Source organism: Bradyrhizobium sp. (assembly GCF_019242285.1).
GTDB lineage: Bacteria > Pseudomonadota > Alphaproteobacteria > Rhizobiales > Xanthobacteraceae > Bradyrhizobium.
Map to the genome: position 1 here is coordinate 1 of NZ_JAFAVV010000697.1, position 41,483 is coordinate 41,483.

The window sequence follows — 41,483 nt, forward strand, 5'->3', positions numbered from 1 at the left end:
CGGCCTCAGCACCATGTCGGACAGGATCGCGACCCCCTGTCCGTTCGCCACCATCGAGCGCACCGCCTCGACCGAGGAGGTGCGCAGCGTCACCGTCGGCCGGTACGGCGTCTTGCTCCAGTATTTGAGCGAGGTGTGCGCGGCCTCGTCGACCGTCAGCATGATATAGGGCTCGGCCGCGACTTCCTTCAGCCCGACGGAATCGCGCTGCAGCAGATGGTGCTTCGATGCGACCCACAGCCGCCGCCGCGAGCCGATCAATGTCTCCATCGACAGGTCCGGGTTCTGCACGTTGGAGGTGAGCAGCACGGCGATGTCGTAGCGGTTCGACAGCAGGCCTTCCTCGATCGCCTCGCGGTTGAGCTCGAACAACTGGATTTCGAGCTTGGGATAATGCCGCCTCAGGCGTTCCAGATGGCTGGGGAGGAAATAGCCGATCACCGTGTAGGTTGCCGCGACCGTCAGGCTGCCTTCGACGTCGTTGGCCGGCACCTTGAGGCTGGTCGCCTCCGCGACCTTATTCAGGATGTCATAGGCATGAAAGAGGAACTGGCGCCCGATCGCGGTCAGCTCCATGCCTTGGGGCGAGCGGCTGAACAGTTCGGCGCCCACCGCCTGCTCGAGATCCTTGATGGCGTTGGTGACGGCGGATTGCGAGATCGCAAGCGCAACCGCGGCTTGGGTGATCTGCCCCTGCTCGGCCGTGGCCACGAAATAGCGGATCTGACGCAGACTGATCGACACGAACTGACCCATACGATAATCAGATTTGATATCGTATCCTATTCTCATAAAACGAATAGCTTCGAGTTTGTGCAGCTCGCCGGATATTTGGTCATCCAATCGGCGGGAAATCACCTTGAGGCTCGTCGCAGGCGCTCAGGGCGGATCGGGGAGATATCTGAAAAACGAAATCTGTGCTTTCAATAAGAATAATTCTCCACGGTCGACCGACCACCTAACGTTCGGAGCGACGAGAATATGGGAGGGGAGCGGCTCGTGCCGGTAAGGACCGTCGACATCAATTGCGACATGGGGGAAGCCTACGCCAATTGGCGGCTGAGCGACGCCGACGACGCCAAGCTCATGGAACTGATCAGTTCGGCGAACATCGCCGCCGGCTTCCATGCCGGCGATCCCAACCTGATGGATGCAACGGTACGACTTGCCACCCAGTGCGGCGTCGGGATCGGCGTGCACCCCGGCTATCGCGACCTGCAGGGGTTCGGCCGCCGGCGGATCGATGGCGCGGCCGAGGAGGTCGTCAACGACGTGATCTATCAGATCGGCGGCTTGCGCGAATTCGCGCGCCGCCACGGTGCGCATCTCCAGCATGTCAAGCCGCATGGCGCGCTGTACATGGAGATGGCGGTCAATGAGGGGCTGTCGCGCTCTTTCATCCAGGTCATGCGGACGGTGGCGCCGACCGCATTCGTCTATTGCATGGATATTTCTGCGACCTGCCGGGTTGCGACCGAGGCCGGCCAGCCGGTGATCCGGGAATTCTACGCCGACCGGGAGTATGACCGTTCCGGCTCGATCGTGTTCACCCGCCATGGCGCCAGGCTGGATCCGCAGGCGCTGGCCGAGCGGGCCGTTCGGGCCTGCCAGACCGGCAAGGTCCGCACCATCGACGGCGACGACATCGACATTGCCTTCGAGTCGATCTGCTTCCATTCCGATACGCCCGGCTCGCTGGAGATCGCCCGCGCTTTGCGCGACGCGCTGATCGGAAATGGCATCCGGATTGCACCAGCTTCGGAGATCGTTCCGCAGACTTCCGTCAACGAATAGGGATGCGATGAGCATAGCCGACATCAAATCGCCGCTGCCCGGCGTCTTCTACCGCAAGCCGTCGCCGGAGAGCCCGCCGTTCAAGGACGACGGCGATGCCGTGAAGCCTGACGATGTGATCGGCCTCGTCGAGGTGATGAAGTCGTTCCACGAGGTGCGCGCCGGCATCGCCGGTGTCGGCATCCGCTTCGTCGTCGAGGACACCGACGCGGTCATGGCCGGCCAGACGCTGGCCGAGGTCCAGGCATGAACATCCGCTCGGTCCTGATCGCCAACCGGGGCGAGATCGCGGTGCGGATCGTCCGCGCTGCGAAGGCCCTGGGGCTTCGGACCGTGCAGGTCCACAGCCAGGCCGACACGGATTCGCTCGCGGTGAAACTCGCCGACGCGGCGGTCGAGATCGGGCCGCCGCCGGCGAAGAAATCCTATCTCAACATCGACGCGATCCTCGCGGCGGCGAAGGCCGCCAATGTCGATGCGGTACATCCCGGCTATGGCTTCCTGGCCGAGAACGCCGATTTTGCCGATGCCGTGACCGCGGCCGGCATGACGTTCGTCGGGCCGAGCGGCGATGCGATCCGGCTCCTCGGCGACAAGGTGATGGCGCGTGCTGTCGCGGTGAAGGCCGGCGTTCCGACGGTACCGGGCAGCGACGGCCGCGTCGCGGACCTTGCCGAGGCCGTGGCGATCGCGTCCGATATCGGCTTTCCCGTCATGGTCAAGGCCGCGGCCGGCGGCGGCGGCCGTGGCATCCGCATCGCGCACGACGCCGACGAGTTCGCGCGGTTGTTCCCGCAGGCCTCGGCGGAGGCCGCGGCGGCGTTCGGCGATGGTGGCCTGTATTTGGAGAAGGTCATCGAGCGCGCGCGCCACATCGAGGTGCAGATCCTCGGCGACGGCGAGAACTTTGTTCATTGCTTCGAGCGCGAATGCTCGCTGCAGCGGCGCCGGCAGAAGGTGTGGGAGGAGGCACCCGCGATCGGGCTGCCGGACGACGTGCGATCCCGGCTGTGCGAGAGCTCGGTCGCGCTGGCGCGACAGGTCGGCTACAGCAGCGCCGGCACGGTGGAATATCTCTACGACGACGCTACGCAAGACTTCTATTTCATCGAGGTCAACACCCGCATCCAGGTCGAGCATCCCGTCACCGAGATGGTTTCCGGCATCGATCTCGTGCAGGCGATGCTGCGGATCGCGGGCGGCGAGAAACTGTCGCTGCGGCAGGATGACATCCGCATCCACGGTCATGCCATCGAGTGCCGCATCAATGCCGAGGACCCGTACAAGAACTTCATGCCGTGGCCGGGCCGCATCGGGCAGCTCCGCGTGCCGGAAGGCGAGGGCATCCGCTTCGACACAATGCTGTTCGAAGGCTACCAGGTGCCGCCGTTCTACGATTCGCTGCTCGGCAAGCTCATCGTGCACGGCGCCGACCGTGCCGACTGTTTGGCGCGGCTGCAGGGCGCGCTGAAGGAACTGGTGATCACGGGAATTGCGACCACCATCCCGCTGCATGCGGCGCTCGCGTCTGATCCCAGCGTCGGCGAAGGGCGCACCCACACCCGCTTTCTCGAACCCTGGCTGGAAACCGATTTCGCCGCGCTCAAGCGCGCAAGGGAGGATGCCTGATGACGACCCGCTACTCCTTCGGAGGCGACGAGCACCTGTTCGTCGAGTGCGACGAGGCGATGTCGCTCGAAGCCTTCTTCAAGAGCCTGTCGATGACGAATGCGATCCGCGACAGCGGCATCGCCGGCGTCACCGAAATCTGCCCGGCCAACGCCTCGTTCCAGATCAAGTTCGACCCTGATGTGATCAAGCCGGACGACATCCTGAAAGAGGTGAAGGCGATCGAGAGCGCGGCGGTGAGGACCGAGCCCGTCATCAAGACCCGGATCATCGAGATTCCGGTGTTCTATCGCGATCCCTGGACTCACGAGACGCTGATGCGGTTTCGCGAGCGGCACCAGGACCCGAAGGGGACCGATCTCGAATATGCGGCGCGGGTGAACGGACTGCCCGATGTCGACGCCTTCATCGCCGCGCATAGCGGCTCGCCCTGGTTCGTCTCGATGGTCGGCTTCGTCGCCGGGCTGCCGTTCCTGTACCAGATGGTCGAGCGCCAGCGGCAGCTCGAGGTGCCGAAATATCTCAGGCCCCGCACCGACACGCCGAAGCTCACGATCGGCCATGGCGGCTGCTTCTCCTGCATCTATTCGGTGCGCGGCGCCGGCGGCTACCAGATGTTCGGCATCACGCCGATGCCGATCTTCGACCCCGAGCAGCAGATCGGTTATTTGCGCGACTTCATGGTGTTCTTCCGGCCCGGCGACATCGTCAAGTTCAAGCCGATCGACCGCTCGGCCTATGACGGGGCGATCGACGACGTCGCGGCCGGCCGCTTCGCGCCGCTGATGCGCGACGTCACCTTCGACTTCAACCAGTTTCAGCAGGACATGAACGGCTACAACGCCAAGCTGGAGGGCGCGCTCCATGGCCATTAGGGTGCAGAATCCGGGTCTGTCGACCACCGTTCAGGATCTCGGCCGTCCCGGCTATTTCCATTTGGGCATCCCGATCGGCGGCGCGATGGACCGGCTGGCGCTGCGTGCGGCGAACCTGCTCGTCGGCAACGACGAGGGCGCGGCCTGCCTGGAAGCCGTGTTCATGGGCCCGCAGCTCGAGTTCACCGCGGATACCGGCATCGCGGTGACCGGCGCGACCATGCCGATCAAGCTCGACGGCGAGGAGAAGCCGGGCTGGACCGCGCTCGAAGTCAAGGCCGGCCAGGTGCTGAGCTTCGGCTATCTGCAAGCCGGCGCGCGCATCTACGTCGCCGTCGCCGGCGGCATCGACGTGCCGCTCGCGCTCGGCAGCCGCTCGACCTATCCGATCGGTGCGCTCGGCGGCTTCAAGGGGCGGCCGATCGCCGCCGGCGACGAGCTGCCGGTCGGTGCCGTATCCGCCACGAAGGCCGGGCGCAGCGTTCCGGAGGCGCTGCGCCGCTCGCCCGGCAATCCGGCCGAGCTGCGGGTGGTGCCCGGGCTCTATTGGCACCGCATCACGCCAGACTCGCAGCGAGGTTTCTTCGCCGATCCATGGAAGGTCGCGCCTGAGGCCGACCGCATGGGCTATCGCTTTCGCGGCGGGCATGCACTCGACTTCGTCCCGCGCGAGCAGCCGTTCGGCGCAGGCTCTGACCCGTCCAATATCGTCGATAGCTGCTATCCCTACGGCTCGATCCAGGTGCCCGGCGGCAAGGAGCCGATCATCCTGCACCGCGATGCGGTGTCGGGCGGTGGCTATTTCATGGTCGGCACCGTGATCTCGGCGGACATGGACCTGATCGGCCAGCTCCAGCCGAACATGCCGACCCGGTTCGTCGAGACCGACATGGCCGACGCGCTGAAGGCACGCGCCGATCGGGCGCAACTGGTGCAGAAGATCCGGGACGCGCTGGCTTGACGTCAGGCCTGCGCCCTGAGCCAGGCGCCGATCTCGTCGGCGGCGACATGGGCCTGCGGCAGCAATTTGCCCATGGTGAAGAAGCCGTGGAATTGGCCCGGGAAGTGCCGGTAGGTCACGCTCACGCCCGCGCTCTTCAGCCGCGCGGCGTATTCGTCGCCCTCGTCGCGCAGGGGATCGGCGCCCGCCGTCAGCACATAGGCCGGCGGTAAACCGGCAAGGGTGCTGGCGCGAGCGGGCGATGCGCGCCAGTCGGCGATGTCGGCATTGCCAAGATAGTGGTTCATGAACCAGCCGATCACCGTATGCGTCAGCAGCACCGAGGTCTCGGGCTCACGATGCGAGGCATGCCGGCGCGAGAAGTCAGTGGCGGGATAGATCAGCACCTGGCCGGCGAGCCTGGGCCCGTCCCCGTCGCGCGCGGCCAGTGCCACCACCGCAGCGAGATTGCCGCCGGCGCTGTCGCCGCCGACGAAGAGGCGGGATGCGTCGATGCCGAGCTGCGCCTGCCCGGCGACCCAGGTCGTTGCCGCGATCGCATCTTCGACGGCGGCGGGAAATGGATGCTCCGGCGCGAGCCGATAGTCGACCGAGATCACGATCGTTTCGCCGGCGTCGGCGAGCTTGCGGCACACCACGTCATGGGTTTCGAGATTGCCGATCACCCAGCCGCCACCGTGGAAGAACACCAGGGCCGGCGAAAGCCCGTCCGACTTTCTCAGCCGGTTCGGCGTATAGACGCGCGCCGGGATCGTGCCGGCAGGCGAGGGGATATCGAGCGGCGCCACTGATGCAAGCGCCGGCGGCTCGGGATTGCTGACGATGCGCGCCTGCATATAGTAGGCGCGAGCCTCGTCCGCCGTCAGCGTCTCATAGGGCGGGCGGCCAGCCTCCTGGAACGCCTTGTAGACGGCGGCAGCATCGGGATCGAGAACGACGGGCATGGAGCATCCTCTGATCAGGCGGCGGTACGGCCGCCATCGACGGTGTAGGCCGCGCCGGAGACATAGCTTGCATCGTCGGACGCCAGGAACGCGACGATGGCGGCGACCTCGTCCGCCTGCCCGAGGCGCCGCGCGGGAATCCGCTCCACGATCTTGTCCTGCTGCATCGGAGCGTTGATACCGGCGTGGCGGCCGCGGGCCTCGATGATCGTGCTCAGCATGCGGCTGTCGATCATTCCGGGGCAGACGCAGTTGATGCGCACGCCGGTGCCGGTGTATTCCCATGCCGCGCTCTTGGTGAGCCCGATCACGCCATGCTTGCTCGCGCTGTAGACTGCGATGTTCGGCGAGCCGAACAGGCCGGCGATCGAGGCGGTGTTGATGATGCTGCCCTTGTCCTGCTTCAGCATCACCGGCAGCACATGCTTCAATCCCAGGAACACGCCGACCAGATTGACGTCGATCACCTTGCGGAAGGTCTCCAGGCTGTATTGCGTGATCGGCTTCACCTCGCCCTCGATGCCGGCGTTGTTGAAGAAGGCATCGATGCTGCCGAACCGGTCGACCGCGGCGCGGACATAGCCTTCCACCTCATCTTCGTCGGTGACGTCGGCGGTGATCGCCAGCGCCTCGGCGGAGGCCGGCAGCGCCTTCACCGCCGCCTCGTCGCGTTTGCGGTCGATGGCGACGATGCGGGCACCGCGCGCGGCGAGCAGGCGGGCGGTCGCGGCGCCGATGACGCCGGCAGCCCCGGTGACGACGGCGGTCCGGCCGTCCAGACGAATGCGATCAGGCATGGGGTTTCCTCGCTGAGCTCCGGTTGTTCCGGACGGTTGGAGGCGCGGGAGGCGCCGTTTGAGCGTCGGAACTATTCCATCCGAACCGGGCGCTGGCCAGTAGGCCAAAGAGGAGGGTGGGTTGCGCCCTTCCCCCGCCGTATTCGGCGTGTTAACCGGTCCCTGCGATCGGCGGATAAAATCGTACGGATGAAAATCGTACTCCTGGACATCGTACTCCTGGACAATGCCTTAGCCTTACGGGCCGATTCGCTGTAAAAGCACGCGAAATGCTCCGAACAGTTGCCTTGGCCAGTCTTGCGGTCGTCGTTGCCGCCTTTGCGAGTACGCTGCCGCAAGCTGCGCACGCGCAGATCGGCAATATTTTTTCCGATCCCGTGCCGCGTCCGCCCGGTAACGTTCCTCGCGGCAATCAGCCGCCACCCGACGAAGAGGAGGATATCCCGGAACTGCCGCCGCAGGGCCGGGTGCTGCCGGCGCCGAATCGAGCCTATCCAGGGCAGGCGGCGGTGACGCCGGGCGCCGTCCAGTCGCAGCCGCTTGCGCCGCCGCCGGGCACCACGGTCATTCCGCAGAACGTTCCCCCGGGTGCGCCTCCCCCGCCGGCCGGGCAGCAGGCCAATGTGCCGCCGGGCGCCAACCCGGCGCCCCCGGGACAGCGCCAGCCCAAGGGGGCGCCGCCAACGGCTGCGCCGCCGACGCCGGCGACGCTGCAGCCGGGCGACGAGGTGGTGACCGAGCCGCCCGCGCAGAAGATCGTCAACAAGAAGGCGAGCTTCACCGGTCTCGACAAGATCACCGGGCGCATCATCAATTTCGACGAGGATATCGGCGAAACCGTCCAGTTCGGCGCGCTGCGGGTCAAGACCGACGCCTGCTACACGCGTCCCGCGACGGAGGCGGCCAACACCGACGCCTTCGTCGAGGTCGACGAGATCACGCTGCAGGGCGAGGTGAAACGGATCTTCTCCGGCTGGATGTTCTCGGCAAGCCCCGGTCTGCATGCGGTCGAGCACCCGATCTACGACATCTGGCTGACCGACTGTAAGGAGCCCGAGACCACCGTGGTCAGCGCGGCGCCGACCGATACGCCGAAGCCGCCTCAGCAGCCGGCGCAGAAGCGGCAGCCGTCGCAACGGCAGGCCGCGCCGCGGCCCGCGCAGCCTTTGCCGCCGCAGCAGCAGAGCCAGCAGCTTCCGCCGCCGCCTCCGCCGCCGCAATCCGGCGGCCCGTTCGGGATATTCAGGTAACGCGAACTCGGTTCACCTCCGCCCGTAACAACGGGGCGAGGGAGCGCACCTTCTGCATCGCTTGAGCGAACCTGATCTCATCAAGCGCCGATGATCGCGAGCGCATCCGCGCCTGCGATGGGCCGGTGGAGCGCGAGACGGGCGAAATCCGCAGGTTCGCCCTTCAGCGCCTTGTCGAGCAGGGTCGTGTAGCGGCGCCGCGGGATTTCGATGGCGCCGAAGCTCCGCAGGTGCTCGGTGACATATTGCGTGTCGAGCAGCTCGAAGCCGCCGGCGATCAACCGCGCCACCAGGTGCACCAGCGCCACTTTCGAGGCGTCGCGGGCGCGATGGAACATGCTCTCGCCGAAAAAGGCGCGGCCAAGGCTCACGCCATAGAGGCCGCCGACCAGATCGCCATTCTGCCAGGCTTCCACGCTGTGGGCGTGGCCGAGCGTATGCAGCCCGCAATAGAGCTCGCGAATCCGCTTGTTGATCCAGGTGTCCTCGCGGCCTTCCTGCGGCGCAGCGCAGCCGGCGATCACGGCCTTGAACGCGCGGTTCGCGGTCACCGTGAAGCCATCCGAACGCACGGTGCGGGCGAGGCGCGAGGCGATGCGGAATCCGTCGAGCGGAATCACCCCGCGCATTTCGGGCTCGACCCAGAACAGGGTCGGATCGTCGGCGCTCTCTGCCATCGGGAAGATGCCGCAGGCGTAGGCGCGCAGCAGCACTTCGGGGGTGATCTCGGAAATGGCGGAGTCGCGCGACGTCATGCGGAGAGGATAGCAGGGCTGCGCGGATCAGGCCAACCGCGGCCGACGCCGTGCTGCGGTTGCGGACGGCTTCAGCCGTGATTCATTTCGCCGCCGCGGTGGCGGCGCCAGGCGCGGGCGTCCTGGTGCGGCGAAAACGAACCACGATGCGGGTACCGGCGTGATTGGGATCGCGCTCCACGCTCGCCTCCAGCTTGGAGGCCATGGCGCTGACGATCCGCTGGCCCATGCCGGTGGAGCGCGGATCGGACTTGGAATCGGATTCGGAGCTGAAGCCGACGCCGTTGTCGGCGATCGACAGCGCCAGGTCTTCGTCCTCGGCAAAGAGGTCGACGTGAATGGGTCCCGCGCAATCCGGATAGGCGTATTTTACCGCGTTCATGACGAGCTCGTTGACGATGATGCCGATCGCGACCGCGCGGTCGGGGTCGATCTCGATCGGCTCCGCCTTCAGCGTCAGCCGCGACATCTTGTTGCCTTCGGCCGAGCGGCGAAGATCGTCGAGCAGGGCGTCGAGATAGGCGTTCAACAGCACGCTCTTGAGGTCCTGCGAGGTGTAGAGCCGGCGGTGCACCTGCGCGACCGCCGCCACCCGGCCCATCGCATTGGTCAGGGCCGCCTTGACGTCGTCCTGAGCCGCGGAATTGGCCTGCAGATGCAGCAGCGACGCGATGATCTGCAGGCTGTTGCCGACGCGGTGGTTGACCTCGCGCAGCAGCATCTCGCGCTCGGCGGCGAGCGCCGCGTAGCGGTCGCGCGAGGCGTGGACCTCGGCTTCGGCTTCATCGCGCGCCTGCTGCAGCGCGGCCTGGCGCAGCGCGCCATCGACTGCGACCTGGAGCAGGGGGATGAAATCGCCGCGCACGTCCTTGACCAGATAGTCGGCCGCTCCCGCCTTGAGCGCCGTGACCGCGATGTTGGAGTCCTGCGAGGCCGTGACGAAGACGACAGGCGGCGCACCGGGGATCGCCATGATCCGCTCCAGCGTCTGCAGCCCGTCGAGGCCCGGCATGTACTGGTCGAGCGCCACCACGTCGATGCCGCCCTGCTTCAGGCGCTCCAGGCCATCGGTGCCGCTTGCCGCCGGCACGACCTTCATCCCGAGGCGTCTCAGGCCGCGCTCCACCAGGCGCGCCAGCGCCGGGTCGTCGTCGATGTAGAGCACCGTGGGCTGCGCGGGGGTCATGAGACGGCCGGAGGAACCTGTATGACGGAGAAGAACAACCCGAGCTGGCGAATGGCGTTGGCGAAACTTTCGTAGTTGACCGGCTTGGTGATGTAGACGTTGCAGCCGAGCTCGTAGCAGCGCTTGACTTCCTGCGAGTCGTCGGTGGTGGTCAGCACCACGACCGGCGCGCTCTTGAGAAACTTGTTCTCCTTGATCCGCCGCAGGATATCGATGCCCGTCATGTCGGGCAGGTTGAGATCGAGCAGGATCAGCAGGGCCTGCCCATTGTGGTGCTGACCCGTGCCATCGCCGCCGAACAGATACTTGACCGCTGCTGTACCGTTGCTGAACGGGATGATCTCGTTGTTCACGCCGGACCGGCGGATGTTCCGCTCGATCAACCGGGCATGTCCTTCGTCATCCTCGATCATGAGGATGGTCACGGGGTTGCTCATGTGCCTCCACTCCAATTGATCGGCAGGGTTATCGTAAAGGTGCTGCCGCTGTTGAGTTCCGAAGAAACCGACATGGTGCCGCCGAGCCGCCGGACCAGGGCGCGGACATGAGCGAGGCCGATCCCCTGGCCCGGCTTGTCCTGGGTGCCTGCGCGGCGGAACAAGTCGAAGATGCGCTGATGGTCCTTGGGATCGATGCCGCGGCCGTTGTCCGATATCTCCAACACCGCAAAGCCGAGCTTGGTGCGGCCGCGGACGGATATCGCGCCGGGAACGTCAGGCCTGAGATATTTGACCGCGTTGTCGAGCAGGTTGGAGAAAATCTGCTCGAGCGCCAGCCGGTCGCTGACGATCGACGGCAGCGAGTCAACGTCGATTTTGACGCCGGCCTCCGCGACCTGATGCGCCAGCGTGGACACGATGGCCTCGATCAATTCGCGGATATTGATCCGCTCCGGCACGAAGGTGCGGCGGCCTTCGCGCGTGAGGTTGAGGATCGCGTTGATCAGCCGGTCCATCTTGTCGATCGACGACTTGATGAACCCCAGCGCCTCGGAGAAGTCCTGCGAGAGCCGGCTATCTTCACCGCGCAGCTCCGGCTCCTCCTGGTCCGCCGGCACGAGCGCCGGCGCCGCATCGGCGCGCGCAAGCGAGGCGATCCGGCGGAAGATATCGCCCCGCAGCTCCTCCAGCTCGCTGGTAAAGCCCATGATGTTGACGAGCGGCGACCGCAGGTCGTGGCTCACGATATAGGCGAAGCGCTGGATCTCGTCATTGGCTTCCCTGAGATCGGCGGTGCGTTCGTCGATCGTGGCTTCGAGATTGAGATTGCTGTCGCGCAGCGCGGCCTCCGCTTCATCGCGGGCGCGCGCCGAACGCCGCACCAGGAAGATCGAGATGGCGGCAAGCACGATGACCATGGCCGAGCCCGCGATCGTCACCAGCGTGGCCAGCTGCTCGCTGCGATCGGCGTTCGCCGTGCGCAGGTTGAACAATCGATCTTCTTCGGCGCGCATGGCATCGGCGACCTCGCGGATCGTTCCGGTCGTGTCGCTGGCTGCCGCCTCGCGGACCAGCGCAGCCGCATCTGGCAGCTTGCCCTGTTTCACGAATCTCGTCTCGCGAGCGAACTGGTCGAGCCGGATCTCGATCGCTGCGCGCAGCTTCTTCAGGTTCTCGACCTGGGCCGGATTATCGGCGGCAAGGTGGTCGAGCCTGTCGAGATCGGGAATGATCCGGGCCACTGCATCCTGATGGTCGGCGAGAAACTCGGATCCTCCTGTGAGCAGGTAGCCGCGGGCACCGCTTTCGGCGCGACGGATTTCCAGCAGCAGCGCGTTGGTCTGGTTTTCGACCTCGATCGTGTGCACGACCCAGCTACTGTCATCGCGCGCCTTGTTGACCAGCAGCACCGATGCCGTGCTGATGGCAACCAACACCAGGAATGCCGCTGAGAGCAGCAGGACTTGTCCCATCGCGCGGTGGCGCCAAGCAGGCAGCGTCACTACGCGCTCGCGTCGTCAGAATTGAGAATTTCGACGTCCCCCGAACGGAAAACGGCACTAAGCCCAATCCTAACGCGGTGGAAACCGTTTGGTTCCAACGAGCTCGCGGGGGCTGCCAAGAAGTCGCTCAGGTTGCCGACTTGCCGGCCAGATACTGCTCGAGCCAGTGGATATGGTAGTCGCCGTCGATGATGTCGGGCTCCCGGACCAGAGCCCGGAACAAAGGCAGCGTGGTCTCGATACCGTCGACCACCATCTCGTCGAGCGCCCGGCGCAGCCGCATCAGGCATTCGGCGCGGGTCTTGCCGTGGACGATCAGCTTGCCGACCAGCGAATCGTAATAGGGGGGAATCACATAACCCTGGTAGACGGCCGAATCGATTCGCACGCCGAGGCCGCCCGGCGGGTGGTATTGCTGGATTTTGCCGGGCGAGGGGCGGAAGCTCACGGGGTTTTCGGCATTGACGCGGCACTCGATGGAATGGCCGTTGATGGTGACTTCGTCCTGCGTCAGCGGCAGGTCGCCGCCTGCGGCGATGCGGATCTGCTCCAGCACCAGGTCGATGTCGGTGATCATCTCAGTGACGGGATGTTCGACCTGGATGCGGGTGTTCATCTCGATGAAATAGAATTCGCCGTCCTCGTAGAGGAATTCGACGGTGCCGACACCGAGATATTTCAGCCCCTGCATGGCCTTGGCGACGGTCGATCCGATCTTCCGGCGGGCGGCGGCGTCAAGCGCGGGTGAGGGGCCTTCCTCCCAGACCTTCTGGTGGCGGCGCTGCAGCGAGCAATCCCGCTCGCCGAGATGGATGGCTCCCCCGCGGCCGTCGCCGAGCACCTGAATCTCGATGTGGCGGGGCTTCTGCAGATATTTTTCCAGATAGACCGAGGCGTCGCCGAACGCCGATTTCGCTTCGTTGGCGGCCGTGGTGAGTGCGAGCGTGAGATCGCTCTCACTCTGCGCGACCTTCATGCCGCGCCCGCCGCCGCCGGCGGCAGCCTTGACCAGAACCGGAAAGCCGATCGCCTTCGCGATCGCCATGGCGTCCTCGCCCGCGCCCACCGCGCCGTCGGAACCCGGCACCACGGGGATGCCGAGGCGCCTTGCGGTCTTCTTGGCCTCGATCTTGTCGCCCATCAGCCGGATATGCTCGGCCTTGGGGCCGATGAAGTGCAGGTTATGGTCGGCCAGGATCTCGGCGAAGCGCGCGTTTTCGGAGAGAAAGCCGTAGCCGGGATGGACGGCATCCGCGCCGGTGATCTCGCAGGCGGCGAGCAGCGCCGGCACGTTGAGATAGCTGTCCTTCGAAGGCGGAGGCCCGACACAGACGCTCTCGTCGGCGAGCCTCACATGCATGGCGTCGGCGTCGGCCGTGGAATGCACCGCCACCGTCGAAATCCCCAATTCCTTGCAGGCCCTGAGGATACGGAGGGCGATTTCGCCGCGGTTGGCTATGAGAATCTTGTCGAACATGTTGTCCCAAGGGGCGAATGGCGAATGAGAAGATACCATTCGCTGTTCGCTACTCCCTACTCACTCAATGATCACGAGCGGCTCACCGAACTCGACCGGCTGGCCGTCCTCGACGAGGATCTGCGTCACGGTGCCCGCCCGAGGTGACGGAATCTGGTTCATTGTCTTCATCGCTTCGATGATCAGCAGTGTCTGGCCGGCCGTGACCCTGGTGCCCACCTCGATGAACGGCTTGGCGCCGGGCTCGGGCGCCCAATAGGCGGTGCCGACCATCGGCGAGGGCACCATGCCGGGATGCTTGGACAAATCCGCAGCGGCAGCCGCGCCCGGCGGCGGAGCGGCGACCGGCATCGGCACGGCCGGTGCGAAATGCGCCGGCATCGGAGCCGCGGCGACGCTGAGATTGCGTGCGACCCGAAGCCGCAAACCGGCGCGCTCGATCTCGATCTCCGAGAGGCCGGTTTCATCCAGCAGGATCGCCAGGCCGCGAATAAGCTCGCTGTCCTCGGTCGAAAATTTTTCGGCTGTCTTCTCGTCAGGCTGGCGCGCCATGATCTTGATCCGGAACTGGTCGTTTGAATGAAGAGTGGGCGGTCAGCCCCTGGGCTTGGCGTCGGCGCTGATCCGGGCGGCGAGGCCGGTGATCGCGAGACGGTAGCCGTCGATGCCGAAACCGCAGAGCGTTGCGAACGCTGCCCGGGCGGTGAAGGTGTGATGGCGGAAACTCTCGCGGGCGTAGATGTTGCTGATATGCACCTCGACGGTCGGAATCCTCACCGCCATCAGCGCGTCGTGCAACGCGATCGAGGTGTGCGAATAGGCGCCGGCATTGATCACGATGCCGACCGCCTTGCGGGCATGGGCTTCGTGGATCAAGTCGACCAGCTCGCCCTCGTGGTTGGATTGCCTGCAATGCGCGGTGAAGCCGAGTTCGGCCGCGGTCTTCTCACAGAGCTGCTCGACATCGGCCAGCCGGGCATGGCCATAGGTCTCGGGCTCGCGCGTCCCCAGCAGATTGAGGTTCGGCCCGTTGAGCACGTAAATCGTCTGGTCAGGAGTATTGGCCATCCCAATCCCGGAGGTCCTTCAAAAGGGTGGCGGGGTTATAGGTAACAACCGGGCCGAGGGGAAGCCTTGAGACATCCGGCGGGCCCCTCCAGTACCATCGCCGCCGGGCGGGAAAGCGCGGGCAGGTTGTGGAAAAGCGGGCGCCTACCACCCAGCAGAAAGGGGGCGGACCCGAGGCCCGCCCCCTCAACTCAAAGCTCGCTCGAAGATCAGGATTCGAGGATCGCCACGATCTCGAACGTCGCGGGATCGATCACGACGATCTGGTCGCGGACCAGGATGAAGTCATAGCCGCGCCACTCCGGATAGATCGTCACGACCTCGGTGGGGAGCGGGCGGTATTGCACGTCGCGCGGCACGCGGGTGCCGACCGACACCGAGAAGTTCACGTTGGTGACCGGAGCCACGTGCTCGTTGCGGATCACGGTCGTGATCTTGGTGCGCTGCTCGGTCGAGAGCTTGGCGCCGGAGGCGGCCATACCCGTCGTGGTCTGAGACCGTCCACCTTCGCGACCCTCGGCCTTCAGGTTGTTGTTGTCGCGGCCCTCGCGGCCTTCAGCCTTCATATTGTCGCGGCCTTCACGGCCTTCGGCCTTCATGTTGTCGCGGCTTTCACGGCCTTCGGCCTTCATGTTGTTGTCGCGGGTCTCCCGGCCTTCAGCCTTCATGTTGTTGTTGTCGCGGCCTTCGCGACCCTCGGCCTTCATGTTGCCCTTCTGGCCCTCGCGGGTCTCGGCCTTCATGTTGCCGCTCTTGCTCTCGTTCTCGGAGCTCATGTTCTTGGACTTCTGGCCCGGGGCGCCTTCCTCGGCGCGCTGGCCCTTCGGCGCAGCCTGCTCGGATTGCGACGACTTCGCCTCGGACGGCCCGCCCTTGGTTTCGGCGGATTTCGGCTCGGCCGCCTCGCGGCCCGACGGCGCGGCGGCGCCACCGGCAGGCGCGCCCTGTTGCATCGCGGCGCCACCCTGCTGGTGCGTGCCGCCCTGCTGCGCATTGGCTACTCCGGCACCGGCGACCAGCGCGAGCGCGGCGACCGAGACCATGAAACGATTCGTCATCTGTTGTTCTCCTCACGTGTTGGCATTGCCCGCGCCGACAACGAGAAGAGACAGCAGATGTTCCGCGTCACTTGCGGTTCCATCACCATCGCTTGTGAATGCTGGATGAATGGCGTGTGCACGCGCACCGGAACGAGGCGGAGCGGCTGGCCGCGCCGCCTGGAGCAAAAAGAAATCCGGCTGGAAGGCCCCAGCCGGATTAGCGTCAGCCGCCGAACGAGCTCAGTTCAGCAGGTAGCCTTGCCGCAGCGCGCCAGTCCGATCTTCTCCTTCAGGCCATCGAGCCCGACGGCGCCGACGACGATCTGCTTGCCGATCACGTAGCTCGGCGTGCCATTCATGCCCATGTCCTCGGCGAGTTTGAAGTTCTCTTCGATCGTGCCCTGGACTTCGGGGCTTGCGAGATCCTTCTCGATCCGCGCGGTGTCGAGGCCGGCCTCCTTAGCCGCCGCCAGCGCGCGCGCCTTGTCGGCCGGGCCGCGGCCGCCCAGCAGCTTGGTGTGAAAGTCGAGATATTTCGAGGGGTCCTGCATGCGCACGGCGACCGCGACCTTCGCGGCCTCGACCGAGCCTTCGCTGAGCACCGGGAATTCCTTCAGCACGACCTTCAGCTTGGAGTCGCTCTTCATCAGATTGAGCATGTCGGACATCGCGCGCTTGCAGTAGCCGCAATTGTAGTCGAAGAACTCGACGAAGGTGACGTCGCCGCCCTTGTTGCCGAGCACGACGCCGCGTGGCGAGTTGAAGATCGTGTCGGCATTCTTGGCGACCGATTCTTCGTGCTTCTTTTCCTCGGCCGCGGCCTGGCGCTTGCTCAGTTCGTTCATCGCCTCCTCGAGCACCTCCGGATGCGCGACGAGGTAATTGTGGACGATGGTCTCGATGTCGCCGCGTTGGCCGTCGGAGAAACTCTGCGCGGAAGCCGCATATGGCGCGCCGCACAGGGCAGATGCGAGCAGGGCGGGGGCGAGCAGGCGGAGTACACGCATTGGCAAATCCTTGTTGTGAAGCCGGTTCCGAAGGTCCCGGTCCCGAGACTACTCGACGTAGTCTAGTCCCGATTAGTGGCTTTATTCCGAAAGCGGCGAAGTTACCAGCCGAACGCGGCTTACCGCCGTCAATTGCTCTTCTGGCCCGGCAACGGCTTGGCGCTGACGATGTCGTCGGCCTTCACCCATCCAGGCGTGCCCACCGCAAAGCGGGTCTTCGCACGCGAAGCGAGCTCACGGGCGGTCTTGTTGTCGCCGCGCAGGTAGGCAGCCTGCGCCGACGCGAGATCGGCTTCCGCATAGTTGCCTTTGCGGCCGTAGGCCATGGCGAGCTGGGAATAGCCAAGCGGCGCCTCGCTCTCACGCGCCACGGCGGCACGCAGGATGCTGATCGCCTCGTCAGTATAGGCCTTGTTGTCGGTCGCCACGAGGGCTTGCCCCAGTAACATCTCGATGAGGGCGGCATTATTGGAGAGCTGCAAAGCCTTGTGCAACGGCGCGATCGCCTCCGCGGGCTTGCCGCCTTCCAGCAGCGCCTGGCCGCGCAACTCGTAGAAATAGGGGTTGGCCGGCTGGGCCTGGATCAGACCGTCGATCTGGGCCAGCGCGTTATTGAGGTCGCCGTGCAGATAGGTCGAAATGGCGCGGGCATAGCGCGCCGGCAGGCCGGTATTCGACAGCGGATAGCGGCGGTAGACGGTGTCCTGCCGTTCCATGAAGGCGGAAATCTTCGCCCTGACCATGTCGTGGCGCATCTGCAACGCAGGCTCGTCCTTCTTGTCCCAATAGGGACTTTGACGTGCGATCTCCTCCAGCGCCGCGACGCGGTCGGCGGGCATCGGATGCGACTGCAGATAGGGGTCGGCGCCGCGTGCGGCAAACAGGCTCTCGTCGGTGAAGCGCTTGAAGGTATCGTACATGCCCTTGGCGGACTGCCCGGTTGCGGTCAGGAATTTCACGCCGGCGCGGTCGGCATTCTCTTCCTGCTGGCGCTGATAGGACAGCAACGAACGGCGGATCATCTCCTGCGGGCCTGCGATGGCGGCGGCGCCGGCATCGGCGAGACCGTTGGTGCCGCCACCTCTGGCGCCGGCCACGACGGCGCCAGCACCGAGCAGCATGGCGATGATCATCTGGGTCTGCGCCCGCGACAATTCCTCGCGAAGTTTGGCGAGGTGGCCGCCGGCCAGGTGCCCGGTTTCGTGCGCGAGCACGCCGATGAGCTGGTTCGGGGTCTCCGATTGCAGGATCGCGCCATAGTTCACGAAGATGCGGTGACCATCGGCAACGAAGGCGTTGAACGACGAATCGTTGATGATCGTCATCTGGATGTTCTGCTTCTCGAGCCCCGCGGCCCGCAGGATCGGGCGGGTATATTCGCGCAGGAGCTGCTCGGTCTCGGTATCGCGCAGGACGGGCGGACCTTTGCCCTGCTGGGCGAGCGCGGGCGTGACCGGCGCGCAAGCGAGCGAGATTGCAACGGCGAGCGCGGTCAGGCCCGATATCGACTTGCGGAGCGCGAAGCGGAGCAACATGAGGGTTCTTTGGCGATTGGCTGCGGGCGGGATACGGGCTAATCCCTAACAAGCCACGGATTGCGGCCAGTCTGGGGCATTTTGCGGGCCGTCGTCCGGAGCCTGGATGGGATAGCAGAAATCGATGCTTGATGCGACTTTGAGGAACCGGGCGGCGCAGCTTCTGACGGCGTCCCGCCGCAGCGAGGTTCCACCGTTCATGGTGATGGACGTGATGGCGGCAGCCGAGCGAATCGAGGCGGCCGGCGGCCATGTCATCCACATGGAGGTCGGGCAGCCTGCAGCACCGGCGCCGCAATCGGCGATCGCCGCAGCCCGGGCCGCGCTTGGAAGCGGGCGCATCGACTACACCTCAGCGCTTGGCATCCCATCGCTGCGCGCCCGGATCGCTCGTCACTATCGCGACGCCTATGGCTGTCCGCTCGATCCCGAGCGAATCGTGGTCACCACGGGCTCCTCGGGCGCCTTCATCCTGGCATTCCTGGCGATGTTCGAGTCCGGCGACCGCGTCGCGGTCACCGTGCCCGGCTATCCGCCGTATCGCCATATCCTGACCGCGCTCGGCTGCGAGCCCGTGCTGATCGAGACCACGAGCGAAACCCGGCATGCCCTGACCGGCGAGGCCCTGCTCGAAGCCCATCGGCGCACGCCGCTCAAGGGCGTCCTGGTCGGCAGCCCGGCCAATCCGACCGGCACCATGATATCGCGGGAGGCGCTGACCGCCCTGATGGCCGCCGCGCAGGACGCCGGCATCCGCTTCATTTCCGACGAAATCTATCACGGCCTGGACTATGCCTTTCCGGCGGTCACGGCGGCGGAGCTTTCCGAGCGGGCGCTCGTGATCAACTCATTTTCCAAATATTTCTGCATGACCGGTTGGCGGGTCGGCTGGATGGTGGTGCCGGAGCCGTTGGTCCGCCCGATCGAGCGCCTGCAACAGAATCTCGCGATCTCCGTTCCTACGCTTTCGCAGATCGCCGCCGAAGCCGCCTTCGAGGGCCGCGACGAGATGGAGGCCGTCAAGGCCGGCTATCTGGAGAACCGCCGCATCCTGATCGAAGGGCTGCCGCAAGCGGGCCTGACCAAGTTCCTCCCCGCCGATGGCGCCTTCTACCTCTATGCCGACGTATCGGACTTCACGTCAGACAGTTTCGCATTTGCCAGGACGATGCTGGATGAGGCCCATGTCGCGGCGACCCCTGGTGTCGACTTCGATCCGTTCCACGGCAGGAATTTCGTCCGCTTCTCCTACGCACGCTCGGCGGAGGACATGCGTGAAGCGGTCGCACGCATCGCGCGCTGGCTTCGGCGGCGATAAGCGATCGTCATGACGCCGAAAAGAAACCGCCCGGACGGGCCGGGCGGTCATTGATCAATTCGCGCTATTGATTGCCGCCGAAACGGCGCGACCACCATCCGGCCCGTCGCGGCGGCGCTTCGCCGTCTGCCTCCGCCTCCGAGGCCGGCAGGGGTGCCTCCAGCTCCGATGTCGGCGTGGGCGGGCTGACACTCGTTCCCGGGGTGTCGGATTGGCCCTCGGCCAGGAATGTCACCTTCTCACGCACGGTGGAGCGGCGCGGCGGCGCCTTCTCATTCTCCTGTCGCGCTGGCTCGCCCGCGGTCGGCTCGGCCGCCGGGCTCACCACGTCCGGCTCGGGCGCAGGGGGCTGGGCAAGTTGCGGCTCATGGGCCGGTGCGATGGATTCCGGCTGGACCTCGGGCAAGGTCGGGGCAACCGAGTCGCCTTCGAAGTCGGCGACCGCCCCCTCAGCTTCCGAGTCCGACGGTGGGGACAATTCATCGGCGATGGAGCCGGCAACGCCTTCTTCCATGTCGGCACCGCGCCGTCGTCGGCCGCCGCGGCGTCCGCGACGACGCGGCCGCTTTTCGCCTCCGCCGGCTTGGTCGGCGCGGGCCGGATCCTCGCCTTCCTCCTCCTCGGAGTCGCTCTCTTCGCCTTGGGCCGGTGCGATGGCTGCAGCCTCCACATGAGCGACCTCCTGATCATCCTGGAGTGTGCCCGCCTCGCGCCCATCGCTGCTACGCCCGCGGCGGCGGCGACGCCGGCGGCGCCGGGGTCCTTCCTGCTCGTTCTCGCCGGCCTCGGCCGCCCGGGCCTCATCGGCGCGGCCTTCGGTCTCCTCCGTTTCCACGTCCGACTCGAACTCGGCGTCGAGCGGCTCCTCGTCATCAGCCGTTTCCGCGGTGGGCGGCGGCGCTGCGGCCGCTTGTGCGACGAGCAGCGCCTTGGCGGCCTCCAGCGTGTGCACCTGCTCGCCGCGGTCGATGATGAACGATTGCTGGCCGCTCACGGTCGCATCGGCGATCACCGCAAGCGTCACCTTGAAGCCGCTCTCGAGGTCGCGCAGGTGGCCGCGCTTGTGGTTGAGCACGTAGAGCGCGACGTCGGTACGGGTGCGGACCACGAGATTGTGGGTCGCCCCCTTCATCAGCACCTCTTCGAGGCCACGCAGCAATTGCAGGGCCACCGAGGACACCGAACGCACGTGGCCGGTGCCGCCGCATTGCGGGCAGGGCTCGGTCGAGCTTTCCAGCACGCTGGCACGGATGCGCTGGCGCGACATTTCCAAGAGGCCGAAATGCGAGATGCGGCCGACCTGGATGCGGGCGCGATCCTGCCGCAGGCAGTCGGAGAGCTTGCGCTCGACGGCGCGGTTGTTGCGCTTCTCGTCCATGTCGATGAAGTCGATGACGATCAACCCGGCAAGGTCTCGCAGCCGGAGCTGGCGGGCGACTTCCTCGGCCGCCTCGAGATTGGTCTTGAGGGCGGTATCCTCGATATGGTGCTCGCGGGTGGCGCGGCCCGAATTGACGTCGATCGACACCAGCGCCTCGGTCTGGTTGATGACGAGGTAGCCGCCGGAGCGCAACTGCACGGTCGGCGAGAACATCGCGTCGAGCTGGCTTTCGACGCCCATCCGCGAGAACAGCGGCTGGCCACCGCGATACTGCTTCACCACGCCCACATTGGAGGGCATCAGCATCTTCATGAAGTCGTGGGCTTCGCGATAGCCGGATTCACCGGCGACCAGGATCTCGTCGATCTCCTTGTTGTAGAGGTCGCGCAGCGAGCGCTTGATCAGCGAGCCCTCCTCGTAGACCAGCGTCGGCGCCTGCGACTTCAGCGTCATGTCGCGGACGGTTTCCCACATCCGGATCAGGTATTCGAAGTCGCGCTTGATTTCCGGCTTGGTACGGGCGGCGCCCGCGGTGCGCAGGATGATGCCCATGCCCTCGGGCACGTCGAGCTCCTGCACCACTTCCTTGAGCCGCGAGCGATCCTGTGCCGAGGTGATCTTGCGACTGATGCCGCCGCCGCGGGCGGTGTTGGGCATCAGCACGGCGTAACGGCCGGCCAGCGACAGATAGGTCGTCAATGCCGCGCCCTTGTTGCCGCGTTCCTCCTTGACCACCTGCACCAGCATCACCTGCCGACGCTTGATGACTTCCTGGATCTTGTACTGGCGGCGGGGCCGGAACGGACGTTCCGGAACTTCCTCGAGCACATCCTCGCCGCCGACGGATTCGACCAGTTCCTCCTCGGCCTCATCCTCGCCGTCCTCGTCTTCGTGAGGTTCGTCGGCCTGCGGTGCCAGAGACGATTCGGCCGGGTGCTCCTCGAGCGGCGAGGTCGCATGCTCTTCATAGACGTGCTCGGCGGTCGCAGCCTCGGCGGCGGGCGCGATGTTCGCCTGCACGTCTTCCTCGGCCGGCTGCTCGTCTGGAGCGGGGTCGGTCCCGACAGGCTCCGCCGACTGCGCCGCGGGCGAGGCCGCGACAACCGCCGTTACCGGCGCCTCGACATAGGTGTCCGCTGGCTGGGCCTCGACGACCGACTCGGAATGGTCTTCGTGGTGTTCATGTGCCGCATCATCATGGTGATCATGATCGTCCAGATCATCATGCGCGGGCTCGTGCTCATGACCCTCGTGGTCCTGATGCTCGGCGAAGGGCTGCTCATGCTGTTCCGGTTCAGCGGGATGCTCGCCATCATGCGGATGTTCCTGATCGGCATACACGCCCGTTTCGGGCGTCTGCCCGGTTCCGACGACGCCGCTCTGGACACGTTCGCCGCTGTTGCGGCGGCGCGAATTGCGATGGCGTGAGCGTCGGCGTCCCGATCTGTTCTCGTCCTCCTCCTCGGCCTCGCGGTGGGCGCGCTCGTCGGCCTCGATCAGGGCCTGACGGTCGGCGACGGGGATCTGATAGTAATCCGGATGAATTTCGCTGAAGGCGAGGAAGCCGTGGCGGTTGCCGCCATATTCGATGAAGGCGGCCTGCAGCGAAGGCTCCACCCGCGTGACCTTCGCGAGATAGATGTTCCCCCGCAGTTGCTTGCGTTGGGCGGTCTCGAAATCAAATTCCTCGACGCGATTGCCGCGGACCACGACGACCCGGGTCTCTTCCGGGTGGGTGGCATCGATCAACATTTTGTTGGGCATTTTTAAACTCATAAAGGCGGCGAAGGCGTATGGCCGCGAGCGCTGGGCGCGCGGGCGGCTGACGCGACGGTCCACCTGATTCGGGGGTGAGGGGAAGGCCGAAATACAATGGGGAGCGCCCGACCGAACGATCTTCCCGCGGGATCAGGCGACGGGCGGGGCAATCGCTCCGCATCGGCGCGGCTCTTCCGCAAGTTCTGGTCGGCAACACAGTTTGGCGCATCAAGCGTCGGCCCGTCTGGACGTCCGGCGGCACGAGATGCCGCCTCATATCTTGCTGACCGCGAGGTCGCGTCGAAGCATGCGCACCCAGACCCGCGGGGGGTAGGGGCCATGCCGTTTCAAACCGTCCCGGAAAACTTGGTGGCCGGGGACCGGATGCCGCTCGGGCTCAGGAACCGCCCTCCGGGGACCGCGCGCTGCGCTGGCTCGGGGAGGGACGGAAAAACGCTGGGAGCTTCCTTTGGAGATTGGAGCTTCCACCGCTGCACCGGGAGGCTGAACGCGACACAACCGGGAGTATTAGCCGTCAGCGCCCATTACATACGTGGATTAGGCCGGCTCCGCAAGGGAAGCGTCTCGAAGCGTCGCCTCAGGGTAACAGTGCCATTCGCCGGTGCCCTTTAAATAACCATTAATCATGTCGCTCTAATGCGCTAGAAGCCTGCTGGGAGGCCCGAAGTCGTTTGGCGAGCCACGCAAATCGCTATGTTTGGCCGGGATATGCGCTATTGTGCGCCGCAGCACTGGTGTGCGCGACGGGTGCAGGAACCCTGGCGGCGGAAACCCGGTCGCCGCAGGCCCTGGCAAGTTTCCCCGTGGCTTCCGACGCGAGGGTCGCCGGGGACACCAAGCAGACCCGCTTCATTCTCGACCTGGACAAGACGGTTCCATTCCGGGCCTTCATGCTGGACGACCCCTACCGGGTCGTCCTGGATCTGCCGCAGGTCAGTTTTCAACTCCCCGCCGGAGCGGGCACCAACGGCCGTGGCCTCATCAAGGCGTTCCGCTATGGAATGGTGATGCCAGGAGGATCGCGAATCGTGTTCGATCTGACAGGGCCGGCCCGGATCGCCAATTCCTACGGGCTCGATTCGGCGAATGGTCAGCCGGCTCGACTGGTTCTCGATCTCGAGCAAGTCGACAACTCCACCTTCTCGCGATCGCTCGCGCCGCAGGGACCGGCTCAGCCCCAGACTGCGGCCCCGGGCGCCACCGGAACCGCGGCGCCCGCCGTCTCCGTTCCCCAGACCATCGTTGCCGTCCCGCCTCCGACGGCAAAGCCGACCCCGCCTGATACGCGCCCGGTGGTCGTGATCGATCCCGGACACGGCGGTGTGGACAACGGCACCCAATCCGGCGGCGATCTCATCGAGAAGTCCCTGGTGCTGGATTTTGCGCTGGCCTTGCGCGACCGGCTGGAAAAGGCAGGCAAGTACCGGGTCGTCATGACCCGTAGCGACGATACCTTCATCACGCTCGCCGACCGAGTGGCGGTGGCGCGCAGCCAAAAGGCAGCACTCTTCGTCTCGATTCACGCCGACGCTTTGCCGAAAGGCGAGGGTGAGGCCCAGGGGGCGACGATCTATACGCTCTCCGACAAGGCATCCGACGCCGAGGCGGAACGGCTGGCCGAGACGGAAAACCGGGCGGATGCCATCGGCGGGCTCAACCTGACCGACGCACCGACCGATGTCGCCGACATCCTGATCGACTTGGCTCAGCGCGAAACGCGCACGTTTTCAAACCGCTTCGCCCATCTCTTGATGGGGGAATTCAAGAGTACCGTCCGCCTGCACAAGCATCCGCTGAAATCGGCGGGCTTCAAGGTTCTCAAGAACGCCGATGTTCCATCGGTCCTCGTTGAGATCGGCTATGTCTCGAACAAGGCGGATCTGGACAACATGGCCTCGGATGCATGGCGGGCAAAAGCCGTCGAATCGATGGGCAAGGCCATCGACGTCTTTCTCGCCAAACGAGTGGCCAAGGCCGCAGCCGGGAACTGACGAGGAGGCACGAAGCCCTAGTTTGGCCACAGCGGAGGCCCTATAAACGCCCGAGGGGCGCGTCCCGAAATCGACGAAATCGCAACCGCGGCCAATGTGTTGTACAGTGTCTTGGCCGGCTTATTGTGCGTCCGCGAAAAGCCTGACCTGCCAAAACCGAGGCGCCCGCGAGCGGCGCGAGGAACGGATCAGAGACAATGCGCTTTGTGGTGCGTTTTTTTGGGTTCCTGTTCGCCGCCGGAACGATTGTGTTCCTGGTCGGAGTGGCCGCAACGGCAGGATTGATCTGGCATTTCTCCAAGGACTTGCCGGATTACTCCCAGCTTCAGGACTACGAGCCGCCGGTGATGACGCGCATCCATGCCGCCGATGGTTCGCTACTGGCCGAGTATGCCAAGGAGCGGCGACTCTATCTGCCGATCCAGGCGGTGCCGAAGCTCGTGATCAACGCCTTCCTCGCCGCCGAGGACAAGAACTTCTACGAGCATGGCGGCATCGACTATTCCGGCATGGCGCGGGCCGCGCTGGTCTATGCGGAGAATTATGGTTCCAACCGCCGTCCGCAGGGCGCTTCCACCATCACCCAGCAGGTCGCGAAGAACTTTCTGCTGACCAACGAGGTATCGTTCACCCGCAAGATCAAGGAAGCCCTGCTCGCGATGCGGATCGAGCGGGCCTATTCGAAAGACAAGATCCTCGAGCTCTATCTCAACGAGATCTATCTCGGTCTCGGCGCTTACGGCATCGCGGCCGCGTCGCTGGTCTATTTCGACAAATCGGTGAACGAGCTCACGGTGGCCGAGGCGGCCTATCTCGCGGCCCTGCCCAAGATGCCGGCGACCCTGCACCCCGTGCGCAACCACGACCGGGCGGTCGAGCGGCGCAACTACGTCGTCGATCGCCTGCTCGAGAATGGCTGGATCAAGCAGGCCGATGCCGACAAGGCCCGCAAGGATCCGCTGACCGTCACCAGCCACAACAACGGTGCGCACATCTTCGCCGGCGAATATTTCGCCGAGGAGGTGCGCCGCGACATCTTCGAGCGCTATGGCGAGAAGAAGCTCTATGAAGGCGGTCTCTCGGTGCGCGCTACGCTCGATCCGAAGGTGCAGGTGATGGCGCGCAAGGCGATGGTGGCCGGCCTCGTGAAATACGATGAGGAGCAGGGCTATCGCGGAGCGATCAGCAAGCTCGATCTCTCGGGCGGCGATTGGGGCGTGAAGCTCGCCGATATCAAGTCGTTGTCGGACGTCTCGCCATGGCGGCTGGCGGTAGTGCTGGAGACGAGCGAACAGTCCGCGCGGATCGGCTTTCAGCCGAGCCGCGAGTTTGGTGGGGCGGTCAGCAAGGAGCGCGAGACCGGCTTGATCACGCTCGACGGCGTGAGGTGGGCGCGGTCTGCCTCCGGTGCGCTCCGCGGCAAGACGCCGAGCGCGCTCACCCAGGTGCTTTCGCCCGGCGACGTGATCTATGTCGATCCGCTGTTCAAGGATGGCAATCCGGTCGAAGGCCAATATCGCCTGGAGCAACTCCCGGAGGTTTCCGGCGCAATGGTCGCCATGGACCCCTGGACCGGCCGCGTGCTCGCGATGGTCGGCGGCTTTTCTTTCGATCAGAGCCAGTTCAACCGTGCGACCCAGGCCTACCGGCAGCCTGGCTCGTCTTTCAAGCCGATCGTCTATTCGGCTGCGCTCGACAACGGCTATACGCCGTCGACCCAGGTGGTCGACGCGCCGATCGAGATCGACCAGGGGCAGGGAGGTGGCGTCTGGCGGCCGGAGAATTTCTCGAACGGCAAGTATCAGGGGCCGACGACGCTGCGCAACGCGCTGAAGCTCTCACTGAACACGGTGACGGTGCGGTTGGCGCAGGACATCGGCATGCCGTTGATTTCCGAATACGCGCGGCGTTTCGGAGTCTATGACGAATTGCCGAACTACCTATCCTACGCGCTTGGCGCCGGCGAGTCCACCGTGATGCGGATGGTGACGGCCTATTCGATGATCGCCAATGGCGGCCGGCGGGTGAAGCCGACGCTGATCGACCGCATCCAGGATCGCTACGGCCACACCATCTTCAAGCATGATGCGCGTGAATGCCGCGGCTGCGACGCGCCCGCCGGCTGGAAGAGCCAACCCGAGCCACAGCTCGTCGACCGCCGCGAGCAGGTGCTCGACACCATGACCGCCTACCAGATCACCTCGATGCTGGAGGGCGTGGTGCAGCATGGCACGGCCATGGTGGTCCGCGAGGTCGGCAAGCCGATCGCCGGCAAGACCGGCACCACCAACGAGGCCAAGGACGCCTGGTTTATCGGCTTCTCGCCCGATCTCGTGGTCGGCATCTATATGGGCTACGACAAGCCGCGGCCGCTCGGGCGCGGCAATGCGGCGACCGGCGGCCATCTCGCCGCGCCGATCGCGCGCGACTTCCTCAAGCTTGCGCTCGCCGACAAGCCGCCGACGCCCTTCAAGATCCCGGCCGGCATCAAGCTGGTCCGGGTCGATTCCAAGTCCGGCATGCGCGCCGGTCTTGGCGATAGCGGCAACGTGATCCTGGAAGCCTTCAAGCCGGGCACGGCGCCGCCGGATAACTATTCCGTTATCGGCGTGGCCGATGCCGATGGCCGCGGCATCATGCCGCCGGGAGGCGAGGTGCCGGGCGCGGGCAATATCATGCGGCCGGGCACGGGCGGCCTTTACTAGGCCTCCTTCTTCGAGAACATCAGGTCATGTCAGGAAGAAGCGCCGCGCGAGCGGCGCCAGGAATGGAAGTTTGCCGATGCGCCTGGTAGCGCGATTTTTGGGGTTCCTCTTCACCATCGGAACTGTCTTGTTTCTCGCCGGCGTGGCGACTGCCGCCGCAATGATCTGGCATTTCTCCAAGGACTTGCCGGATTACTCGCAGCTTCAGGACTACGAGCCGCCGGTGATGACGCGCATCCATGCTGGCGATGGCTCGCTGCTCGGCGAGTATGCCAAGGAGCGGCGGCTCTATCTGCCGATCCAGGCGGTGCCAAAGCTCGTGATCAACGCCTTCCTCGCCGCCGAGGACAAGAATTTCTATCAGCACGGTGGCATCGACTATTCCGGCATGGCGCGTGCCGGGCTGCTCTATATCCAGAATTTCGGCTCCAACCGGCGCCCGCAGGGCGCTTCCACCATCACCCAGCAGGTCGCGAAGAACTTCTTCTTCACGAACGAGGTCTCCTTCAACCGCAAGATCAAGGAAGCCCTGCTCGCGATGCGGCTCGAGCGGACCTATTCCAAGGACAAGATCCTCGAGCTCTATCTCAACGAGATCTATCTCGGACAGGGCGCCTACGGCATTGCCGCCGCCTCGCTGGTCTATTTCGACAAATCGGTGAACGAGCTCACGGTGGCCGAGGCGGCCTATCTTGCGGCGCTGCCCAAGATGCCGGGGACGTTGAATCCCGTGCGCAACCATGATCGCGCCGTCGAGCGCCGCAACTACGTCGTCGACCGCCTGCTCGAGAATGGCTGGATCAAGCAGGCCGACGCCGACAAGGCCCGCAAGGATCCGCTGACCGTCACCAGTCATGACAATGGTGCGCACACCTTCGCCGGCGAATATTTCGCCGAGGAGGTGCGCCGCGACATTTTCGAGCGTTATGGCGAGAAGAAACTCTATGAAGGCGGCCTCTCGGTACGCGCTACGCTCGATCCGAAGATCCAGGTGATGGCCCGCAAGACCATGGTGGCTGGCCTCGTGAAATATGACGAGGAGCAGGGCTATCGCGGAGCGATCAGCAAGCTCGATCTCTCGGGCGGCGACTGGGGCGTGAAGCTCGCCGACGTCAAGTCGCTGTCGGACGTCTCGCCATGGCGGATGGCAGTCGTGCTCGAATCGAGCGACCAGTCGGCGAGGATCGGCTTTCAGCCCGGGCGTCAATTCGGGGGCGCGGTGAGCAAGGGGCGCGAGACCGGCCTGATCACGCTGGATGGCGTCAAATGGGCGAGACCCGCTGGCCGCGGCAAGGCGCCCACCGCGGTGTCGCAGGTGCTTTCGCCCGGCGACGTGATCTACGCCGATCCGCTGTTCAAGGACGGGAAGCCGGTCGAGGGCCAGTACCGCCTCGAGCAACTCCCGGAGGTTTCCGGGGCGATGGTGGCGATGGAGCCGCAGACCGGCCGCGTGCTGGCGATGGTCGGAGGCTTCTCCTTCGACCAGAGCCAGTTCAATCGCGCGACCCAGGCCTACCGGCAGCCCGGCTCGACCTTCAAGCCGATCGTCTATTCGACGGCGCTCGACAACGGCTATACGCCGGCGTCGATCATGGTCGACGGTCCGATCGAGATCGACCAGGGACAAGGCAATGTGTGGCGGCCGGAAAACTTCTCCAACGGCAAGTATCAGGGGCCGACGACCCTGCGCAACGCGCTGAAGCACTCGCTCAACACGGTTTCGGTGCGGCTCGCCCAGGACATCGGCATGCCCCTGATCTCGGAATACGCGAGGCGCTTCGGCATCTATGATGAATTGCCGAACTATCTGTCCTACGCGTTGGGCACCGGCGAAACCACGGTGATGCGGATGGTGACGGCCTATTCGATGATCGCCAATGGCGGCCGGCGGGTGAAGCCGACTCTGATCGACCGCATCCAGGACCGCTATGGCCACACCATTTTCAGGCACGACAGCCGCGAATGCCGCGGCTGCGATGCGTCCGACGGCTGGAAGAACCAGACGGAGCCGCAGCTCGTCGACCGCCGCGAGCAGGTGCTGGACGTCCTTACCGCCTATCAGATCACCTCGATGATGGAGGACGTGGTGCAGCACGGCACCGCCATCGTGGTGAGAGAAGTGGGCAAGCCGATCGCCGGCAAGACCGGCACCACCAATGAAGCCAAGGATGTCTGGTTCGTCGGCTTCTCGCCTAATCTCGTGGTCGGCATCTACATGGGCTACGACAAGCCGCGCTCGCTCGGCCGCGGCAATGAAGCGACCGGCGGCCGCCTGTCCGGAACCATCGCGCGGGACTTCTTCAAGCTCGCGCTTGCCGACAAGCCGCCGACGCCGTTTCAGATTCCCGCCGGCATCAAGCTCGTTCTCGTCGACTCCAAGACCGGCATGCGCGCGAGCCCCGGCGACCCCGGCGCGATTCGGGAAGCCTTCAAGCCCGGTACGGCGCCGCCGGACAACTACTCCAACATCGGCGTCGCCGACGCCGACGGGCGCGGCATGATGCCGCCGGGCGACGTGCCGGATTCCGGCACGATCATGCGGCCCGGGACGGGTGGGCTGTACTGAGTTTCGGCGGATGAGACGATTGCGCTTTGCGCCCGGCACCGCTACATCCACCAATCAGATCAGGCGGGTTTGCGGCTCGCCAGCACCCGAGAACAGCCATGCGCGACGAGATCAAACGCCTCGTAGAAGAGATCAAGCAGTCGGTCGGGCTGCTGAGGAGGCATCTTTGACGTCGAGAAATCGACGGCGCGGCTGGCTGAGCTGAACAAGCTCGCCGAGGACCCCAATCTCTGGAACGATCCGCAGAAGGCGCAGCGGCTGATGCAGGAGCGCACCTCGCTGGAGGACGCGCTGTCTGGCATCGGCAAGGTCGAGCGCGAGCTTGACGACAATGTCGAAATGATCGAGCTCGGCGAAGCCGAGAGCGATCAGGGCGTCATCGAGGAGGCCGAGCAGGCGCTCAGGAGCCTGAAGAAGGACGTCGCGCGCCGCGAGCTGGAGGCATTGCTGTCCGGCGAGGCCGACAAGTTCGATTCCTATCTCGAAGTGCATGCTGGCGCGGGCGGCACCGAAAGCCAGGACTGGGCCGAGATGCTGCTGCGCATGTACACACGCTGGGCCGAGAATCACGGCTTCAAGATCGAATATCTCGAGGAGTCGCAGGGCGAGGAGGCGGGCATCAAGTCGGCCACCATCCAGATCTCGGGCCACAATGCCTATGGCTGGCTGAAGACCGAGGCCGGCGTGCACCGCCTGGTGCGGATATCGCCGTTCGATTCCAACGCGCGCCGTCACACCTCGTTCTCCAGCGTGCAGGTGTTTCCCGTCATCGACGACAGCATCAAGATCGACATCAAGGAATCGGACGTGCGCACCGACACGATGCGGTCGGGCGGTGCCGGCGGTCAGCACGTCAACAAGACCGAATCGGCGGTGCGGCTGACGCATATCCCGACGGGTATCGCGGTGGTCTGCCAGGCCGGCCGCTCCCAGCACAAGAATCGCGCGCAAGCCTGGGACATGCTGCGGGCGCGGCTTTACGAGGTCGAACTGAAGAAGCGCGAGGAAAAGGCCGCCGCCGAGCAGGCGGCCAAGACCGATATCGGCTGGGGTCACCAGATTCGTTCCTATGTGCTGCAGCCCTATCAGATGGTGAAGGACCTGCGCACGGGCGTGCAGACCTCGGACACCTCGGGCGTGCTCGATGGCGACCTCGACGAGTTCATGGCCGCGACCCTGGCGCAACGCGCCTTTGGCACCGAGCCGGGCACGGTCGAGGATGTCGATTGATGGCACGGGTTGCCTTCATCGGCCTCGGGCGGATGGGTCATGGGATGGCCGGCCGCTATCTCGATGCGGGTTTCACGCTCTCGATCTGGAACCGGAGCAAGGCCAAGGCGGAGGATTTGATCGCGCGCGGCGCGCGCTGGTCGACCTCGCCCGAGGATGCCGCAATCGATGCCGACGCGGTCGTGACCATGGTGGCCGACGACGAGGCCTCGCGCGCGGTCTGGCTTGGCGCGAACGGCGCGGCGGCGACCATGAAGGCCGGAACGCTCGCGATCGAATGCTCGACCGTCTCATATGATCATGCGCTGCATCTGTCCCGCGAATTGCAATCCCGCAGCCTGATCTATCTCGATTGCCCGGTGACCGGATTGCCCGAGGCCGCAGCGCAGGGCAAGCTCAACCTGCTGGTCGGCGCCAACGCCGCCGATCTCGAAATGGCCCGGCCGTTGCTTGATCCGCTGGCGACGACCGTCCGGCACTTCGGCGAGGTCGGCGCCGGTACAGTCTACAAGCTGATCAACAACCTGATGGGCGCGATCCAGATCGCCGGCCTTGCCGAAGGGCTGGCAATGGCGGAGCGGGCCGGCCTCGACATGAAGCTGGTGCTCGAGGCGGTCGAGCTGGGCGTCACCGCGAGCCCACAGGTGCTTCGCCACGCCAGGCGCATGGTCGCACACGATTTCGCCGGCGCGACCTTCACCGCCGCGCTCCGGCACAAGGATGCTGCCTATGCCGTGGCGCTGGCGGAGTGGCTGCTGCACGAGGCGCCGCTCATGGGGCGCGCGGCGGTCGCCTCCTACGACCGTGCCAAGGCCGTCGCGCCCGATGACGACGAGGCCAGGATGATCGAGCTGGTGTCGCGGCCGGCGTGAGCGAGGCGCGCTTCTCCAACGAATCATCCTGCCAACATCTCACCGATACTGACAACGCCGTTTCGCTTTGCGGAATAAGCATGCCAATCGCGCGCTTGCCAGCCTCCGAACGACTTGCGACACTCGCCGCAAAATCAAGCTTGGTCGGGAGAGGGAAACGATGTCCGCGCGTCTCAGGAAACTCTTTGTCACGGCGGCGGTGGCCGCAGTCACCGCGACGGCGGCCAATGCCCAGAAGAAATACGATCCGGGCGCGAGCGATGCCGAGATCAAGGTCGGCAACATCATGCCCTATAGCGGCCCCGCCTCGTCCTATGGCGTGATCGGCAAGGCGGAGGCCGCCTATGTCAACATGATCAACGAGCAGGGCGGCATCAACGGCCGCAAGATCAACTTCATCTCCTACGACGATGCCTATAGCCCGCCGAAAGCCATCGAGCAGGCGCGCAAGCTGGTCGAGAGCGACGAGGTGCTGTTCATCTTCCAGTCGCTCGGCACGCCTTCCAACTCGGCGATCATGAAGTACATGAACGCCAAGAAGGTGCCGCAGTTGTTCGTCGCCTCCGGCGGCACCAAATTCGGCGATCCCAAGAACTTTCCCTGGACCATGGGTTTTCAGCCCAACTACCAGAGCGAGGGGCGCATCTACGCCAAATACATCCTGGAGCACTTTCCGGACGGCAAGATCGCCGTGTTCTGGCAGAACGACGATGCCGGCAAGGACCAGTTCAAGGGTCTCAAGGACGGACTCGGCGACAAGGTCGGCATGATCATCGCCGAAAAGTCCTACGAGGTGAGCGATCCCTCGATCGATTCGCAGATCGTCGCGCTGCATGATTCCGGCGCCGACATCTTCTTTTCCTGGGCGGCGCCGAAGGGCTCGGCGCAGGCGATCCGCAAGGTCGGCGAGCTCGGCTGGAAGCCGAAATTCTTCCTCGCCAACACCGCCACCACCATTGCCTCGGTCCTGAAGCCGGCCGGCCTCGAATATTCGAAGGGGATCATCTCGACCGCCTACATCAAGGATCCGACCGATCCGGTGTGGAAGGACGATGCGGGCATGAAGAAATGGCTCGGGTTCATGGACAAGTACTATCCCGACGGCGACAAGGCCAACGCCAACAACGCCTATGCCTATGTGCAGTCCCAGGCGCTGATCCAGGTCCTGAAGCAGTGCGGCGACGATCTCACGCGCGAGAACGTGATGAAGCAGGCCGCCAATCTGCACGACTTCGCTTCCGACATGCTGCTGCCGGGAATCACCGTCAACACCTCGGCGGACGACTACTTTCCGATCGAGCAGATGCAGCTGATGCGCTTCAACGGCGAATCCTGGGAGCTGTTCGGTCCGATCATCAGTGGCGAAGTCGGACACGACGCCGGCCACTGAGCCGAAGCGGGGCGGCTACTTCGTGCCATACATGCGGTCCCCGGCATCGCCCAGGCCCGGGATGATATAGCCGTGATCGTTCAGCCGCTCATCCACCGCGGCGGTCCAGATCGGGATATCGGCGTGCTCGGCCTGGAATTGCGCGATCCCTTCGGGAGCGGCGAGCAGGCAGACGAAGCGGATGTCGCGGGCGCCGCGTGCTTTCAGCAGTGACGCCGCCGCGCAGGCGGAATTTCCGGTCGCCAGCATCGGGTCCATCAGGATCGCCGTGCGGTCGGACAGGTCCTGCGGCGCCTTGAAGAAATATTCGACCGCCTGCAACGTCTCGGGATCGCGATAGAGGCCAATATGGGTGACGCGGGCGGCCGGGACCAGCGCGAGCATGCCATCGAGGAAACCGACGCCGGCGCGCAGGATCGGGGCGAAGGTCAGCTTCTTGCCGGCGATCTTGGGTGATTTCATCGGCGTCAGCGGCGTCTCGATGTCGACCAGCTCGAGCGGCAAGTCGCGGGTCACCTCGTAGCACAAGAGCATCCCGATCTCGTTCAGGAGCTCCCTGAAGCCCTTGGTCGAACGGTCGCGCTCGCGCATCAAGGAGAGCTTGTGCTGGACCAGCGGGTGATCGACGACATGGAGATTGGTGGAGGTCATGCGCCGGCTTTATCGGCTTTTGCGGGCTTGCACCACCGCCCCATGCAGCACGCATGCCAGCCTCGGATCAGCCGGCGCTCAACCTCACCCCGGCGCGCAGGAACTTCTGCGGATCGACCGCCTCGCCGTCGATCCGCGTTTCATAATGGAGATGCGGACCGGTCGAGCGGCCGGTCGAGCCGACTTCGCCGACCACCTGGCCGATCTTGACGGTCTCCCCGATCCTGACGCTGATCTCCGACAGATGGCCGTAGCGGGTGGACAGGCCGTTGCCATGGTCGATCTCGACCATGCGGCCATAGCCGCCGCTCCATCCGGCCGACACCACCTTGCCGTTGGCGGTGGCGCGCACGGGATCGCCGCTCTGCGCGCGGAAGTCGAGCCCGGTATGCATCGCCGGGCGGCCGAGGAACGGATCGCTGCGGACGCCGAAGCCCGAGGTGAATTCGACCTCGCCGATCACGGGCTTGCGGTACGGCACCATCGAAAGCGTCCGGCCCAGACGATCCATCTGGGCGCGGGTGAGATTGATTCGGTAGAGCTGCCGGTCGAAGGGGTTGGCATTGGCTGCAAGCTTGACCGGCACGAAGGGGCCGCCCATCGCAGCGCGCGGGGCGGCGGCTTCGAGCTGTGCCATGTCGAGCCCGAGATCGCTGATCACGCCGCGCATGCGGCGCAGCCGCGATTCGGCGCCCTCCTCATACGAATTGAGCGCGGCCATCTGCCGGCTCTCGATCTGATCCAGCGAGGTCTGCAGCCGCGCAAGCGCGTTGTCGACGCCCTGGATCCTGGCGAATTGGTTGGAGGGCGGGCTCTTGCTGATCGGCGCACGCGATTCCAGGCGAGCCTCGCGGTCCGGCGGCGCCACGAAGATCACGGTGTCGCTGATCGGCGAAGGTTTCGGCGGCGACGCGCCGATGTCCGACGTCGACGGGTTGCGCGACGGCGGCCTGATCGATCCGGTGACGTCGGGAATGGTGCCGAGCGCCGTTGCCCGGGATTCCAGCACGGTCTGCCGCCGCATGATCTGGTCGAGCTTCTGCTCGAACTGCTCCTGGTCGAGCAGCTGGCGACTGGTCGTGCGATCGACCTTGGCGCGCAGCTCGGCGATGCGATCCTCATAGGCATATTGCATTTCGGCCTGACGGGCGATCAGGCGGGTCAGCACGTCGTCGCGGAAGGCGAAATAGGTCGCGGTCGCGGCCGACCACAGGCCGAGCAGGGTCACCGTGCCCACGGCGATCCAGAACACCACCGGTCCGACCCGGACCTGCCTGCCGGCATGGGTCAGGGTATAGCCGGTCTGCGGCTGCGCCGCGGCCGGCTGAGCGGCCGGGACGGGCGCATGTGGTGCGGACCGGCGCATGAAGGCGCGGCCGTGATTGTGCGGATGATGCTGCGGGTACTCGGAATATTGACCTGGACGGTACGACATCGGCACTCCCGAGCCGATCGGGAAAGCTTCCGTCCGGCTAATTTTGCGGGAGCGATTTGACCGCCACATGGTTAATTTTTCGACAATCAGAGCGCCCGTGCCGCCGCCAGCACCTCATCGGCATGGCCGTCGACCTTCACGCGCCGCCACACCCGGGCGATCCGACCGTCGGGGCCGATCAGCAGGGTGGTGCGAAGGATGCCGAGGAAAGTCTTGCCATACATGGATTTTTCAGCCCAGGCGCCGTAGGCCTCGAGCACGCCATGCTGTTCGTCCGAGAGCAGCGGCACCGCGAGCTTGTGCTTGTCACGAAAAGCATCCTGAGCCTTGATCGGGTCGGCCGAGATGCCGACAACCGCGGTCCCGGCTTCGGCGAAGGCGTCGGCCAGGCGGGTGAAGTCGATGGCCTCCCGTGTGCAACCGGGGGTGTCAGCCCGGGGATAGAAGAACAGCACCAGCTTCTTGCCGGCAAAATCCGAGAGTGCGACGTTGTCGCCGCCGTCGCGTGGCAGACGGAACTGCGGTGCCGCAGCTCCCTCGCGCAGGGCCGCCGGCTTTGCTGTAGCGGAACGCTTGGCGGTCGACGTCGAGCTGGGGGTGGATTTGGATAATTTTAACCGTTTTGATGCGGCTTCGTGCGATCCTGCTGCCGCGGCCCGCCTGCCGGATTCGCTTGCCACGGATCTGGCTTTGGTCGCGCGGTCCGTTTTCGCCTTCGCCGCCTTTGCAGGACGGCCGGGGCGGGACGGAGGCTTGGAGGATTTCTTGCGCGATTTCTTGGACATACGCCTTCCTTTCGTCGCTTTCCGCAGATCAATCATAGGGATAATGCGGGTTTTTGTCCGGCGAGCCGGAACCGGACCGGCGGCTGTGCAAGTCTGGCGGCGCCGGAGTATGGTTACAAGCAATTCGATCAATCCGACGCACCGCCCGTTGGCTCGTTGAGGTGGGCAATTCGCGCCAGATGACGGGCAACGGAACCAATCGGGGATTGGCGGAAATGCCGGCAAAGGAACGCTCGTTACCGGTCGACGGGCGGGACCCCAACCGCAGCCAGTCCGCCAACGAGCGCCGACTTCGAGAGGCAATGGCAAGGAACTCCCCGCCCCAAAGCCCCCGACAAGCTCCCCGGAAGGGAGGCAATCCGCGCGCCGATGCGCCGGCAGCCCAGTGGGACGCCGCGGATTGGGAACGGGAGGCCGGGCACCGCGCACAGCGGCTGTTGTCGCGGTCGGATTCCGGCCTTCATCGCGTCGGCGATCGATTCTCCGCGCTGCAGCGATGGCTATCGGGCGAGCGCTGGGTGAAGCGGCTGGCGGTTGCCATCGCGGCATTGGTCGTGATCTTCGGCGCCTCATTCTTCGGGCTTTGGTGGCGGCTCGGTGCCGGACCGATCAATCTCGACGTGGTAACGCCTTGGCTCGCCGCAGCGATCGAGGACAGCATCGGCAACGGCAACTCTGTCGAAGTCGGCGGCACCCAGATCGAGCGGGCCGGACGCATCCACATCGCGGTGCGCATCCGCGACATCGTGGTGCGCGATCACGACCGCGCCATTGTCGCGACCGCGCCAAAGGCGGAGGTGCGGCTGTCCGGAGCCGCGCTGTTGATGGGTCGGCTGCGGGCCGAGAGCCTCAATCTGGTGGACGCCGAGCTGTCGGTGCGCATCACGCCGGACGGCTATGTGACGGTTTCGACGGGCGAGACCAACAAGCCGTTGGCGACCGGTGTCACCTCGAAACGAGCGGCGGCCGCGGCGGCCGCTCCGGACCAGCGGTCGCTGACGCTGCCGATCAATCCGCTTTCCCCGCCGGCCGGCGACAGCCGTGACCGCAACGCTGCTGCCTCGAAGGCCAACCCGACGACCAGCGGTCTGCTCGCCGGCCTGGACTGGCTCGACAGCCTCAGCCTGACCGGCCTGGACGGCCAGAGCCTCAACGAGATCGGCCTGAAGAACGGCAACCTGATCGTCGACGATCAGCAGCGCGGCAACAAACGGACGTTCGACAACATCAGCCTCAGCCTGCGCAAGCCGAGCAGCGGCGGTGTCGCGCTGAGCCTGGGTGAGGAGGGCGGCAATCCCTGGTCGCTTCGGGTCACGGTCGGCCCTGCCGCCAACGGGGTCCGTGCGGTCGACGTCCGCGCGGTCAACGTGCCGACCCGCAACATCCTGCTGGCGCTGCGGCTCAAGGACCTGACCTACAGCACCAACCTGCCATTGACAGGTGAGCTCAAGGGCGAACTCGGTCGCGACGGAGTGCCGACCTATTTCCGCGGCAAGATCATCGCCGGCCGCGGCAGCGTCATCGACACCGATACGCCGGATTACCCGATGGAGATCGATTCGGCGGAAATCAGCCTGGAGTGGGATGCCGGACGGCGCGTGCTGGTGGCGCCCTTCAAGATCGTTTCCGGCGCCAACCGGTTCACGCTGCTCGCGCATCTGGAGCCGCCCAATGACGACGTCGCCGCCTGGCAGCTCGGCTTTTCCGGCGGCACCATCGTGCTCGTCGGCGCAGACAATGAGTCTCCGCTGATCTTCAACCGCATCAATGTCGCCTTCCGCTTCGATACTGATCGCAAGCAGGTGCTGCTTACCCAGGCCGACATCAGCAACGGCGATGTCGGCGTCGCCGGCACCGGCAGCATCGACTATTCGGGCGAGCCGCAGCTCAAGCTGGGCCTGGCGGGAACGCCGATGTCGGCCAGCGCCCTGAAGCGGATCTGGCCGGCGCTGGTCCAGCCCGAGGTGCGCCAATGGGTGGTCGAGCGGATCGACCGCGGCGCGGTACAGCGGGTGGATATCGCCGTCAACGCGCCGGTCAAGGACCTTCCGCGCAAGGGACCGCCGATACCGGACGACGGCCTTTCCATCAACATCGCGGCGACGGGCGTGACGGTGCGTCCGGTGGACCGGCTGCCGGCGGTGCACGATGCGGATCTGAAGGTGCACGTCACGGGCCGCACCGCGAACGTGTTGATCGGGCAGGGGATTGCCGATACGCCGGCCGGTCGCAAGCTTACGTTTTCCGATTTCGTCTTCGATGTCGCCGACACGCATCCGAAGCCGCCTGCCGCCAAGATCAAGATGAAGGTCGACGGTACGGTGCCGGCCGTCGCCGAAATTCTGGCTTCGGATCGCCTCAGCGACTTGTCGACACCGATCGATCCGAGTGCCAGCAAGGGGACGGTTTCCGCCGTCGTCAACATGGCCATGCCGGTGAAGGGCGAACTCACCAAGCAGGATACGAGCTATGCCGTGACCGCCGACCTCACCGGGTTTGCCGCCGACAAGCTGGTGATGAACCAGAAGCTCGAAGCCAATGCGCTGAGAATTGTCGCCAACAATCAGGGCTACCAGGCCAAGGGCGACGTGAAGATCAACGGCCAGCAGGCCTTGCTCGACTATCGCAAGCCGGCCGACGGCGACGCCGACATCAAGTTGTCCGCAACGCTCGATGATGCCAGCCGCGCGCGGCTCGGGCTCGATCTCGGCCCGGCCGTCAGCGGCGCGATCCCGGTCAAGGTGGTCGGCAAGATCAGCGACGGCGACCACGACAGCCGCATGGGCGTCGAGGCCGACCTGACCGCGCTGAAGCTCGACAACATCCTGCCGGGCTGGGTCAAGCTCCCCGGCAAGACCACCAAGGCGACCTTCAATGTGGTGCCGAAAACCCAGTCGACCCGCTTCGAGGACGTCGCGATCGAAGGCGGCGGCGTGTCGATCAAGGGATCGCTCGAGGTCGACCAGAACGGCGAACTCCTGAACGCCAGCTTCCCGACCTACTCGCCGACCGAGGGCGACAAGACCTCGCTGCGGGCCGAGCGCAACCAGGACGGCGTGGTCAAGGTCACCATGCGCGGCGATGTGTTCGATGGCCGCAATTTCCTGAAATCCGCGATTTCGGGCTCCAGCAAGGATGCCGACAGCAGGAACAAGATGAAGAGCGTCGATTTCGACGTCGATCTCAAGCTCGGCGCGGTGGCGGGCTTTAACGGCGAAGCGGTCCGCAGCGTCGATCTGAAGATGTCCCGCCGCAATGGGCAGATCAAGGCTTTCACCCTCGCCGGCAAGGTCGGACGCGATACGCCACTCAGTGCGGAGTTGCGCAGCCGCGTCCAGGGCGGGCGCGAGGTGATCGACCTCGCCACCGACGACGCCGGTGCCTTCCTCCGCTTCACCGACACCTATTCCAAGATGAGCGGCGGACAGCTTTCGCTGGCGATGGAGCCTCCGAGCGGCGATTCCTCCGCCAAGGAGGGCCTGATCAATGTCCGCAATTTCTCCGTCAAGGGCGAGGCGGCGCTGGATCGCACCGCCGCCGGCGCGCCGGGTGCTCAGGACAACGGCGTGGCTTTCACCGCATTGCGCGCCGAATTCACCCGGCAGAGCGGGTTGCTGTCGGTCCGGGAAGGCGTCGTGAAGGGACCGACCATCGGGCTCACGATCGAGGGCAGCATCGACTACAACGTCAATCAGGTGCGGATGAGCGGCACCATCGTTCCGCTCTACGGGCTGAACAACATGTTCAACCAGATTCCAATCGTCGGGTTGTTCATGGGCAACAAGAACGAGGGCCTGTTCGGCGTGACCTATGAGGTCGTCGGCTCGCCCGGCCAGCCGGTGCTGCGCATCAATCCGATCTCCGCGATCCTGCCCGGCCCGTTCCGCAAGATCATGGAATTCAACACCGGCAAGCAGAACAACCCGGTCGACTTCCAGCCGAACAACAACAATTAGGGACCGGCGGGCGGGCAGGCGGTTCATCGCGTTCGGATTCAACGTCTGAAACAGTGGAAGGCGTGCGTTGGTATTCTCGCGACGGGATTCGTCCGAGCTGTGCGACGACGTCGCCCTCGAAAAAGAAGGAGGGCGCAGGGAATGCCGGGTGAGGGCCTCACCCATGGCCCGCCTGCAACAAGAACGCAGGCGGCAGTCACCACAGGTAAAGCCGGATCAACCGGCATTCCCTGCGCGATGGTTTACGGCTTATACGTGATCTCCCCGGGGAGCGGGCTTTCTTGTCCCCGTCATCCGCAAGATCATCGCTTGCGAACTTGACGCCAGCGTCGCGGCGCCAGGACCACACGATTTCGCCGTCCGCCTCGAGCGCGCTCGTCTCGCGCACTGAGGCGTCCACCGCATCCCGCCTCCCACGTCCGTGACGATCGCGAAACGCCCCTCCGATGGAGGCGGGATAGCGAGAGAAAACACCAATTTCGGAAATTTGGAAAGATAAATATTTTGTCGGCGAGGACTGGACAGCCCTAAGCGGCTTGAGTCCGCAGGCAAATTTCGGTTTTGGCGCAGTCGGTTTTCCGGCCCGCGCGGGTTGTGCGAGAGCTGACATCCGGATTCACTCGACCGATTCGGCCTCCTGTTGCAGGACTCGCGTCAGGCGCACCACGGCCGATGAAGATGGGCGCTATTGCTTCACCGTGGCGCTTATGACGCGGCAGCCGAAACCGCGACGATCACCGCAGCGGTTGCCAAGGGTACGCGCCCGCATTCGGGTTGAGGCGATCAAATGCGTATGGCATATTATGCCACAGGCTTCGAATAACCTTGGACGATGCCAATGCCCACCAGAAATGTCGTACTGACGGAGCGTCAGGAAGAACTCCTTGAGACTCTCGTCAAGTCTGGCCGCTACCAGAATGCCAGCGAAGTGCTGCGCGATGGATTGCGGCTCGTGGAGCAACGCGAGGCGGAGGATGTTGGCAAGCTGAAAGCCCTGCGGGCAGCGGCTCGCGCCGGCGTCGGGGCGCTGGATCGGGGAGACTTCAAAGAATTCGGAAATATCGAGGAGCTGCAAACCTATTTGAATGACCTCTCGGAGAAGGTCATCTCGCGAACCGCCGAATAGAGCCGTCGTGGCCGAGCGAGGATGGCGCGTTCGTCTCA

The 41,483-nt window shown here is 65.1% G+C and carries 32 protein-coding genes; 15 read left to right on the forward strand and 17 right to left on the reverse strand.

The annotated features are described in order from the left end of the window. Nucleotides 1-744 (reverse strand): LysR family transcriptional regulator (locus JOY90_RS28030; protein ID WP_291694344.1); only part of this gene is annotated, 744 nt, incomplete at its 3' end. Nucleotides 745-999: 255 nt separating this feature from the next. On the opposite strand from JOY90_RS28030, the gene JOY90_RS28035 reads away from it, so the two are divergent. From JOY90_RS28035 to JOY90_RS28055, 5 genes are read left to right on the forward strand one after another with little or no spacing between them, the layout of a single operon-like run. Further along, the gene (locus JOY90_RS28035) at nt 1,000-1,794 is read left to right on the forward strand and encodes a 5-oxoprolinase subunit PxpA (RefSeq protein WP_291694345.1); all 795 of its coding nucleotides are present in this window, start codon (nt 1,000-1,002) and stop codon (nt 1,792-1,794) included. A 7-nt stretch (nt 1,795-1,801) separates the two neighbouring features. Next, complete coding sequence (locus tag JOY90_RS28040) at nt 1,802-2,044, forward strand: acetyl-CoA carboxylase (protein WP_291694346.1); 243 nt, start codon at nt 1,802-1,804, stop codon at nt 2,042-2,044. After that, a complete protein-coding gene (locus tag JOY90_RS28045; protein ID WP_291694347.1) occupies nt 2,041-3,423 on the forward strand; it encodes an acetyl-CoA carboxylase biotin carboxylase subunit in 1,383 nt (460 codons plus the stop codon). Before JOY90_RS28040 ends, JOY90_RS28045 begins: the two co-directional genes overlap by 4 nt. Further along, nucleotides 3,423-4,298, forward strand: coding sequence for an allophanate hydrolase subunit 1 (locus JOY90_RS28050; protein ID WP_291694348.1), 876 nt, complete (start codon nt 3,423-3,425; stop codon nt 4,296-4,298). Before JOY90_RS28045 ends, JOY90_RS28050 begins: the two co-directional genes overlap by 1 nt. Next, entirely contained in the window at nt 4,288-5,259 is a 972-nt protein-coding gene (locus JOY90_RS28055; protein ID WP_291694349.1) for a biotin-dependent carboxyltransferase family protein, read from the forward strand. Before JOY90_RS28050 ends, JOY90_RS28055 begins: the two co-directional genes overlap by 11 nt. Nucleotides 5,260-5,261: 2 nt before the next feature. Here the strand turns inward: JOY90_RS28055 and JOY90_RS28060 are convergent, their stop codons facing one another. After that, the gene (locus JOY90_RS28060; RefSeq protein ID WP_291694350.1) at nt 5,262-6,203 is read right to left on the reverse strand and encodes an alpha/beta hydrolase; all 942 of its coding nucleotides are present in this window, start codon (nt 6,201-6,203) and stop codon (nt 5,262-5,264) included. A gap of 14 nt (nt 6,204-6,217) precedes the next feature. Then, the gene (locus JOY90_RS28065) at nt 6,218-7,000 is read right to left on the reverse strand and encodes an SDR family NAD(P)-dependent oxidoreductase (protein ID WP_291694351.1); all 783 of its coding nucleotides are present in this window, start codon (nt 6,998-7,000) and stop codon (nt 6,218-6,220) included. Between the two features lie 269 nt (nt 7,001-7,269). On the opposite strand from JOY90_RS28065, the gene JOY90_RS28070 reads away from it, so the two are divergent. Next, on the forward strand, nt 7,270-8,250 hold the full coding sequence (locus JOY90_RS28070; protein WP_291694352.1) for a DUF2155 domain-containing protein: 981 nt from the start codon (nt 7,270-7,272) through the stop codon (nt 8,248-8,250). An 80-nt stretch (nt 8,251-8,330) separates the two neighbouring features. Here JOY90_RS28070 and aat read toward each other — a convergent pair whose 3' ends face one another. From aat to JOY90_RS28120, 10 genes are all read right to left on the reverse strand, one after another. Continuing rightward, complete coding sequence (gene aat, locus JOY90_RS28075) at nt 8,331-9,005, reverse strand: leucyl/phenylalanyl-tRNA--protein transferase (RefSeq protein ID WP_291694353.1); 675 nt, start codon at nt 9,003-9,005, stop codon at nt 8,331-8,333. 82 nt (nt 9,006-9,087) lie between these two features. Further along, nucleotides 9,088-10,191, reverse strand: coding sequence for a response regulator (locus JOY90_RS28080; protein WP_291694354.1), 1,104 nt, complete (start codon nt 10,189-10,191; stop codon nt 9,088-9,090). Next, on the reverse strand, nt 10,188-10,628 hold the full coding sequence (locus JOY90_RS28085; RefSeq protein WP_291694355.1) for a response regulator: 441 nt from the start codon (nt 10,626-10,628) through the stop codon (nt 10,188-10,190). The genes JOY90_RS28080 and JOY90_RS28085 overlap by 4 nt, the downstream gene beginning before the upstream one ends. Next, nucleotides 10,625-12,103, reverse strand: a complete 1,479-nt coding sequence (locus tag JOY90_RS28090) for a CHASE3 domain-containing protein (RefSeq protein WP_291694375.1) — start codon at nt 12,101-12,103, stop codon at nt 10,625-10,627. Before JOY90_RS28090 ends, JOY90_RS28085 begins: the two co-directional genes overlap by 4 nt. 157 nt (nt 12,104-12,260) lie before the next feature. Further along, nucleotides 12,261-13,610, reverse strand: coding sequence for an acetyl-CoA carboxylase biotin carboxylase subunit (gene accC, locus JOY90_RS28095; RefSeq protein ID WP_291694356.1), 1,350 nt, complete (start codon nt 13,608-13,610; stop codon nt 12,261-12,263). A gap of 60 nt (nt 13,611-13,670) precedes the next feature. After that, a complete protein-coding gene (gene accB / locus JOY90_RS28100; RefSeq protein WP_291694357.1) occupies nt 13,671-14,162 on the reverse strand; it encodes an acetyl-CoA carboxylase biotin carboxyl carrier protein in 492 nt (163 codons plus the stop codon). Between the two features lie 42 nt (nt 14,163-14,204). Beyond that, the gene (gene aroQ, locus JOY90_RS28105) at nt 14,205-14,678 is read right to left on the reverse strand and encodes a type II 3-dehydroquinate dehydratase (RefSeq protein ID WP_291694358.1); all 474 of its coding nucleotides are present in this window, start codon (nt 14,676-14,678) and stop codon (nt 14,205-14,207) included. 209 nt (nt 14,679-14,887) lie between these two features. Then, nucleotides 14,888-15,736, reverse strand: a complete 849-nt coding sequence (locus JOY90_RS28110) for a DUF1236 domain-containing protein (protein WP_291694359.1) — start codon at nt 15,734-15,736, stop codon at nt 14,888-14,890. Between the two features lie 227 nt (nt 15,737-15,963). Next, the gene (locus tag JOY90_RS28115; RefSeq protein ID WP_291694360.1) at nt 15,964-16,725 is read right to left on the reverse strand and encodes a DsbA family protein; all 762 of its coding nucleotides are present in this window, start codon (nt 16,723-16,725) and stop codon (nt 15,964-15,966) included. 128 nt (nt 16,726-16,853) lie between these two features. After that, nucleotides 16,854-18,260, reverse strand: coding sequence for a M48 family metalloprotease (locus JOY90_RS28120; protein ID WP_291694361.1), 1,407 nt, complete (start codon nt 18,258-18,260; stop codon nt 16,854-16,856). Between the two features lie 124 nt (nt 18,261-18,384). On the opposite strand from JOY90_RS28120, the gene JOY90_RS28125 reads away from it, so the two are divergent. Further along, nucleotides 18,385-19,578, forward strand: a complete 1,194-nt coding sequence (locus JOY90_RS28125) for an aminotransferase class I/II-fold pyridoxal phosphate-dependent enzyme (RefSeq protein ID WP_291694362.1) — start codon at nt 18,385-18,387, stop codon at nt 19,576-19,578. 64 nt (nt 19,579-19,642) lie between these two features. Here JOY90_RS28125 and JOY90_RS28130 read toward each other — a convergent pair whose 3' ends face one another. Next, on the reverse strand, nt 19,643-22,723 hold the full coding sequence (locus JOY90_RS28130) for an Rne/Rng family ribonuclease (protein WP_291694363.1): 3,081 nt from the start codon (nt 22,721-22,723) through the stop codon (nt 19,643-19,645). Between the two features lie 686 nt (nt 22,724-23,409). On the opposite strand from JOY90_RS28130, the gene JOY90_RS28135 reads away from it, so the two are divergent. From JOY90_RS28135 to JOY90_RS28160, 6 genes are all read left to right on the forward strand, one after another. Continuing rightward, nucleotides 23,410-24,729, forward strand: coding sequence for an N-acetylmuramoyl-L-alanine amidase (locus JOY90_RS28135; protein WP_291694364.1), 1,320 nt, complete (start codon nt 23,410-23,412; stop codon nt 24,727-24,729). A gap of 197 nt (nt 24,730-24,926) precedes the next feature. Next, on the forward strand, nt 24,927-27,434 hold the full coding sequence (locus JOY90_RS28140) for a penicillin-binding protein 1A (RefSeq protein WP_291694365.1): 2,508 nt from the start codon (nt 24,927-24,929) through the stop codon (nt 27,432-27,434). 76 nt (nt 27,435-27,510) lie between these two features. Beyond that, on the forward strand, nt 27,511-30,000 hold the full coding sequence (locus JOY90_RS28145; protein WP_291694366.1) for a penicillin-binding protein 1A: 2,490 nt from the start codon (nt 27,511-27,513) through the stop codon (nt 29,998-30,000). 98 nt (nt 30,001-30,098) lie between these two features. After that, a protein-coding gene (gene prfB, locus JOY90_RS28150; RefSeq protein WP_291694367.1) for a peptide chain release factor 2 occupies nt 30,099-31,230 on the forward strand; the annotation gives its coding sequence in 2 pieces (ribosomal slippage) (nt 30,099-30,167 and nt 30,169-31,230; 1,131 coding nt in all). Beyond that, nucleotides 31,230-32,102 carry an NAD(P)-dependent oxidoreductase gene (locus tag JOY90_RS28155; RefSeq protein ID WP_291694368.1) on the forward strand — a complete coding sequence of 291 codons (873 nt, stop codon included), beginning with the start codon at nt 31,230-31,232 and terminating at the stop codon, nt 32,100-32,102. The genes prfB and JOY90_RS28155 overlap by 1 nt, the downstream gene beginning before the upstream one ends. A gap of 160 nt (nt 32,103-32,262) precedes the next feature. Further along, nucleotides 32,263-33,492 carry an ABC transporter substrate-binding protein gene (locus tag JOY90_RS28160; protein ID WP_291694369.1) on the forward strand — a complete coding sequence of 410 codons (1,230 nt, stop codon included), beginning with the start codon at nt 32,263-32,265 and terminating at the stop codon, nt 33,490-33,492. Nucleotides 33,493-33,507: 15 nt separating this feature from the next. On the opposite strand, the gene upp is transcribed toward JOY90_RS28160, so the two are convergent. The 3 genes from upp to JOY90_RS28175 form a co-directional block, all read right to left on the reverse strand. Then, nucleotides 33,508-34,143, reverse strand: coding sequence for a uracil phosphoribosyltransferase (gene upp / locus JOY90_RS28165; protein ID WP_291694370.1), 636 nt, complete (start codon nt 34,141-34,143; stop codon nt 33,508-33,510). 67 nt (nt 34,144-34,210) lie between these two features. Continuing rightward, on the reverse strand, nt 34,211-35,578 hold the full coding sequence (locus tag JOY90_RS28170) for a M23 family metallopeptidase (RefSeq protein ID WP_291694371.1): 1,368 nt from the start codon (nt 35,576-35,578) through the stop codon (nt 34,211-34,213). A gap of 86 nt (nt 35,579-35,664) precedes the next feature. Continuing rightward, on the reverse strand, nt 35,665-36,363 hold the full coding sequence (locus JOY90_RS28175; protein WP_291694372.1) for a peroxiredoxin: 699 nt from the start codon (nt 36,361-36,363) through the stop codon (nt 35,665-35,667). A 215-nt stretch (nt 36,364-36,578) separates the two neighbouring features. On the opposite strand from JOY90_RS28175, the gene JOY90_RS28180 reads away from it, so the two are divergent. After that, nucleotides 36,579-40,319: an AsmA-like C-terminal domain-containing protein gene (locus tag JOY90_RS28180; RefSeq protein ID WP_291694373.1), complete on the forward strand. Its 3,741-nt coding sequence runs from the start codon at nt 36,579-36,581 to the stop codon at nt 40,317-40,319. A gap of 838 nt (nt 40,320-41,157) precedes the next feature. After that, the gene (locus tag JOY90_RS28185) at nt 41,158-41,445 is read left to right on the forward strand and encodes a type II toxin-antitoxin system ParD family antitoxin (protein ID WP_291694374.1); all 288 of its coding nucleotides are present in this window, start codon (nt 41,158-41,160) and stop codon (nt 41,443-41,445) included. The last annotated feature ends 38 nt before the right edge of the window (nt 41,446-41,483 follow it).

Excerpts from the sequence above, each read along its gene's own strand:
- JOY90_RS28040 (WP_291694346.1), top strand. The coding sequence starts at position 1,802 with ATGAGCATAGCCGACATCAAATCGCCGCTGCCCGGCGTCTTCTACCGC.
- JOY90_RS28045 (WP_291694347.1), top strand. The coding sequence starts at position 2,041 with ATGAACATCCGCTCGGTCCTGATCGCCAACCGGGGCGAGATCGCGGTG.
- JOY90_RS28050 (WP_291694348.1), top strand. The coding sequence starts at position 3,423 with ATGACGACCCGCTACTCCTTCGGAGGCGACGAGCACCTGTTCGTCGAG.
- JOY90_RS28055 (WP_291694349.1), top strand. The coding sequence starts at position 4,288 with ATGGCCATTAGGGTGCAGAATCCGGGTCTGTCGACCACCGTTCAGGAT.
- JOY90_RS28060 (WP_291694350.1), bottom strand. The coding sequence starts at position 6,203 with ATGCCCGTCGTTCTCGATCCCGATGCTGCCGCCGTCTACAAGGCGTTC.
- JOY90_RS28065 (WP_291694351.1), bottom strand. The coding sequence starts at position 7,000 with ATGCCTGATCGCATTCGTCTGGACGGCCGGACCGCCGTCGTCACCGGG.
- JOY90_RS28070 (WP_291694352.1), top strand. The coding sequence starts at position 7,270 with ATGCTCCGAACAGTTGCCTTGGCCAGTCTTGCGGTCGTCGTTGCCGCC.
- aat (WP_291694353.1), bottom strand. The coding sequence starts at position 9,005 with ATGACGTCGCGCGACTCCGCCATTTCCGAGATCACCCCCGAAGTGCTG.
- JOY90_RS28080 (WP_291694354.1), bottom strand. The coding sequence starts at position 10,191 with ATGACCCCCGCGCAGCCCACGGTGCTCTACATCGACGACGACCCGGCG.
- JOY90_RS28085 (WP_291694355.1), bottom strand. The coding sequence starts at position 10,628 with ATGAGCAACCCCGTGACCATCCTCATGATCGAGGATGACGAAGGACAT.
- JOY90_RS28090 (WP_291694375.1), bottom strand. The coding sequence starts at position 12,103 with ATGGGACAAGTCCTGCTGCTCTCAGCGGCATTCCTGGTGTTGGTTGCC.
- accC (WP_291694356.1), bottom strand. The coding sequence starts at position 13,610 with ATGTTCGACAAGATTCTCATAGCCAACCGCGGCGAAATCGCCCTCCGT.
- accB (WP_291694357.1), bottom strand. The coding sequence starts at position 14,162 with ATGGCGCGCCAGCCTGACGAGAAGACAGCCGAAAAATTTTCGACCGAG.
- aroQ (WP_291694358.1), bottom strand. The coding sequence starts at position 14,678 with ATGGCCAATACTCCTGACCAGACGATTTACGTGCTCAACGGGCCGAAC.
- JOY90_RS28110 (WP_291694359.1), bottom strand. The coding sequence starts at position 15,736 with ATGACGAATCGTTTCATGGTCTCGGTCGCCGCGCTCGCGCTGGTCGCC.
- JOY90_RS28115 (WP_291694360.1), bottom strand. The coding sequence starts at position 16,725 with ATGCGTGTACTCCGCCTGCTCGCCCCCGCCCTGCTCGCATCTGCCCTG.
- JOY90_RS28120 (WP_291694361.1), bottom strand. The coding sequence starts at position 18,260 with ATGTTGCTCCGCTTCGCGCTCCGCAAGTCGATATCGGGCCTGACCGCG.
- JOY90_RS28125 (WP_291694362.1), top strand. The coding sequence starts at position 18,385 with ATGCTTGATGCGACTTTGAGGAACCGGGCGGCGCAGCTTCTGACGGCG.
- JOY90_RS28130 (WP_291694363.1), bottom strand. The coding sequence starts at position 22,723 with ATGCCCAACAAAATGTTGATCGATGCCACCCACCCGGAAGAGACCCGG.
- JOY90_RS28140 (WP_291694365.1), top strand. The coding sequence starts at position 24,927 with ATGCGCTTTGTGGTGCGTTTTTTTGGGTTCCTGTTCGCCGCCGGAACG.
- JOY90_RS28145 (WP_291694366.1), top strand. The coding sequence starts at position 27,511 with ATGCGCCTGGTAGCGCGATTTTTGGGGTTCCTCTTCACCATCGGAACT.
- JOY90_RS28155 (WP_291694368.1), top strand. The coding sequence starts at position 31,230 with ATGGCACGGGTTGCCTTCATCGGCCTCGGGCGGATGGGTCATGGGATG.
- JOY90_RS28160 (WP_291694369.1), top strand. The coding sequence starts at position 32,263 with ATGTCCGCGCGTCTCAGGAAACTCTTTGTCACGGCGGCGGTGGCCGCA.
- upp (WP_291694370.1), bottom strand. The coding sequence starts at position 34,143 with ATGACCTCCACCAATCTCCATGTCGTCGATCACCCGCTGGTCCAGCAC.
- JOY90_RS28170 (WP_291694371.1), bottom strand. The coding sequence starts at position 35,578 with ATGTCGTACCGTCCAGGTCAATATTCCGAGTACCCGCAGCATCATCCG.
- JOY90_RS28175 (WP_291694372.1), bottom strand. The coding sequence starts at position 36,363 with ATGTCCAAGAAATCGCGCAAGAAATCCTCCAAGCCTCCGTCCCGCCCC.
- JOY90_RS28180 (WP_291694373.1), top strand. The coding sequence starts at position 36,579 with ATGCCGGCAAAGGAACGCTCGTTACCGGTCGACGGGCGGGACCCCAAC.
- JOY90_RS28185 (WP_291694374.1), top strand. The coding sequence starts at position 41,158 with ATGCCCACCAGAAATGTCGTACTGACGGAGCGTCAGGAAGAACTCCTT.